Raw genomic sequence first — 55,778 nt, 5'->3', positions numbered from 1 at the left:
GCTTCTCGAAGCCACCGACCCAGTTCGCCTTGGGGTCGTTCGATCCGTCCTCGACATAGCCGGCCCAGGCGATCAGGTTGACCTGTCCCTCGCTCCTGCCCAGCTTCGACTGCGCCTTCAGGTCCGGCGGGTTGAGGCCCGCGGACGAGGAGGAGCCGCCCGAGCCGCAGGCGGTGGCCGTGAGCAGCAGCGCGGCAGCGGCGACGAGAGCGGCAGGGGCGCGTCGGTGGCGAAAGGCCATGGGGGTCCCCCCTGCTCGCGCGAAGCCGAGAGCTTGGGGGAGCGCGGAGGCTCGAAGTGCTGAGCACGATCGGTCTCCCGACACCGACTCAGGCGCCCGAGAGGCGAACGAATGAGACGGGGCGGCTTGGGAGGTTCGGGTGAGACGCACGACGTTCTCCCTACGTGACGGCGACCTGGCGTGGGGGATGGTCAGCGGGCGGCGGGGACCTGGATGGCGTGGCGGCGGTGCCACGTCAGGCGCACCCGGGTGCCGCGGTAGGCGGCGACGTCCTCGGAGGAGGTCTCCAGGTTCTGCTGGAGCGCGGTGAGGCGGCCGCCCGCGTCGAGGTCGACGAGGAAGCGGGTGGCGTCGCCGAGGTAGACCACTTCGGTGACGGTGCCGGTGGCGGTGAAGTGCTCGGGTTCGTCCGCGAGGGAGGGCTCCTTGAGCACCCGGATCTTCTCGGGCCGGATGCTGTACATGCCCGGGGCGCCGGTGACCCGCTCGGCGGCCTCGCCCTGAAGCAGGTTCGAGGTGCCGACGAAGGAGGCGGCGAAGGCGGTCGCGGGGCGCTCGTAGATCTCGGCGGGGGTACCGATCTGTTCGATGCGGCCCTGGTTGAAGACGGCGATGCGGTCGCTCATCGTCAGGGCCTCCTCCTGGTCGTGGGTGACGAACACGAAGGTGATCCCGACCTCGCGCTGGAGGGCCTTGAGCTCGACCTGCATCTGCTCGCGCAGCTTGAGGTCGAGGGCGCCGAGCGGTTCGTCGAGCAGCAGCACACGGGGGCGGCCGACGAGGGCGCGGGCGAGTGCGACCCGCTGGCGCTGGCCGCCCGAGAGCTGACTCGGCCGCCGTCCGCCGAAGCCTTCCAGGCGTACGTCGGCGAGCGCCTTGCGGGCCCGCTGGAGCCGTTCGGCCTTGGGTACCTTGCGGACCTTGAGGCCGTAGGCGACGTTCTGCTCGACGGTCATGTGCGGGAAGAGCGCGTAGTCCTGGAAGACGGTGTGGACGTCCCGCTCGAAGGGGGGGAGGCCGGTGACGTCCTGGCCGGCCAGCTCAACGGTGCCGGAGGTGGGGCTCTCGAAGCCCGCGATCATGCGCAGGACGGTCGTCTTGCCGGAGCCGGACGGGCCGAGCATCGAGAAGAACTGTCCGTCGGATACCTCCAGGTCGACTCCGGCCACGGCGGTGGTGCCGCCGAACTCCTTCCGCAGGCCCTGCAGCCGGACCGCGCTGGCCTCCATGGACGGGAACCTTTCTGGAGCGGTCTTCCGTTCTTATCCAGGGAGGAAAAGATATGGAATCATAGTTCAACGCTCAAGACCCCCTTACGGTAAAGGTTGGGTCAACGCGCAAGGTGGTGGCCGTGAAGCAGGAAAGGGACGGCGCCGCCCGGAGAGCCGTGTTCGCTCCGTTGGACACCCGGGCGCGCGTGGAGACGGTCGTCCGCCGGCTCGGCGACGCCATAGAGCTCGGGCTGCTCGCTGAGGGGGAGCAACTGCCCGGAGAGGCCGAGCTGGCGGGGCACCTCGGCGTGTCCACCGTGACCCTGCGGGAGGCGCTGATGGTGCTGCGGCAGCAGGGGCTGGTCACCACCCGGCGGGGGCGCGGCGGCGGCAGCTTCGTCTCGCTGCCCGCGGACCCGGGCGAGCGGCGGATCAGACAGCGGCTGGCCGGCTGGAGCACGGAGGAACTGCGGGACCTCGGCGACCACTGGGCGGCCGTCTCCGGCGCCGCCGCCCGGCTGGCGGCCGAGCGCACCGAACCGGACGGCCTCCAGCACCTGCGGCGCGCCCTCGAGGAGTTCGCGACGGCCGTGGACGCGGCGGCTCGCAGCCGCCTCTACGGCCGGTTCCACGTGGAGCTGGCCGCAGCCGCGCAGTCGGCCCGGCTCACCCGGGAGCAGATCGAGCTCCAGACGGAGGTCGGGTCACTGCTGTGTCTCGTCCTCGGGGACGACGCCTGGCGCGACGAGGTGGCCGATCGGCACCGCTCGCTCGTCGGCGCGGTGCAGGAGGGGGCGCGGGATGCGGCCAGGGTGCTGGCCGAGGACTGCGTCCAGGAATCGACGGCACGGCTCATCGCGCTGCGCCTGGCCCTGTAGGCCATGCCGCCTGAGGGGTGCCCGCCCCGCAGCGGTGCGTTGTCGAAGGGTGCAAGGACGACGAACCCCTTCCTCGCCACCGTCGGCCTGCGCGTGGAGCCGGCGCCGCCCCGGCGCGGGCGTGGCGTTCCGGCTGGAGGTGGAGCTGGGCGCGATGCCGTACGCGTTCTTCAAGGCCGTCGAGGACGCCGTCCGCGAGACGCTCGCCAGGGCCTGCACGGCTGGCGGGTGCCCGACTGCGCGGTGACCATGACGCACTGCGGCTACTCGCGCCGGCGGAGCCACGCCCACCAGGGCTTCGACAAGAGCATGTCGAGCACCGGTTACGGCTTCCGGGGCCTGACCCCGCTGGTCCTGACCGAGGCGCTGCGCCGGGCGGGCACGGTGGTGCACGAGCCGGTGCACCGCTTCCGCCTCGACGCCCCGGCCGGCACGCTGGGCGTGCTGCTGCCCGCGCTCGCCAGGCTCGGCGCCGTACCGGAGTCGACCGGCGCGCTCCGCGTCGCCGCCGTGCTGGAGGGCACGGTACCGGCGGTGCCCGGGTCCACGGGCTGGAGCAGCGGCTGCCGGGCCTCAGTCGGGGCGAGGGCGAGCTGGAGACGGCCTTCGGCCACTACGCGCCGATCACCCGGGGCACCGTTCCCGAGCGGTCGCGCACCCACCACAACCCGCTCAACCGCACGGAGTACCTGCTGAACGTGACGCGCAGGACGGGGGGAGGAGCCCGCCAGGGCGGCGGACGGGGCGGAGTGAGCTGACGTCACGTCACCTTACTTGTGGGTCAGGTGGTATTGACGGTGCCGGGACCCCGCGCGGATTGTGGTGTACATGTTCAACATTCGGGCGCGTCTGCTGGTTGTCCTGGTCGTCCTCAGCGGATTCCTGACGGTGGTGGGCGCCCCGCCCGCCACCGCCGCCACCTCGGATCCTCCCGCCGGCTCCCTCTGGTTCGACGGCTCCCCGCTCACGGTACAGGGGGGTCGCTTCACCGACGGACAGGGGCGCGAGATCGTCCTGCGCGGCTACAACGTCTCCGGCGAGACCAAACTGGAGGAGAACAGCGGTCTGCCCTTCGCCTCCGTCGCCGACGCCCGTACGTCCGCGACCGCGCTGCGCGCCCTCGGCGGCGGCAACGCGGTCCGCTTCCTGCTCTCCTGGGCCCATGCCGAACCCGTGCGCGGCCAGGTGGACACCGGCTATCTCGCCGCCGTCACCGAGCAGATGCGCGCCTTCCTGGACGCGGGCGTCCGCGTCTTCCCCGACTTCCACCAGGACCTGTACTCCCGCCACCTCTTCACCACCGGCAGCTGGTACACCGGCGACGGCGCCCCCAAGTGGGCGGTCGACGCAGGGAGTTACCCGGCCGAGTCCTGCGGCGTGTGCCTCTTCTGGGGTCAGAACATCACCCAGAACGCGGCGGTGCAGAAGGCGCAGTACGACTTCTGGCACAACGCCTACGGCCTCCAGGACGCCTTCCTCGCCACCGCCCAGACAACCATGGCCTACCTGCAACAGCACCTGACCGCCGAGGAGTTCGACGGTATCGCCGGCTTCGACCCGTACAACGAGCCCTACGCCGGCAGCTACGACTCCGGGCAGACCTCCCGGACCTGGGAGCGGGACGTGCTGTGGCCGTTCTACGTGAGGTTCCGCGCCCGCATGGACGCCGCCGGCTGGCAGGACAAGCCCGCCTTCGTGGAGCCCAACCTCTTCTGGAACTCCAACATCTCCACCCAGAAGCAGGAGGGCGGCCTGCTGGACGCGGGCACCCTCGGCCCCCGGTACGTCCTCAACACCCACTTCTACGACCAGAAGGCCATCTCCGGGATCCTGATGTGGGGCAAGGCGGCCGACGGCCAGTACGCCTCCGACTTCGCCGCCGTTCGCGACCGCGCCGCGTCCGCCGGGACCACGGTCGTGGTCAGCGAGTTCGGGCACCCGCTGTCCGGCACCGTGTCCGACAAGGCGCCGACCGTCCTGAAGGCCATGTACCAGGCCCTCGACTCCCGCCTGCCCGGCGCGGGTTGGTGGGCGGACCCGTCCACCTCGGGTCCCGTCCTGTCCGGCACCCAGTGGCAGTGGGACATCTACAGCGGACGGCACCACGAGCTGATGAACGGCAACCCCGGCAAGGTGCTCACCGCCGGCGACGCCTGGAACGACGAGGACCTCTCCGCCGTGGACCTGGGCGACTCGGGGAAGGCGGCCCTGCGCCAGGACGCCCGGCTGCTGGACCGCCTCTACCCGAGCGCCACGGCCGGTACGACGCTGGCCTTCACCTACGAGGACCGCTCCCGCGACGGATCCACCACCCTCACCTGGAACCCGGTGCCGGGCAGCCTGCCGAACACGGCCCGGCTGGTGGGCTCCGGACAGTACGGGCTGCTGGTCTGGCGCTCCGGTGCCGGCACCGCGCCCACCGAACTGCACCTGCCGGCGTCCTTCCCGACCGCGTCGACCACCGTCGTCTCCGACCTCGGCACGGTCACGGCCCCGCCCGCCTACGCCGGGACCGCCACCCCGGTCGCCGTGGCGCCCGAACCGGGCGGCACCGGCAGCCGCCGCCTGCTGCTCACCGACACGGACGCCGGTGTCCTGCACTACGCGCTGGTGACCAACGGGGCGACGGCACCCTCGGCGGACGTGCTGACCGCGGCCGGGTCCGAGCTGGCGGCGTGGGCGGCGGCGCACTTCTGAGACCCCTCGTCCGAGCCGTACGGCCTCCGGGGGAAGTGGGGTTCCCCCGGAGGCCGTACGGCCGCTCAACTCCCGCTCGGGCCCGTCCAGTCGGCCGGGACATGTCCCAGCCGCACCCGCTGCGGATGGTCTCCGACCGGCACGGACAGCACCTTGCGGCCGGTGGCGAAGTCGATGGCCGTGACCTGGTCCGCACCGGCCTCCGAGATGACGCAGTCCTTGCCGTCGCCGCTCACCGTGGCCCAGTAGGGGGTGGACGCGGTGATGAGCGGGCCGACGGCGAAGGAGGCCCGGTCGACCACCGCCGCGTAGCCGTCCATGGTCCCGGCGACGCACAGCTTGGTGCCCTCGGGATTCATCGAGATGCCGTGGTGGCGCGAGTCCAGCAGCCAGGTGGTGCGGTCCGGGTCCGTCGCCGGGTTCGTCGGCAGCGTGGCCACCCGCGTGATCTTGTCCGAGGCCACGTCGTACTCCAGGAAGCCGTTGAAGAACGACACCTGGAAGTACAGCTTGGACCAGTCGGGCGTGAAGGCGGCGGGACGGACCGCGCTGGAGAAGTCCTTCAGCCCGATCGCGTCCAGCCGCTGGCGCATGTCGATCGTCCTGACCTGCTTGAACGTGGTCGCGTCGACGATCGTGATGTGCCGGTCGCCCTTGGTCCAGTCCCAGGCGGGGTCGTCCAGGGAGGTGGTGACCTCGCCGATGGACATGTTCCAGATGTACGTGCCGCCGTTGGTGAAGAAGTTCTCGTGCGGCTTGTCGCCGGTGGCGAACTCGCCCAGTTCCTTGCCGGTGTCGATGTCGAGCACCTGCACCTTGTTCGCGGTCGACGCCGAGACCGCGACCCGGGTGCCGTCGGGGGAGACCGCCATGTGGTCGGCGCGGTAACCGGCGACCGGGAAGCGCCAGTTGATCCTGTCGGTGGCCAGGTCGATGGAGACGACGTCGGCGAAACTCGGGCGGGAGACGACCACGGACCCGCCGTCGGGGGTGGAGTACATGTCGTCCACGTACTGGTCGTGCCCCTGGCCGACCTCGTTGCGGATGCCCGTGTAGTAGAGCCACTTGATCGGGTCGGCCTTGATCTCCGCCAGCCGCTCCGCCTTGTCGGGGACGACATTGATCCGGCCGACCTTCGCGAAGTCGCCGGAGGACGTGATGACATCGGCGGTGCCGTCCCAGTTGTTGCCGACGAACAGCACCTCGCGCAGGGCCTCGGAGCCGGCCGTGGCGGCGGAGGCGGCGGTCGCCGGCCCGGCGAAGGCCAGGGCGAGGGCGGCGGCCATGGAGCACAGGTGCCTGGTTCTGGAGGCAGGCATGACTGCTCTCTTTCCTTGGATGGGGGTCCTTGGGCGGGGAAATTCTGAACACGGCCGCATTCACAGTGAACTTACTGAAAAGTAAGGAAGAGATCGGGTGCTCGACAAGATGCGTGCACGACAAGATTGGGGGGACGGGCCGGACGGAGGGGGAGACGTGACGGGCAGGCTCAAGCCGCCGACGGGCCGCTACGGCGGCAGATCCGCCGAGGAACGGCAGGCCGAGCGGCGCCGGCGTTTCCTGGACGCGGCCCTGGAACTGTTCGGCGGCACACCGGGCTACCGGGCCACCACGGTCGCCGCGCTCAGCCAGGCCGCCGGCCTGTCCACGCGCCAGTTCTACGAGGAGTTCCGCACCCTGGAGGACGTCCTCGCCGCGCTGCACCTGAAGGTCAACGGCTGGGCCGAGCAGGCGGTGCTGGACGCCCTCGCCGCGGCGGACGGGCTGGCCCTGGCCGAGCGGGCCACGGTGCTCTTCCGGGCCTACGCCCGCGACGTCACCTCCGACCCGCGCCGCATCCGCGTCGCCTTCGTGGAGATCGTCGGCGTCAGCCCCCGCCTGGAGGAGCAGCGCCTGGCCCGCCGGGCCCGCTGGGTCGACCTCATCCGTGCCGAGGCGGACGCCGCCGTCGTACGCGGGGAGGCGGCACCCCGGGACTACCGGCTCGCGGCGACCGCCTTCATCGGCAGCGTCAACGGCCTCCTGCACGACTGGAGCGCCGGCTGGGTGGACGCCACGCTGGACGAGGTGGTGGGGGAGCTGGTGCGGCTGCTGCTGGGGATGCTCCGGCCGGAGGACTGGCGTCCCCGGGCGGGATGACACGGGCCCCGCCCGGTGCGCGGGGTCCGGGTCGGCGCCGCTTCCCGCCGCTCGGCGCGCGGGATCGGCCCGGAGCTGGTCTGCTGGTGCGGGGGCGGTCGTACCCGTGCCCGGCGGCGGCCAAGGCACCGCGACACACAGGCGAGACACAGGTGAGACACGGGAGAGAGTGTGATGAATACCTATCGAGTCGCGCAGGTGATGAGCGCGGGCGGTCCGTTCGAACTGGCCGAGCGCGAGGTTCCCGAGCCCGGACCCGGCCGGGTGCGGATCGCCGTGGAGGCGTGCGGCGTCTGCCACAGCGACGCCATGTTCGTGCACGCCGCGGTGCCGCACATCACCTTCCCGGAGGTCCCCGGGCATGAGATCGCCGGCCGCGTCGAGGCGCTCGGCGAGGGCGCGCAGGACGCGGGCTGGCAGGTCGGCGACCGGGTGGCGGTCGGCTGGTTCGGCGGCGCCTGCGGCCACTGCACGCCCTGCCGGCGGGGCGACTTCATCGTGTGCGCCAACCTTCAGGTCCCCGGCTGGGCCTACGACGGGGGCTTCGCGGAGAAGGTGATCGCGCCCGTCGACGCCCTGGCCCGGATCCCGGAGGCGCTCGCGGCGAGCGACGCCGGCCCCATGGCCTGCGCGGGCGTGACCACGTACAACGGGCTGCGGCACAGCGCCGCCCGGCCGGGGGACCTGGTGGCGGTCCTCGGCCTCGGCGGCCTCGGCCACCTCGGGGTGCAGTACGGGGCGGCGATGGGCTTCGAGACCGTGGCGATCGCCCGCGGCCCGGAGAAGGCCGACTTCGCCAAGCGACTGGGCGCCCACCACTACGTCGACAGCACCTCCGGCACCCCGGTCGCCGAGGCGCTGCAGTCCCTGGGCGGGGCGAACGTCGTGCTGGCCACCGCCGGGAACTCCGAGGCCATCACGGCCACCGTGGACGGCCTCGCGCCGCGCGGCGAGCTGGTGGTCATCGGCGCGGATCCGGAGGCCATGGGCATCAGCCCGCTCCAGCTGATCACGGGCGCCCGTGTCGTGCGCGGCCACCCCTCCGGCACCGCGCAGGACGTGCAGGACACCATGGAGTTCAGCGCCCTGCACGGCATCCGCCCGATGACCGAGAACGTCCCGCTGGAGGACGTGGACGGCGCCTTCCGGAAGATGCTCTCCGGCAAGGCCCGCTTCCGCATGGTGCTCACCACCGGCTGACCCTCCGGCCACCGCGGCCAACTCGCGGTCTGCCAACCGGTCTCCCGCCGGCTGCTCGCCGACGTGCTCCGGGCTGGTCCTCGGTGTGCGGGCTGCGCGTGCTCAGGGGCGTGCGCTGCGGCGGGGCGTGCTCTGGGGTGGGTGTTCGCCTCCTGTGGGCGGCGTGTGGGCGGCAGGGGGTTGTGGTCGCCGGAGCCGTCCGAGGGTGGTCCTCGGTGTGCGGGCTGCGCGTGCTCAGGGGCGTGCGCTGCGGCGGGGCGTGCTCTTGGGCGGGGCGTGTGGGCGGCAGGGGGTTGTGGTCGCCGGAGCCGTCCGAGGGTGGTCCTCGGTGGGCTGCGCGTGCTCAGGGGCGTGCGCTGCGGCGGGGCGTGCTCTGGGGTGGGTGTTCGCCTCCTGTGGGCGGCGTGTGGGCGGCGCGGAGCCGCCCGAGGGGGGTCTTCGGCGAACGGGACGCCCGCCGGCGGGGTGGCGAGCGTGGGTCAGGGGTCGAGCCGGGCCACGGCCGCCAGCACCGGGGCGGCTCCGTCCTCGGCGCGGATGCGGGCGCCCAGGGAGCGGGCCCGGTCGCGGTACTCGGGCCGGCGCGTGGCCAGGGTCAGGGCCGAGGCCAGCGCGCCCACGGTCAGGCGGCGCAGCGGTACGGCGGCCGGGGCGACGCCGAGGGCGACCAGCCGGGCGGACCAGAACCCCGCGTCGAACTGGATCGGCACCGGCACGGCGGGCACCCCGGCACGCAGCCCCGCCGCCGTCGTACCCGCGCCCGCGTGGTGGACCACGGCGGCCATGCGCGGGAAGAGCAGCGCGTGCGGCACGTCGCCGATGGTCAGCATGTCGTCGCCGTCGGCCGCGAGCCCGCCCCAGCCACGCTGGATGACCCCGCGCAGCCCGGCCCGCCGCAGCGCCGCCACCACCTGGGCGCTGACCCGCCGGGCGTCCGGCATGGTGGCGCTGCCCAGCCCGACGAAGACCGGCGCCGGACCGGATCCGAGAAACGTCCGTACGGCTTCGGGGAGTTGGTCCTCGGTGTCGTACGGCCACCAGTAGCCGCTCACCGTCAGCCCCGGCCGCCAGTCCCGCGGCCGGGGCACGACCAGCGGACTGAAGCCGTGCTGTACCGGCCAGAGCCGCCGCTCCCGGGCCCGCAGCGCGGCACCGGAGCGCACCGGCGCCAGCCCCAGCCGCTCGCGCACCCCGGGCAGGGCACCCGAGAAGATGTGCTCCGTGGCGAGGCACACCCCGTGCCCGGCCACCCGGTTCGCCGTCGGTCCCCAGGAGCCGCCGCCGAGCACGGGCGGCGCGAACTCCCGTGTCCCGGCGAGGGGTTGCAGGTACACCCCCATGCTGGGCAGGCCCAGTCCCTCCGCGATGGTATGGCCGAGCGGAGCCAGCGAGGCGGACAGCAGCAGCGCCTCGCTGTCCCGGGCCGCCGTGAGCAGATCCTCGGTCATCCGCCCGACCACCCGGCGCGCCATGTCCCCCAGGCGCACCAGCTTCGTCACCTCGCCGGTGCTGCGGTGCAGGCCCCGGCCGCGCGGCGACTCCAGCTCGGCCCGCGGATCGACCGGCAGCGGATGGAAGCGAACGCCGGAGCCCTCGGACAGCGGCTCGAAGCGGGCATGGGTGACCAGGGTGACCTCGTGCCCGGCACGGGCCAGGCGGTGTCCCAGTCCGGTGTAGGGAGCGACGTCGCCCCGGGATCCGGCCGTCATGATCGCAATGCGCACGATGACCCAGTATGACGGCAACGCGCCCCGTGCGGGGTCCCAACGACGCGGCCGGCACGGCGGGTTCGCGTCCGCCGCAGCCGTTGACTTCCTCCTCGGCCGGCTCTACGGCCGGCGCACGAAGGGTTCGGATTATCGGCCTGTGTTCGACATGCAGACCACGCCTACGACCTCGGCACCGCCGACGGCACGCCCTGGTCCTGTGGACCTGCAACGGGCAGGACGACCGAAGTGGTCCTGGACCTGACCGCCGGTCCTCAACCTGCCGCCGCTGCGGCGGCCGCGACCGTCTGCTCCAGCAGGGCGGCGATCGTCATCGGACCGACGCCGCCCGGCACCGGCGTGATCAGCGAGGCCCGCTCCACGGCGGAGCCGAAGTCGACGTCCCCGGCGTTGCCCGGGCTGTACCCCGCGTCGGTCACGACCGCGCCGGGCTTGATGCCCTGGCCGCGGATCAGACGGGGCCGGCCGACGGCGGCCACGACGATGTCGGCCTCACGGACCGCCGCCGACAGGTCCCGGGTGCGCGAGTGGCAGTAGGTCACGGTCGCGTCCCGGGCCAGGAGCAGCATGCCCACAGGCTTGCCGAGGATCGCGCTGCGGCCCACCACCCCCGCCCGCTGCCCGGCCGGATCGACGTCGTACTCGTCCAGCAGCCGCATGATCCCGCCGGGCGTGCAGGAGACGAAGCCGGGCAGCCCGAAGCTCATCGTGGCGAAGGAGGCGAAGGTCACCCCGTCGACGTCCTTCTCCGGCGCTATTGCCTCGAAGGCCGCCCGCTCGTCGGCGTGGTCGCCGACCGGGCGCTGGAGCAGGATGCCGTGCGCGGCGCGCGCGTGGCTCCCCTGCCGGACGGCGGACGCGTGCGGCCCAGCGGTGCCGGGTCCTGCGGGCGCGCCGGAGCGGGCGGGGACGGGTGATCCCCAGGAGCGAGCGCAGCGACCGGAACCCGAACCCTCCGAAGCCGGCGCGGGCAGAGAAGGTCCAGGCCAGCCGGGAGCTGACCTGGACCCTCGCACTTCTCCTTCCGCCGCCCGTCATGCGCGGGTACGGCTACTCGTCCCAGGCCTGGATGATCAGCTGGTCGGCGATCTTGCCGTCGCGCAGCGTGATCATCGACTCGGCCAGGACCTTGGTGCCGTCGCCGTACTGGCACACCTCGCTGAAGGCGACATGATCACCCTGCACGACGCACTGAGCCAGCTTGTGCGTCATGTCGCGGCTGTAGATGTCGTGCAGCAACTGGGCGATCTGGCCCCGGCCGTGCAGGACGGTGGGATGGCTGGGCTGGTTGTTGTGGTCGACGATACGGACGTCCGCGTCGTCGGCGTAGAGCGCGAGCAGGGAGTTGCCGGTCGTCCCCTCGATGGCCCGGCGCAGTTTCTCGGTGTCGAAGGCGGAGCCTGTCGCGGTGCCCATGGTGACCTCCTTCAGGCGCCCGCGGCCCGGTGGGGAGCGGACCGCGCGGCCTCCACCCTTCGAGGCTCCCCCGGCCCGGCGGCCACGGCAAGCGCAGCCGGACGCCTCCGCCCCACGGGGGAGCGCGGTCCGCCACCCGTGTCCGGCCGGGGCCCTGCGCCCCTGGCGAACGCGGTCGGCGCGAGCACACCGGACAGGAGCTGATCAACCCGATGACCGTGCGCGACGCGCTCACCGTCAGCGGCATCCCCGCCGCGCACAAGGCCCAGGTGCCGCACGCCTCCCGGCAGATGGGCGCGCCGGACCGGATCGACCAGCTGAAGGAACCGCACCAGGTCACCGGCCCCGCGGCTCCGGTCACGGGCCTGCTGTCCGCCGCCGTGTTCCGGTCCCCGGCTCCGCCCGCAGCGCGGCCCAGTCCCGGGACAGGGCGATGGCCGTGGCCGGCCCGTCCGGCAGGCAGGCCGGGAGGAGGCGGACGAGCATGTCGCCGGGGCCCAGTTCCAGCCAGGTGCGGACCACCGCGCGGTGCGGCGCACCCGCCGTGTCCGCGAACCGCGGCGGCGCCCGCCGCATCCGGAACCCCGGCTCGGCGATCCCGGCGCCCACCGGGCGCGGGTGCAGGCTGGCGAGGATCCTGCCCGTGCCGCGGCGGCCCGGTGCCGGATCGGGCAGGCCGTCCCGAAGGCGGGCCGGCGTGCCCACGGCGTGGCAGGCCTGCGCCGGCGAGAAGACGCCCGCGGCATGGGCGGCGGCCATCCGTCCGGCGGCCTGCCCGAACACCACGTCCGGCCGGACGCCCCAGCTGCGCGGCAGCCGGTACTGCGCCACCTGCAGCGCGAGGAGCGCGGGCCCGGCGTACGACGCCCGGTCCAGCAGCGCCGCCGTACGGGTGCCGTCGGCCGCGAACATCACGCCGGCCGACGGGAGTTCGGGATACGGGCCGAGGCGCGCGCGGATGCCGCCCAGCGTCTCGGCGAACACCGGGATGATGCTCCTCCGGAAAGATCCACGATCACCGTCGTGGTCCGCCCCGCTACCCCTCGGTCACACGTAGGGTCGGCAGCGAAGGCAATCGAAGGAAGGGGCCAGAGCATGGCGCAGGAAGTCCGCGGCGTGATCGCACCGGGGAAGGGCGAGCCCGTACGGATCGAGACGATCGTGGTGCCGGACCCCGGGCCCGGCGAGGCCGTCGTACGCGTCCAGGCCTGCGGCGTCTGCCACACCGACCTGCACTACAAGCAGGGCGGGATCTCCGACGACTTCCCCTTCCTGCTCGGCCACGAGGCCGCCGGTGTCGTGGAGTCGGTCGGCGCGGGCGTCACGGACGTGGCACCCGGTGACTTCGTCATCCTCAACTGGCGGGCGGTCTGCGCACAATGCCGCGCCTGCCTGCGCGGCCGGCCCTGGTACTGCTTCAACACCCACAACGCCGAGCAGAAGATGACCCTCACCGACGGCACGGAACTCTCCCCGGCCCTCGGGATCGGCGCCTTCGCCGAGAAGACGCTCGTCGCCGCCGGCCAGTGCACCAAGGTCGACCCGGCCGTCTCCCCGGCGGTCGCCGGTCTGCTCGGCTGCGGGGTCATGGCCGGCATCGGCGCGGCGATCAACACCGGGGGCGTCGGCCGGGGCGACTCCGTCGCCGTCATCGGCTGCGGCGGCGTCGGCGACGCGGCCGTCGCCGGGGCGAACCTCGCCGGTGCCGCCAGGATCATCGCCGTGGACATCGACGACCGCAAGCTGGACAAGGCCCGCACGCTGGGCGCCACCCACACCGTCAACTCCAAGCAGACCGACCCCGTCGAGGCGATCCGCGAGCTCACCGGCGGCTTCGGCGCCGACGTCGTCATCGAGGCCGTCGGCCGCCCCGAGACCTACCAGCAGGCCTTCTACGCCCGCGACCTGGCCGGCACCGTGGTCCTCGTCGGCGTGCCCACTCCCGAGATGAAGCTCGAACTGCCCCTGCTGGACGTCTTCGGCCGCGGCGGCGCCCTGAAGTCGAGCTGGTACGGCGACTGCCTGCCCTCCCGCGACTTCCCCATGCTGATCGACCTGCACCTGCAGGGCCGTCTCCCGCTCGACGCGTTCGTCACCGAGACCATCCGACTGCAGGAGGTGGAGCAGGCGTTCGCGCGCATGCACCACGGTGACGTGCTGCGCTCGGTGGTGGTGCTGTGATGACCGCCCGCATCGAACGCCTCGTCACCGCGGGGAAGTTCACCCTCGACGGCGGCTCCTGGGACGTCGAGAACAACGTCTGGATCGTCGGTGACGACCACGAGGCGATCGTCATCGACGCCGCCCACGACGCCGAGGCGATCGCCGACGCCGTGGGCGACCGCCGGCTCACCGCGATCGTGTGCACCCACGCGCACAACGACCACATCGACGCCGCCCCCGCCCTCGCCGACCGCACCGGCGCCGTCATCTGGCTGCACCCCGACGACCTGCCGCTGTGGCGGCAGACCCACCCGCACCGCGAACCAGACCGGCACCTGCTCGACGGCCAGGTCATCGAGGCGGCCGGCGCCGACCTCACCGTCCTGCACACCCCGGGACACGCCCCCGGAGCCGTCTGCCTGTACGACCCCGGACTCGGCACCGTCTTCACCGGCGACACCCTCTTCAAGGGCGGCCCCGGCGCCACCGGACGCTCCTTCTCGCACTTCCCGACGATCATCGACTCCATCCGGGACAGGCTCCTCACCCTGCCCCCGCGGACCGAGGTCCGCACCGGGCACGGCGAGTCCACCACCATCGGAGCCGAGGCACCCCACCTGGAGGAGTGGATCGCCCGCGGGCACTGACCTCCGCTGCGCCCGGCCCCCGTCCGGGCGCCTCCGGGACGCAACCCCGTCCCATACCGACAGAGGATGTCCGGTTTTCCCAGGACAGTGGCGGACGACAGCAGCCGTACCGCACAGGAGGCCGGACATGTCAGGACCGCTGCAGGGCAAGGTGGCGCTGGTCGCCGGGGCGACCCGGGGCGCCGGACGCGGCATCGCCGTGGAACTCGGCGCGGCCGGCGCCACCGTCTACGTCACCGGACGCAGCACCCGCGCCCGCCGCTCGGAGTACGACCGCCCCGAGACGATCGAGGACACCGCCGACCTCGTCACCGCGGCGGGCGGACGGGGCATCGCCGTAGCCGTCGACCACCTCGACCACGCTGCCGTACGAGCCCTGGTGGACCGCGTCGCGGACGAACAGGACCGCCTCGACATCCTCGTGAACGACATCTGGGGCGGCGAGAAGCTCTTCGAGTGGGACACCCCGGTCTGGGAGCACGACCTGGACAACGGCCTCAGGCTCCTGCGGCTGGCGGTCGAGACACACGCCGTCACCAGCCACCACGCGCTGCCCCTGCTGCTGCGCCGGCCCGGCGGCCTGGTCGTGGAGGTCACCGACGGCACAGCCGACTACAACCGCGGCACCTATCGCGTGAACCTCTTCTACGACCTCGCCAAGTCCTCCGTCCTGCGCATGGCCTTCGCCCTCGGCCACGAGCTGGGCCCGCGCGGCGCCACCGCCGTCGCGCTCACCCCCGGCTGGCTGCGCTCGGAGCTGATGCTCGACCTGTTCGGCGTCCGCGAGGACAACTGGCGCGACGCCCTGGAGAAGGAGCCGCACTTCGCCATCTCCGAGACCCCGCGCTTCGCCGGCCGCGCCGTCGCCGCCCTCGCCGCCGATCCCGGCGTCGCCCGCTTCAACGGGCAGTCCCTGTCCAGCGGCGGCCTCGCCCGGGTGTACGGCTTCACCGACCTCGACGGCAGCCGGCCCGACGCCTGGCGCTATCTGGCCGAGATCCAGGACGCGGGCGAACCGGCCGACGTCACCGGGTACCGGTGATCCGTCGTACCCGGTGGGACGACGGACCGTGGGCCCCGGGCCGAAGGGGGCTCGCGGACCGGGCGAGCGGCGACGGCGAGCCCTTACCCGGCGACGGCGAGGACCCGGCGCTCATCCGCCGGTCATTCCCTTCCGCAGCCGCCGCAGCAGTTCCCGCGCCGCCGGCGCCATCGGTCCCTCCGCCCGCCAGGCCAGCGCCACCCGCCCCCGGGCCCGCGCGTCCCCGAGGGCGACGGCGTCCAGGCCGGGCCGGGCGCCCCGGCCGGGCAGTACGGCGACGCCGAGGCCCCGCAGCGCAAGGCGGGCGAGCGCGTCCGGGGTAGCCGCCTCGAAGGCGACGTGCGGCCGCAGGCCCGCCTCGGCCCACAGCCGCTCCAGGACCGTCCGCGTGCCGGTCCCGCGCGGCAGACAGATCAGCCGGTGCCCCTCCAGCGCCGTCAGCGGGACGCCGTCCGGGTCCGCCTGCGCGGTGAGAAGGCGATGCCCGGGGACGGCCGCCGCGACCAGCGGCTCGTCGATCACCACCAGCGTGGCGAGGCCCGGCGGCGGCTCCCGGTCGGCGACCCCGGTCACCGCCAGATCCAGCTCGCCCCGGCGCAGCGCGGCCAGCATCCGCACCGAGGTGTCCTCGGTGAGGGTGACCTCGATGTGCGGATGCGCCGCATGGAAGTCCGCCAGCAGCCCGGCCACGTCGAAGGCGTGCGCGAGCGTGCCGGGCACGAGACCGACGGCGACCCGGCCGCGCAGCAGACCGGAGTACTCCGCCACCGTCTGCCGCACCCCGTCGACGGCCGCGAGCGCCGCACGCGCGTACGGCAGTACCGCCTCGCCCACCTCCGTCGGCCGCACCCGGCGGTCCGAGCGGTCCAGCAGCGGCTGCCCCAACTCCCGTTCCAGCTGCCGTATCTGGGCGCTGAGCCCCGGCTGGGACAGGTGCAGGCACCCGGCGGCCCGGGTGAATCCGCCCTCCTCCACCACCGTCACGAAGTACCGCAGCTGCCGCAACTCCATAACCACTGATGCTAGTTGCCAGACGGATCATGTCTTGGACTTCCGCCGGGGTGATCACGACCCTGGAGTCATGGGGAGAGCAGCAGACACCACCGTCACCGCCGCCATCGCCGCCGAGCGCCGCGAACTGGCCGTCGTCTTCGAGTCGTTGACGCCCGTGCAGTGGGAGGCGCCCAGTCTGTGCGCGGGCTGGCGGGTGCGGGAGGCGGTGGCGCACATGTCGATGGGGTTCCGCCACTCGACCGCGAAGGTGCTGGCGGGACTGGTCAGAGCGGGCGGCAGCCTGCACCGGACCACCGACCGCTTCGCCCGGCGTGACGCGGCGGCCCACACCGACGCCGAGCTGGCCGCGTTCCTGCGCATCCACGCCCGCCACCCGTGGAAGCCCCCGGTCGGCGGGCTCACCGCGGCCCTCGGGCACGACGTCGTGCACGGCCTGGACATCACCGTCGCCCTGGGCCTGGACCGGCGGGTCCCCGAGGACCGGCTGCGGCTGCTCCTCGACGCCGTCGACCCGCGTGCCTTCCGGTTCTTCGGCACCGATCTCACCGGCGTCCGGCTGTGCGCCGACGACCTCGACTGGACCCTCGGCACCGGCGCGCCCCTGTACGGCCGCGGCCAGGACCTGCTGCTGGTGGCCTACGGCCGCAGGCTCCCAGCCGGCCGGCTGCGCGGGGACGAAGTTCACCGTTTCGTCACGGACTGACCGGAACCACAACCCCCGGGCCCCCGCGCAGGTCTAGCAGCCCGACATCGTGGGAAGCGAGTGGGAAGCGCCCGGGGCGGGTCCCGGGCGGCCCGGGGAGAGAGCCAAGGGGAGAAGGGGACAGGGACATGGGGGACAAACGCAGACGGGGTGTCGTCGCGCTGGGAGTCACGGGACTGGTGGCGCCGCTCACGCTCGCCCTCACCAGCGCGCCGGCCCAGGCGGCCGTGAGCTGCACCACACAGGCGGGGCCGTACCAGAAGCAGGTGGAGAAGTTCCTCGGCCGGCCCGTCGACGGCAAGCAGTCCGCCGCCGACTGCCGGGCGATCAAGGCCTTCCAGGACAGGTACGGCATCACGCCGGACATCGGCTACGCCGGGTCCGTCACCTGGGGGGTGATGGACCTCATGAACAAGCAGAAGGCCGTCGGGAACAACCCGAACAGCAACGGCGCGTGCCCGGTGAACAAGGGCCGGATCGCCTGTGTCGATCTCACGCTCCAGCTCAGCTGGATCCAGGACGGCAAGAAGGTCGTCTACGGACCGGTGCCCGTGCGCACCGGCCGCAAGGGGTACGTCACCCGCACCGGCCTGAAGAAGGTCTACTGGCGTGACCTCCATCACGTCTCCACCCTCTACAACGTGTCGATGCCCTACAGCCAGTTCTTCGACGGCGGCCAGGCCTTCCACTCGGTGGGTCTGAGCATGTGGAACCCTCCGGGTTCGCACGGCTGCGTCAACATGACGACCAAGGACGCCCAGAAGTACTGGTCGCTGCTGAGGAAGGGCGACGACGTCTTCGTCTACGGCCGCAAGCCGGGCACCTGAGAGTGAGGGGAGGGTGTGAACTCCGGTGCCGGGATTGACAGATCGCGTGGATCGATCGACGTGATGAGCAACACGGTCCGAAATGTCCGCATCGAGTGTACTTGCTCACAGCGCCTTCACGTCGATCGGCATATGCTTCACAGCATGTCCACCACTGTTGAAGCCGTCACCGAGCGCCCCGCGCGATCGGCCGCGGAGGTCAACGAGGAGATCAGGGCCCTGTGGCGCCGGTCGGGCGGGACACTGACCACCGAGCAGCGCGCGGAGTACCAGCGCCTCGTGATGGAATGGGCCGCCGCGACCCCGCGGTCGAAGCGGGCGGCCTGACCGACCTCGGGCCGGCCGCGCCGTCACCTCACCCCACCGTATCCTCCAGGGCACCCGTGAACGCACGGGTGCCCTTGCCGTGTCCCGGTCAGCCCCAGGTCGCCGAGTAGTACTGCTGGTAGGCCTTGCGGTCCTGCTCGGCCCGGATGTACCGGGTCGCGACGAGCGCGATCAGACTGCCCCCGATGACCAGCAGCCCCGGACCGAGGGTGCGCGTGTTCGTCAGCCGCGCCAGCAGTGTCTCGTTCCCGCCGCCCGCCACCGGTGCCGTCGAGCCCGGCGTCACCGCGCCCGGCGCGATCGCGGCCTGGGTCGCCGCAGCGGACGGCGCGGGGGAGGGGGCCGCGCTCCGGGCGGCACTGCCCGCGCTCCCGGCCGACACGATCAGCTTGACGTTCAGCGCCGTCAGCGCCTTCGTCACCGGCTGGAAGAACGTCGTCCCCCCCGTCGTGCAGTCCCCGCTGCCGCCCGAGGTGACGCCGAGGGCGATGCCGTCGGAGAACAGTGGCCCGCCACTGTCCCCGGGTTCGGCGCACACGGTGGTCTGGATGAGCCCGGTGACCGTGCCCTCCGGGTAGTTCACGGTCGCGTTCAGCGCGGTGACCGTGCCGTCGTGCAGCCCGCTGGTGCTTCCGCTGCGGAACACCCGCTGCCCCACTGTCGCGTCGGCGGCCCCCGTGATCCGCACCCCGTTGCCGCCGCCGATCGCGACGACGTCGGCGCCGTCACCCGCGCGGCCCGAGGCGTACTTCACGAGCGAGAAGTCGTTTCCGGGAAAGGTGCTGCTCACCGTCTGCCCCAACTGCCGGTCCCCCTGGGCGCCGGCGAACCAGAGGGAGCCCGCCGGACCGCAGTGCCCGGCGGTGAGGATGAAGTCGCTCGCCCCGTCGGTCACGTTGAACCCGGCCGAGCAGCGGCCACCGGTCGACAGGATCGGCTGGGCGCCGTTCAGCCGCGTGGTGAACGTGGCCGCCGTCCGCTCCATCCGCACGAAGCCCCCGATCTTCGCGGCCAGTCGGCTCATGCGGGACCAGTCGCCCTTCGACACCGTGCGGTCCGCGCTCACCACGACCCGGTTGGTCCGGTAGTCCACCGCCCACGCGGTGCCCGCGACCCGGGGCGCCGAACGCAGCGCGGCCGTCGCCGAGTTGAGCTGGTCCATGCTGTGCGCCACGACCTTCGCCGCGGCCCCGGCGCCGCGCACCGCCCGCGCCGCCGCGTCATCGGTGACCGCCACCACCGGCCGCCCGTCGGCGCCGATCCAACTGCCCGCCGTACGGCCCGTGCCGAGCCGCGCCACCAGCGCGGCGCCGGTGTCCCCGGTGACGGCGGGCGAGGACAGCGGTCTCGTGGCGGCCGCGGGGGGCTCGCTCGCCATGGCCGCCTGGGTGACCATCGCGCCCCCCAGGAGGAGTCCGCCGACCGCCGCCAGGCGTGTCACTCGCCGGACGATGCGTCGTCGTGCGTGCCGCATGCGTGGCTCCCGAAGCCGAACCCGAACGCGCGCCGCCCGGGCGGCGGCGCCAGGCCCCCGGCTCGTCGAGGGCCCGTACCTCCATACGCGGCGCGGAGCCCGGGTGTTCAGCCCGGCTCGGTTCTTGCGCGCCACCCCGCCGAACACGGCGGCCTCCTCCGGCTCCGCCCCGTGCCCGTGCTCCGGGCGCCGGCGCGAGCAGGAAAGCCGGTCCGCGCACTTTCCGAGGCCCGGGTGCAGCCGCGTGTGCGGCTGACCCGTGTTGATGCGGCTGCGCAGCGACATGGCCGCCTCGTGGGCGGCCGCCGGGTCGTCGGTCACGTCTGTCGGCTCGTGGAGCCTTGAGGAGGGCCGGACGGGCGGCGCGTTCATTCGGTCATGGCGCACTCCGGACGCCCGAGTCGATCACCGTCCGGCACTCCGGCCTTCCGGGCCGTTTCCGCCGCCGCCCCGGCCGCCTATCGTGAGCCCATGACCGGCACAGCGCACGGCACCCACGGCGAACCGGACCCCTTGCGCGCCCTCGGCCTGGCGCGGCTGCGCCGCCGTACCAGCATGAAATGGCGCACCTACCCCGAGGACGTGCTGCCGCTGTGGGTGGCCGAGATGGACGTCCCGCTCGCCGAGCCGGTGGTCCGCGCCGTCACCGACGCGCTCGCCCTCGGCGACACCGGATACCCCGCCGGTACGGCGTACGCCGAGGCGCTGGCCGCGTTCGCAGCCGACCGCTGGGGCTGGGACGGTATCGCGGTCGAGCGCACCGCGATCGTCCCGGACGTGATGCTCGGTGTGGTCGAGATGATCAGACTGGTCACCGGGCCCGGCGACCCGGTGATCGTGAACCCGCCGGTGTACCCGCCGTTCTTCCAGTTCATCGGCCACATGGACCGCAAAGTGGCCGAAGCACCGCTCGGGCCAGACCTGCGCCTGGACCCGGCCGCCCTGGAGGCCGCGTTCCGGGAGGCCACCGCCGGCACCGGCCGGGCCGCCTTCCTGCTGTGCAGCCCCCACAACCCCACCGGCACCGTCCACACCGCGGGTGAACTGGCGGCCGTCGCCGCTCTCGCCGAACGCTACGGCGTCCGGGTCGTCGCGGACGAGATCCACGCCCCGCTCGTCGCCCCGGGCGCCGCCTTCGTGCCGTATCTGAGCGTGCCCGGGGCCGACCGCGGGCTGTCCCTGATGTCCGCCTCCAAGGGCTGGAACCTGGCCGGCCTCAAGGCCGCCCTCGCCCTCGCCGGTCCCGGGGCCGCGGCCGACCTCGCCCGGCTGCCCGAGGAGGTCAGCCACGGCCCCAGCCACCTCGGCGTCATCGCCCACACCGCCGCCCTGCGGGACGGCACCGGCTGGCTGGACGCCCTGCTGAGCGGTCTCGCGGGCAACCGGCGGCTGCTCGCCGGCCTGCTCGCCGAGCACCTGCCCGCCGTCCGCCCGCACCCGGCCGAGGCGACGTTTCTGGCCTGGCTCGACTGCCGTGCCCTCGGTCTCGGCGACGACCCCGCGCGTGTCTTCCTGGACCGCGGCCGGGTCGCCCTCAACTCCGGGCTGCCGTTCGGCACCGGCGGCGCGGGGCACGTACGGCTGAACCTGGCGACCTCGCCCGAGATCCTCACCGAGGCGGTACGGCGCATGGCGGCGGCACTGCCCGCGGCGGGGACGGACTCCTAGACTGCCGGGCATGGACGACACTCGGCTGGACCGGCTCGGCTCCGGAAAATACCTGCTGGTCACCAGCTACCGCATGAACGGCACCCCGGTCGCCACCCCGGTGTGGGTGGTCCGGGACGGGGACGCGCTCGGGGTGTGGACGGCCGCCGACAGCTTCAAGGTCAAGCGGATCCGGCGCCGCGCGGACGTCCTCGTCGGGCCCTGCGACGTGCGCGGCAACCCCACCGGCGACCAGCAGCCGGCCACCGCCGTGCTGGCCGACCCGGCCACCACGGCCCGCTACCGGGACCTGATCGCCCGCAAGTACGGCATCCTCGGCCGCCTCACCCTGCTCGGCAGCAGGCTGCGGCGCGGTCTGGACGGCACCGTCGGGATCCGGGTGACCCTCACGCGGTGACAGCGGCGAGCGCATCCTGCGGCCAACTGGCTTGCGGCTGACCGTGTTTGCTCGCGCGCGACTGCCGGGCAGGGACCACCAGTAAAGCGAAGGTAATCAATCACATGATGCGGTCAAGACAAGCGCGGGTGGCACGCGCGCAGTTGAGCCTCCGGCCGCCCGGTGGCGATCTCGGCCGCGACCAGCCGGCCGATCACGGGTGCGAGGGTCACGGCGGAGTGGGCGACGGCGAGGTACACCGACCCGCCGGTGGTCAGTGAACTGCCGGCGGACGGCCAACTCCCGGTGTGCGCGCTGTCGAGGGGTGGCGAATCGCCGGTGGGCCGGGGGAGGCCGGTGGGCGGCGAGCAGCCGGCCGGCAGCGGTCCGATGAGCGGGCCGCCGGCGGGCATCGGCCGGTCGGCGACGTGGGAGCCGACGACCTGACAGGCGTCGGCGCCGGTGAAGGCGGCCCGCAGGAGGGCCCGTGGGTCCACCGCCGGGCCCCGCCGGCCCTCGACGGACGCGGTGAGCGATGCCGGGAGCGTCATCAGCAGCCGGCCCGGCGCGACTTCGCGGACCTCGAAGTCCGGGCCGGCGACGATGCCGCCCACCAGGCCGGGCGGCGCGGACAGCCGCACGAGCCGGGCCGGTGACGCGGTCACCGGAAGGGAGACACCGAGGGGGGAGACGAGCGCGTTGACGCCGGTACCGGCGGCCAGGACGACCGTGTGCGCCGGATGGAAGCCGTCCGCGGTGTCCACGCCGGTCACCCGCCCGCCGACGACGCGCAGGGCCACCCCGGACGCGCCGAGCACCACCCGGCTGCCGCGCGCCTGTACCGCCCGTACCAGGGCCTCGGTGACCGCGACCGGGTCGACACCGCCGTCGGAGGGCGTGTACACGGCGACCGGCGGGGGAGTGCGCAGCCGGGGTTCGAGGTCCCCGATCCGCTCAGGGCCCACGGGTACGCTCTCCGTCCCCTCTGCCTGCCCCGGCCCGTCGACCGCTTCCGGCCACCTTTCCCCGGACGCCCACCGCAGCGATCCCGTCCATCGCACCCGGACCTCCGGCAGTTCGGTCTCCAGCCGCCGCCAGTCCGCCAGCACCGAACCGCGCAGCCCCGCCGCGCCCCCGGGCCAGTCACCGCCCGCTCCGCCGATCCAGGCGAAGGAGTCACCCGTGACTCCGGCGGCGACCCGCGTCGCCCGGTCCACCAGGGTGACCGGCACACCCCGGGCCACCAGGTGGTAGGCCACCGACGCCCCGACCAGCCCGGCACCCACGACGACGACCGCCATCAACTCCCCCTGTACCGGACTGCCTTGGGGTTGAGGCTACCCGTGCACGCGCACACGGTGGCATACGGCCGCCCCGGCCCGCCCTCTCGTCTCGGGCATCCGCGCTGCGCCGGGCGCGTCAGGTCCAGGCCCGGTACGGCTCGTCCATCAGCTGGAACACCGGCTCCCCGCGCACCGGGTCCTTGGCGGTGGACAACCGGACCCGGTCGCCGCTGTGGATGCCGACCGGCGGGCCCATGACCCGCCCGCGGACCACGAACCCCTCGGCCATCTCGACCAGCGACACATTGCGCGCGGCGGGCGTGTTGCGGTGCAGCACCGTGGAGTGCCGGACCGTCCCCACACCCTCGCTGCGCTCGGTGCGCAGTTCACTGCCCTGGCACACCGGACACAGCAGCCGGTGGTACATCGCGGTGCCGCACCAGGTGCAGCGCTGGAAGAGGAGGGCGTCCTTGGAGTCCGCGGAGACGGAGACGGAGACGGGGTCGAGCACGCCCGCCGCGGCGCCGCCCGCCGGATGCGAGGCCTCTGTCGAGTGGTGGTACACGCTGGTCAACTCCCTGCGCTCGGCCGGAATCCCGCGTGTCCGGCGCGCACCGGGCACACGTGTGCGCCGGAGCCGTGCTACCGCGCACATCGACAGACTATGGCACTGAGTGTCACTCGTAAAGGCACTGCGTACCCTTCTTGAGAGGGAAACCCGCCCCGTCAGACCCGGCCGAAGGCCTCTTCCAACTCCTGCACCACCCGCCACAGCGGAGCGTCCCGGCGGCAGGCCAGCACCACCACGTCGGCGGAATCGTCCGCCGGTCCGCCGCTCGGTACGGGGCCGACGCGCGCGCCGGCGGGAGCCGCCGGCGCGACGGGAGGCGCGGCCCCGGCGGACCGCCCGAACGCCTTCTGCACATAGCCCAGCGCGTGGTCCACCGCCGCGCCCGCGTCGCCCTCGCCGTCCGAGCGCAGCCAGGAGCGCAGGCCGTTGTTGTGCGCCGCCACGACGGCGGCCGCGATCACATCGGCCCGCAGTGTGCCGTCGGGCAGGCCCGCGAACCGTCCCCGCAGGTACTCGGCGAGTGCGCGCTCGTAACGCCACACCACCGACAGCTCGTAGGCGCGCAGGCCCGGCACCTGCTTGGTGAGGCGGTAGCGCTGCACGGAGAACGCGGGGTTCTCCGCGTACATCCGCAGCACCAGCCGGGCCGCGTCGCACACCCGCCGCACCGGCTCGTGCTCGGCACCGCTCGCCGCGAGGAAGGCGGTCATGTCGGCCAGGCAGCGCTCGTGATCGGGGAAGACGACGTCCTCCTTGGAGGGGAAGTAGCGGAAGAACGAGCGCCGGCCGACCCCGGCCAGGGCCACGATGTCGTCGACGGTCGTCTGCTCGTACCCGCGTTCCACGAAGAGCCGGAAGGCCGCCGCGACCAGGGCCTCCCGCATCGGCGGCTTCGCGGCCGGCGCCGCGCTGCTGGAGCTCATGAACGGAACGTAGCACCCGGGCGGCGGGTGTGACACTCGGTGCAGCCGGAAGGCCCTTCGAGGGGAACTGAGTGCTGTGAAGCTGCCATCAGAACACGTCGACCAACGCCATGAGCGGGTAGCGGGTGCTCGAACGCGGCCCTGGTGCACAGCGACGAGGGCGCCATCGTGCTCGCCCCCCGCCTCCGGGCGCTCCACGACGCGCTCATCGCCTACGAGGACGAGGTCGCCGCCCTCGCCGACGTGCCCCTGAGCGTCGGCGCCCCGTCCACCCGCGCGGCCGGCGAACTCGCCGCGAAGCTCCAGCCGCGCCGCCTCGCGGAACAGGACGGCCGACGGCATACCGGGCCCCGGCAACACCTCGATCCGCTCCCCGAGTTGCGCATCCGGTCCTCGTGCGGCGGCCGGGCGCCCACCGCCGGCTCCTGACCTGTGGCAGGGGTTCCGGGCCGAGGGGGCGCTGAGCGATCGATCACCCTGTGATCGTCGTGATCGCGTCGCGTCACCGCACCGGAAGGGCCGGCCGCCCGGAACGGCCCCGCTCGAAACCGCCTCCCCGCTGCGCCGTAACCTTTCTGCACCGTGCCGGGAGCGGCCCGCGCCCACAGGCTCGCGTCTGCGGCGGCGGGACGCGGACACCGGCCGTCCCCGCACCGGCCCGTCCCGAGGAGATCCCGTATGCCCGCCGTCCGCCCCCGCCTGCTCTACGTCACGGACCTGGCGTACCGGGCCCGCGGCCGCCGCTACTGCGACGAGGACATCTTCCTCACCTCCCGGCTGCGCGCCCGCTTCGACCTCGCCCTGTGCCACCCGCTGGACGCGGCCGCGCTGATGGACGGCTACGACGCCGTCGTCGTCCGCAACAGCGGGCCCGTGCTCGGCTACCAGAGCGCCTATGACGCCTTCCGCGAGCGAGCGCTCGAAACGGGCGCCCGGGTGTACAACCCGCTCACCGGCAAGGCGGACATGGCCGGCAAGCAGTATCTGCTCGACCTGAGCGACGCGGGCCTGCCGGTGATACCGACGGCCGGTCGCGCCGAGGAACTGCACCGGCTGCCGCACGCCGAGCGGTACGTGGTCAAGCCGAGGCTCGGCGCGGACTCCGTCGGCCTGCGGATCGTGCCCGCAGGCCAGGTCGCCGCGGCCGCCGCCGCGACCGGCGGCGAGGTGCTGATCCAGCCCTGCGTCGACTTCGTCCACGAGGCGTCCTTCTACTTCGTCGACGACGACTTCCAGTACGCCCTGTACGCCCCCGACCCCGAGCGCCGATGGGAGCTGCGGCCCTACGCCGCGACCGCCGCCGACCTGGAGTTCGCCCGGCGCTTCATCGACTGGAACGACCTCGGCCACGGCATCCAGCGCGTGGACGCCTGCCGCACCCGCGACGGCGAACTGCTGCTGGTCGAGTTGGAGGACCTGAACCCCTACCTGTCCCTGGACGCGCTGCCGGAGGAGGCCCGGGACGCTTTCGTCGCAGCCTTCACGGCATCCCTGGGCCGGTTCGCGCAGGGCGCCCTCACCTCGGTGTGACGGTCACCCGGCGGGCGGATGAGGTGGCGTGCCTGAGCGCCTGGCGACGGTCTGAACGGGGCCGCCGCGCGGGCCGTATCCGAGCCCGGGGACCTCACATGTCCGCGACCCGTACGGGACGGGCGGGGACGGAAGGAGAGTCAGTGCCGACACCGACCGATCCTGAAAGCCCGTACCCCGGACCGGGGTTGGAACCGGTCCGGGTGCTGCGGCTCCGCCGGTTCGACGCCCTCGCGGAGCTGATGCGGGAGATCCGCCCGGAGCCGGTGACGTACGAGCCGGTCACCTCGGCGCCCGCCGTCGAGGACGACACGCAGGAACTGCCGCCCGTCCCACCGGGCGCGGGCCGGCGCTCCGGCCCGCGCCGGGCGGTCCTCGTCGGCGCGGTGGCCGTGGCCGCGCTGGCGGGCTTCGGCTGCGCGCTGTTGCTGCCCGCCCACGAGGAGGCCGCCGCGAGCGCGGCGCCGTCCCGGCCCGCGACGACCGCGCCGCCCGCCACCACGCCGGCCCCCGCCGCCCCCACGACCGGCTCCGACCCCGACGGCCCCGGCACCCTCCGACAGGGCGATACCGGACGCGAGGTCACCGAACTCCAAGAACGCCTGCTGCGCGTCCCGGACGTCTACCGCGGCGGCTCCACCGACGGCACCTACGGTCCCACCCTCACGGCGGCCGTGGCCCGGTTCCAGCTCTGGTACGGCGTCAGGGGTGACGAGTCGGGCGTCTACGGCGATGACACCCGCCGGGCCCTTGAGTCACGTACGACCCTCGGCGACGACTCCTGATACCGGCCGACGCCCACCCGAGCGATGCATCCGGCGGCCCCGCACGGTACGGCCGGCGGGAAGGCCGTCCGGCGGGGATCGGGGCACCGCGGCGGGCGCGGGGTGCCCTGGCGCGGCACGCCGACGATACGGGTCCGGCGTGCGGCCGGCCGCCGGGCGGGTGGGGGTGTGCTCGTGGGGTGAGTGTCGGGCGGTGGTCTCCCGGCGGTTCCTGAGACCGGCCCAGGGACGCACCGGCGCGGCATGGCCCCGCAGGGTGTGGGCGCCGGTGTCCGTGGGCGGGGGGCCGTCCGGCGGGGATCGGGTTGCCCTCGTGCGGCACGCCGATGACTCGGTGTCCGGTGTGAGGTCGGCTGCCGGGCGGGTGGGGTGAGTGCCTGGCGGCGGTCTCCCGAGGGGTCCGGGCGCGGGAGCGGCGGTGCCCCGGGTGGAGCCGGCCGTCGGCTCCCGGTCGGCGCGGGGGTGGGTGCCGGGAGCGGCCGGTGGTCAGCGGCCGGCGGTCCGGCCCGCCAGGGCGTCGCTGACCGCGCGCACGCTGCGGGCGATGTGCTGGAGTTGCATGACCTCCGCGGCGTACAGCTTGATGGTGTGTTCGATGACCGACTCCGGCAGCCCGAGCATCGGCAGCTCGGCGCGCGCGGTCTGCAGGGCGGTCCGGGCCACCCGGACCTCCTGCTGGACCTGGATCTGGGCGTGCCGGGCGAGCAGCACGGGGTGGCGGATGAGCGCGGGATAGCTGGCGTAGCGCGCCGGGATCAGCTCCCGCAGCCACTTGGCCGCCGAGCGCTCCCAGTCGTACGAGCCCGGGGTCTTGACCTGACAGGGCCAGTCGGGACTGATGCGCGTGCTGGTCAGGGGCATGATCATCGCTTCCGGTGTGCGGCGTCGTGAGGGTGGTCGACGAGTGCGGGGCGGCCCCGGCCTAGGGGATGGCCGGGGCCGCCACGGGCGCGTCACGCGGACGGCGCGCCCCGGAACGCCCCGTGCCCCGCCGTGGGTAGGAACGGCGGGCGCGGGCGTCCGTGCGGGAGCCCCGGGCAGCGGGAACCGGCGCTGCGGTGGATCTTGCGTGCGCATGGCTGTCCGTCGGCTTTCTCGGGGCGGTGGTGCGAGCAGTATTTATATATGCCGACTGGTTTGCAAGCCGTATGAAAACATTCATGCGTGCTTTGTGGAGGATGATCCATGGATGCTCCCCGTCACAGGGTGGCCGGATCAGTCCTTCATGAAGAACTGGTGCTGCTCGGAGAGCTGTTCGTACTTCTCCAGCCGGGCCTGGGTGCGCTCGGGGTCGGCGTCGGTCATGGCCTGGAGCAGGGCCGCGGCGAGCACACCGGGCGCCGCGTAGGAGTCGAACACCATCCGCGAGCCGGTGCCGGTGGCGAAGGTGATGTCGGCCTCGTCGGCCAGCGGCCCGAGTGCCAGGTCGGTGATGAGCGCGACCTTCAGTCCGGCACCGCGGGCGACCCGGATCGCCTGGAGGGTCTCCTGGGAGTGCCGGGGCATGGCGAAGGCGAGCACCCAGGTGCCGCCGGCCTCGTGGGCCTGGAGCAGCGCGTCGTAGGCCACGCTGCCGCCGCGCGTGACCAGCCGTACGTCGGGGTGGATCCGGCGGGCCGCGTAGCCGAAGTACTCGGCGAGGGACACGGAGATGCGCAGGCCCAGCACGGTCAGCGGGGCCGAGCGGGACAGCAGGCGGCCGACCTGGATGATCCGGTCGGGGTCGGCGAAGTCGCGCCGCAGGTTCTCCAGGTTCTGGATCTCGGCGTCGACGGCCGCCTGCAGCTCGTTGGCCCGGTTCTCCTCGCCGGGGCCGCCCGCCAGCGCGCTCAGCGCGATCGACTGCAGCGTCTCGCGCAGCGCGGGATAGCCACTGAAGCCGACGGCCGCCGCGAAGCGGGTGACGGAGGGCTGGCTGACCCCGACCCGGTCGGCCAGCTCGGTGATCGACAGGAACGCGGCCTCGGTGATGTGCTCGATCAGGTACTGCGCGATGCGCCGCTGACCAGGTGACAGGCGGGGGCCGTCGAACAGTTCCCGGAGCCGGGAGGTGGGAGCGGGCTCGGCCTCGGGCACGGTCTTGCCCGAGGTGATCGCTGATGCCTGTGCGCGTGCCTGCTGCGGCGAGGGCACCTGGCCGCCTCCTTTGTCTGCCACGACCACTCAACATAGCTCACCGACTGTTGTGACCAGCGGGTTGAGCGTACGTGCTCATCGCCGGTAGAGGCTGATCGAATGACCCACGTCGCCGACCGGACGACTGGAGGCGATCAGTTCGGCCAGGGTGCCGCGTGCCTTGGCGACCGCCGTGTCCGACACCACCAGCAGCCCGTGCACCCGGTCCGGCGGCACCTGGCGCGGATCGGCGGCGCGGATGCCGTAGTACGACGGCACACCGCTGCCCTTGTACACCAGCCACACCCCCCGGCCCGGGTAATCCCGCCGGAGCCGGTCCGCGAGCCGGCCCAGGTCCTGTCCCCAGTCCACGTTGGAGTCGTGCAGCAGCCGATGGGTGCGGGCCGGACCGCCGAAGGCCTCGTTGGCGTACGGCAGGTAAAAGGGGAAGGTCCGCAGCGAACTCACCGCCGTCCACAGCACCAGCGCCGCCGTCGCGGCGGCCGTCCACCGCCGGCCCGACCGCGGCAGCCGGGCCCGCACGCAGTCCGGCACGCAGGCCGCCGCCACAGCGAGGAACACCGGCACGAACAGCGCGTACCGCGTCCCGAAGTCCCGCGCCCCCGTCATCGCCGCCGCGAGCAGCACCCCGGGCGGCAGCAGCAGATACGGCGCCGCGGGCCGCAGCCGCCGCAGCGCTAGGACCGCCACGGCACCGGCCGCGCCGAGCGCCAGCAGGCCGAGCGGCGTCTTCACCAGCAGGGCGACGGGCAGGTAGTACCAGCGCGAGCCCGTGTACAGGTGCCCGAACAGATAGCCCTGCCACGGGTAGTCCTCGAACGCGAACTGCACGCGCATCCCGGCCCGGTAGGCGGGCGGCAGCGGCAGCAGGTCGACCAGCCGCCCGCGCAGTCCGTGCGGCGCGGGGACCGGTTCGGCCGGGGAGAACCGCAGCCGCGGATCGACCACCAGGTACGAGACCCACACGACGGCGACCGCCACCACCGCCACGACGCCCGCACCGGCGAGCGCGGCCGTCGCCCTGCGCCGCCGGCCGGTCCCGGCGCGGGCGGCGGCCACGGACAGCGCCGCGAGCGCCATCAGCACCGGGACCGCGGGCAGCGCGCTCATCTTGGTCGCCGCCGCCGCCCCCAGCGCCGCCCCGGCCAGGGGCACGTACGGCGCGGGCCGCCGGCGTGCCCGCCACAGCAGCCGGACCGACAGCAGCAGGAAGCCGGTCATCGGCAGGTCCAGCGTGGCCAGGGAGCCGTGGGCGATCAGGTCGGGGGTGAAGGAGTACAGGGCGAGCGTGACCAGGGCGCCGGCCGGGCCCGTCAGGTCGCGGGCGAACGCGAAGGCGACCAGCCCGGTGAGCAGCGTCAGCGCGATCACCGGAAGGCGCGCCCACAGCATCAGCCGCCCGGGGTCGTTGCCCGACTCGTACAGCAGATGCCGGCCCACGTCTCCTTGCGTGCCGCGATACGCCGGGTCGTAGCGCGGGCCGGCCACCGCGACCCCGGCCGCGATCAGCAGCTTGCCGAGCGGCGGATGCTCGGGGTTGTAGCGCACGCGGTGCTCGTGCAGATAGTCGGTGGCCGTCGCGACGTACACCGGCTCGTCGATCGTCGGGGTCTGCTGGACGGCCGTCGTCACCATCGCCACGGCCATCTGCGCGAGCAGCAGCGCCACCGTGAGCGGCACCAGCCACCGCCGGTGCCGGCGCAGCCCGGTGTCAGGACGGGCCGGCGTCCCGGCGGGGACCGTCCGGCTGAGGACCAGGTGCTGTGCGCGCGCCATCATCCGCCCCGCGGTGGCACCGGCCGTACGGCGGCGGGAGGGTGCGTGGGCCCGATCATGGCCCTACTGTCGCACCGCTCCCGCCGCCGGGGCGTCACCGCTGCACGAGTCGTACCGACAGACCTTCTGCCGTGTACACGGGTACGGCCCGCAGCCGGTCGGAGTTCACCTCGATCCGGGCGAACCGGCCGCGCAGCCGGGGCACGTCGAGGACCGGCAGGGTGCCCGCGGCGGGCGGCCGTTCGGTGTCGAGGCGCAGCGACAGCACCGCGGTGCCGCCCAGGGCCGCGCGGTGACGGACCGTCACCGGGGCCTTGCGGCCCGCCCGCAGGGTGACCTCCAGCGTGCCCGCGTCCTGCGCGTAGGCCCCGCGCACCCGAAGCCGCCCGGCGACGCCCAGCGTGCCGTCCGTGATCCGCACGTCCCCGTGGCCGAGGGCGTCCTGCGACCCGGCGACCAGCGTGCCCTGGGCCAGCACGGTGCCGCCCGCGTAGCGGTTGCGGCCGGTCAGCATGAGCGTGCCGGTGCCGCGCTTGGCCAGCCCGCCGCGCCCGCCGATGTCGTTGCGCCAGGCGCCGGCCGCCGAGAAGCCGCCCGCTCCCGCGTCCAGCGTGACCGCTATGTCCGTGTCGAAGGCGCCGTAACCGTCCGCGGCCGCGAACAGGTTGAGCCGGCCCCACTGCTCGAAGCCGTCGAGGAGCACGTAACCGGAGGGCAGTGCGGTGGTGCGCAGCACCTCGCGGCGCTGGTCCGCGCTCAGGTACGGCAGCCGGGTCTCCAGCAGCACCTCCGCGCCCTTCGGCACGGTCATCGGCACCTCGCGGCCCTGCCGGGTGAGCACGTAGGTCAGCCGGGGCCGCACCGCACGCCAGTTGGCGTCCCGGTCGGCGTACGGGTCGGCGCCGGTGTGCGCGTAGGTGTACAGCGTGTCGGCCGTGGTGCCGGTCCGTTCGGTGAAGTAGGCGAGGGCCTGCGCGCGGGCCGCAGCCTTCAGCCGGGCGTTCGCCGGGTCGGCGAGGGCGGCGGCGGCGAGGGCGGTGGCCATGATCCGGCCGCCCATGACGTCGACGGGGTGGTGCATACCGGCCACGATCCGGGTGTGGCTCAGCTCGAAGGCGCGCGTCACCAGCTCCTGGAAGCGCTCCGGCACCGCGTAGGCGTAGGCGAGGGCCGCCAGGTGGAAGGCGTTGGTGTGGCCGCTCGGGAAGCCGCCGTCGTCGGCCGGGGAGGTGCCGCGCTGGCGCAGCAGCTGCGGGGCGACGGCCACGGGGGAGTCGTAGACCGGGAAGCCCAGCGCGTCGGTCCGGCCGGTGTCGACGACCTCGCTGTTCTCGTTCAGCCGCCACGGACGCGGGTACTGGAAGGCGTACTTGGCGGGGTTGCCGGAGGCGTACGGGCCGCGCAGGGTGTCGACGAGTTCGGCGACCTTGCCGAGCGCGGAGTCGTGGGCGCCCGCACCGAGCGCCGAGCCGGCCGGGGCGTCGGCGGGCACGGCGTCGCTGACGGTGGTCGCCGGGGTGCCGTCGGGGGCGCTGGTGATCGAGGTGACCGCCCGGGCGCCGGTGCGGTAGAGGCCGGCCAGCGGGCCGAGGCCCGCGATCATCGCGTAACTCTGGTGCTGGCGGTCGTAGACGAACGCCTCCTTCGCCTGCGCGTCGGTGCGCTCGGCCGTGGTCCGGGCGCAGTAGCGCAGGTCGGCACGGAGGATCCCAGGACGCAGCGGGGCGCCGGTGTTCCAGGCGGAGCCGGTCTTCCACACCGGGGCGAAGCCGCCGAGGGCCCGGACCACCGCGTTGGTCTCGGGCGTCAGGTTGCCGGTGACGTTGCTCCTGTAGTCGTCCACGAACGCGGCCGGCGCGCTCGCGGCCTTGGCGTCGGCCGCTGGCAGCCACACGGCGACGGCCGGGGCCGCGAGCACGCCCGCCGACGCGGCCAGCGAGGTCGTGAGGAACCCGCGCCGGTTGAGCACGGAGGAAGGGTGCCCGGCAGGTGACGGCATGCCTGTGCCTCTCAGGGACGGGCCACGGGAAGCCCCGGCGCTGGGTGCCGGGGTGTGCGATCCCGTGGAGAAGAAGAGGAAGAGGGGGACAAGTTGAACGAGTGAATATCTAGGGCGGGGGTGTGTACCGGCGGGGCGCGCCGGGTGATCTCCGCCTGTGCGGCAGGTGAACGCGGGAGTTCGGCGCACGGAGTCCTCCTGCCGGCTCGGCGGTGGATCGGTGGTGGACGCGGGGAGTCGGGCGGGGATGCCGCTGTCGGCCGGCGGGTGGTCCGGTGTGTCGTGCGGTGGGGTTTCGGTGTGGGGGTGGCACCGGTCCGTGGGCCAGTGCTGTGGCGCCTTGCGCGGGTGGTCCTTGTAGGGGGCGGGCGGGTCGGTGGCGGGTTCTCGGTGAGTGTGGTGGTGGACGTGGGGAGTCGGGGGCGGTGTGCCGCTGTCGGCCGGCCGGTGGGCCGGTGCGTCGGGCGGTGGGGTCCGGGCGTCGCGGTCACAGCAGCCCGCGCGCCAGCGTCACCGCGCCTTCCACCGGCGCCGCCCGCAGCGGCACCGGCCGGGCCGACGGCAGCTCCGCGGCGAGCGCGGCGGTGAAGGCGTCGTACAGCGGCGGCTGGGCGAGGACCGTGCTGCCCGCGACCACCACGTCGTCGGCCGCCACGCCCCGCCGGGCCAGCCGTACGACCAGCGCGGCCAGGGAGCGGCCCCCGGCGGCGATCACGTCACCGGCGAGCGCCGAGCCCGCCTCGGCGGCGGCGAAGACGGCCGGCGCGTGCCGGCCCCAGGCGGCGGACGGGGCGGTGGCACTCTCCAACGCCCCACCCAGAGCGGGCACTTCGGGCACGCCGAACGCGTCGAGGAGGGCCGCCGCCAGCGCGTCGGGCGCCGCGCCCCGATCGTGGGCGGCCCAGCAGGCGCGCACCGCCTCGCGGACCAGTCCGGCCGCGCCGCCCTCGTCGCCGAGGACCGCGCCCCAGCCGCCGACCTGCACGGCGGTGCCGTCGGCGCGCCGGCCCACGGCCACCGAACCGGTGCCCGCGACCAGGCCGACGCCCTTGTCCAGCCCGGCGGCCGGGACGAGGAGTTCGGCGTCGCCCACCACGAGCGCGGGCGCGTCGAAGTGGAGATGCAGGGCCGTGCGGATCTGCTCGCACTGGCGCGGGGTCTCGCAGGCGTGGCCGCCCACCGCCAGCGCCGACGGGCGCAGGCCGGTCGGCAGGGCCTCGGCGGTCAGCCGGGCCAGCCAGCCGGCGGCGGCGACCGGATCGTGCGGCCGCCAGCCGCTGCTCGTACGGACGTGGTCGGCGACCCGGTTGTGGCCGGCCAGGGCACGCAGATGTGTCTTGGTGCCGCCCACGTCGATGCCGACCAGGACGGGCGTGGTGTCCCGCACGGGACCTCTTTCGTCGTGTGCGCTGTCGTTCTTCGATGCGCGCGGTGCTGCGACGGCGGGCGAACCGTGCCGGAGGACAAGGGGGTTGGAGCGGTCGGGAAGCCCCGGGACGGGCCTCTGGCGGAGTACGGCAGGCGAGTACCGTGAAGTTCGTTAGGAAATTAACTAACGAAGTACAGTGCGTCAAGAGTTCACGCGACCTGTGGGAGAACCGTGGAACACGACGTGGTGGCGGCGCCCCGGCTGACCGAGAGCGCGAGCGCGGTCTTCGCCGTGCTCGCCCAGGCGGGCAGCGCGACCCGGCCACAACTGGCGAGCCTGGCCCGCCTGTCCAAACCGACGGTGTCCTCCGCCGTCGCGGAGCTGGAGAGCGCCGGGCTCGCCGCCCCCTCCGGCACCGCCTCCAGCGGCACCGGCCGCACCGCCGCCGTCTACCGGCTCGGGCCGCAGGCCGGCGCGGTCCTGGCCGTCGATCTCGGCCCGGACCTCACCCGGGTGCGGGGCTGCGCCCTGGACGGCACGCTGCTCGCCGAGGCCACCGGCTCCCGGGCCGGGGCCGCGGACGCGGTGACCGAGGCCCTCGACGCGCTGCCCGCCGCGGCCCCGCTGCGGGCCATCGTCGTCGCGATCGGCGACGTCAGCACACCCGCCACGGAGAGCGAGGGGGAGCGTCCGGCGACCGCCAAGGCGGGCCCGGTCTTCGACGCCGTGGCCGTCGCGCTGCCCCCGGGTGTCCCGGTCCACCTGGAGAACAACGTCAACTGCGCCGCCCTCGCCGAGCTGCACGAGGGTGCCGCGCGGGGCCGGGGGACCTTCGGCTATCTGCGGGTCGGCGTGGGCGTCGGCCTCGGCATCGTCGTCGGCGGCAAGGTGCTGCGCGGGGCGAACGGCGCCGCCGGTGAGCTGGCCCGGCTGCCCTACCCCTGGGACGACGGCCGTGAGCCGCGCCACGAGGCCCTGGAGGAGTACATCGGTGCCCGCTCGCTCCTGCGGCGGGCGGCCGAGGCCTGGCCGGCCGAGGACGGGCCCTGCCCGCGCAGCGCCGAGCAGCTCTTCGCCCTGGCCGGGGAGGGCCGGGCGGCGGCCCGCGCCGTGATCGGCCGCCATGCCGCCGACGTAGGGCGTCTCGCCGCCGCCGTGACCGCCGTACTGGACCCCGGACTGATCGTGCTGGGCGGCAGCACCGGCGCGGACCCGCAGCTGCTGCCCGGTGTGCGGGCGGAACTCGCCCGGCTGAGCTGGCCCACCGAGGTCGTCAGCAGCACGGTCGGGGATCTCGGCACGGTCGTGGGCGCCGCCCGGCTCGCGGTCTCCCGAGGAGTCCAAACCGTGACCGAGGCCGCGGGGGCGAAGGATTGACGGCCTCCGACTCGATCTGCCAATGTCCGGACAAGCGCTTTCTAAGTCGGCCGGGACGCCGACTCCGGGTGAGCCTCCCGCCCGTACGCGAAGTACGGCAGCCGCACGAGGGCGTGCTTGTGCGACGACGGCCCTCATGGCCGGGGACCCCACCGGTCAAGGCGACGCGGCCGGGCGAGGCCGTGCCCCCGGAAAGCGAAATCTCCTGCAAACGCACCCGTGCCGCCTCGGTCGGCGCCGTGCTCCGTCCCCTACGACGAAAAGGGATCGAAGATGACCAGTGTGGGTGTGCGGCGCTCCCGCCGACTCGGCCGCGGCGGCATACGCCGCGTGGTTCCCCTCGCTGCCGCTGCCGCGGCAGGCGCCCTTCTGCTCTCCGCCTGCGGGTCGGGGTCCGGATCGGGCGGGAACTCCAAGTCGCTGACGTTCTGGATCTCCACGGTCCCCGGGCAGGACGCGGGCTGGAAGAAGCTGGTGGCGCGGTACCAGAAGGAAACCGGCGTCACCGTCAAGCTCGTCAACATCCCCTACGACGGCTACCCGACGAAGCTGCACAACGCCGCGCAGGCGAACGCTCTGCCCGACGTGGCGGACGTGCCCGCGCTGGATCCGATCTGGTCGAACAAGCTGATCGACCTCAGCTCCATCGCCAACGACAAGAGCAACAACATCAACGGCAACTTCCCCGCCAAGGACTCGTCCGGGAAGGTGCTGTCCATCCCCTCGGACGTCACCGCGTCCGGTCTGTTCATCAACGAGACGCTGTTCAAGCAGGCCGGCGTCTCCGTCCCGACCTCGCCCCAGAGGACCTGGACCTGGACCGACTTCATCAAGGCGGCGAACACGGTCCGGGAGAAGACCGGCGCCAGGTACTCCCTGACGTTCGACCAGTCGCCGTCCCGGCTCCGCGCCATGGTGTACGAACTCGGCGGGAAGTACGTCCACGCGGATTCCTCCGGCACGTTCTCGGTGGACGCAGCGACCAGGAAGGCCGTGAACTTCTTCGTCGGACTGAACGACGACAAGACCATGCCGAAGTCGGTGTGGACCAGCGGCGCCGACCCGTCGGCCATGTTCCAGAGCGGTGACGTGGTCGCCTACTGGTCCGGCGTGTGGCAGGTTCCCGCCTTCGCGGAGAGCATCAAGAAGTTCCAGTGGGCCAGCGTCCCCACCCCCGCGGAGCCGGTCCAGGCGAGCGACGTCAACAGCGGCGGCATGATGGTCGGGTTCAACAACAACGGCGCCGCGGCCACCGCCGCGCAGAAGTTCCTGGCCTGGGTGTACGCGCCGAAGCAGTACACCGAGCTGGTCGAGTCCTCCGGGTTCCTCCCGGTCGAGAGCGGTCTGAACCCGAAGTACCCCTTCACCTCCGAGGCGGCGCAGACGGCCTTCAAGTTGTACAACCAGGAGATCCCGCTCTACGCCCCGATCTCCGGATACTTCAACACCGCGCAGACGAACTGGGTGCTGAAGGGCAAGAGCCTCACCACCGACCCGACCAAGACGGAGCTGGGCAAGGCGGTCAACGGCCAGCAGTCGGCCGACAAGGCCCTGGAGAACATCGTGGCCGGCTACAACCAGCAGGTCGGCGGCGGATCGTAGGCCACCGGGCCGGGCGGCGGGGCCGAGACACCGCCGCCCGGCCCCCCTCGCCCACGTGATGCCGGGCTCATGGCGTGAGCCCACAGGAACCCATTCCACCAGCACGGAGTCAGGAAGATGACAAAACGCGCCTCGGACGTGTCCGCGAGCCCGCCCAGGAGACGCAGCAGGTACACCCTCGCGCCGCTCGTCCTCGTCGCGGCCAATGTCGTGCTCTTCGCGCTGTTCTTCGTCTGGCCGGCGGTGATCGGGCTCGTCTACTCCTTCACGAACTACACCGGCGTGGGGGCGTTCCAGTTCGTCGGACTGGACAACTACAGCAACCTGTTCGGGGACTCCTCCTTCTACGACGCGCTGACCCGGACGCTGCTGTACACCGTCCTCTTCGTTCCGCTGAACTTCGCGCTCTCGCTGCTCATCGCCAACGTGCTGGTGAGCAAGCATGCCAAGGGCACGTCGGTCGCCCGCGTCATCTTCTTCATCCCGTGGCTGCTGTCGCCCATCGTCGTGGGTGTCCTGTGGCGGTGGCTGTTCGGCGAGAACTTCGGACTGGTCAACTACGTCATCGAGAAGCTCGGCGGGCACGCGATCGCGTGGCAGTCGAACGCGGACCTGTCGCTGCTGGTGGTGGTGATGGCGGCGTCCTGGGCCTGGACGGGCTTCTCGATGCTGCTGTTCATCGCGGCGATCAAGAACGTACCGGTGTCGTACTACGAGGCGGCCTCGCTGGACGGCGCCGGTCCGTGGCGCCAGTTCATCAGCATCACGCTGCCGAGCATCGCGCCCACGTCGTTCATCGTCATCCTGCTCAACACGATCAACGCGATGAAGGAATACCCGCTGTTCGTCTCCCTCAACAACGGTGGACCCGGAACGTCGAACAACCTGCTTGTCCAGTACATCTATCAGACCGGCTTCCAACGGGGCCAGATCGGCTACGCGAGCGCCGCGTCATTCGTGCTCATGCTCATCCTGATGGCCGTCGCGATCATCCAGCTGATCGCCAACCGGCGGATGGAGAACCGATGACAACCACAGACATGCCCCGCCGGGTCGACGCCGACCCCGGACGGGCCGTTTCCACAAAGCGGTCCCCGGGAGCGGGCAGCGGTGGGCTCCGGCGGGCGGTGTCCGCGACGACACTGCTGTGGATCCTGGCGTGCCTCTACGGGCTGCCGGTGCTGTGGTTCGTCCTCAGCTCCCTCAAACCGGCCGGGGACCTGTTCTCCTATCCGCTGACGCTGGTTCCGCACCACCCCACCCTGTCGGGTTACCTGACGGCGTGGCGCAGTGCCAACTTCTCCCAGTACTTCATCAACACGACCATCGTGTGCGTGATCACGACGGTCCTCACGGTGGCAGCCAGCTGCTGCACCGGGTACGCGCTGGCCAAATACGACAACAAGTGGCTCAAGGCGTTCTTCCTCTGCATCCTGGCCACCACGATGCTGCCGTCCGAGGTCATGCTCGCCCCGGAGTTCCTGGTGGTCCGCAACCTCGGCCTCTACAACTCGTTCACCGGCATCATCCTCCCGGCCGTGCTCACCGCGACCGGCTGCTTCATGTTCCGTCAGTTCTTCCTGACGGTGCCCGACGAACTCGTGGAAGCCGCACGCATCGACGGCGCCCGCGAACTGTCGATCTTCCTGCGGGTCATGGTGCCGCTCTCCCGGCCCATCATGCTGACCCTCGCCATCATGTCCTTCCAGTGGCGGTGGAACGACTACATCTGGCCGCTGCTGATGCTCAACGACCCCTCCAAGTTCACCGTGCAGATCGGCATCCAGAGCATCGTCGGCGCGCAGAACATCAACTGGTCGGTACTGCTCGGCGCATCCGTCATCTCCATGATCCCGCTGATCGTCATCTTCCTGGTTTTCCAGCGCTACGTCATGAACGCCGACATCAACGCCGGCCTGAAGGACTGACCGTGCCCACCCCGCTCGACCACGAGTTCGTCCGCGCGGTGGCCCGCGCCGCCGACCGGCTGGCCGCCCCGCTGGCGGCCGGCCCCGACGAGGAACCCGCCGGTGTGCCGCACCGCGGCCTGGCACGCCGGGTGAAGACCCTGGTCGCGGCGTACCGCTCCGCGGACTCGGCCCTGCACGGCAGCAGGCAGGTCATCGCCGCCGCGATGACCCACCTCGCCGCCCTGCGGGCCGCGCAGACACCCACCGGACTCTTCGCCGGCGGGGACAACGTGCAGTCACCGCCGGACTCCGCGTTCACCGTCAACGACGTGTGCGACGCGCACGTCCTCGCCGCCGACGCGGGGCCCGGACTGCGCGACGTCACGGCCGCGCTCGCCGAGATCGCCGACGCCGCCTCCGGCAGTCTCCTGACCGGTGGGGTGCACACACCGAACCACCGCTGGGAGCTGTGCGCGGCGCTGGCCAGGCTGCACCGGTCGTTCCCGGACGACCGGCTGCTCGACCGCGTGGAGGAATGGCTCGCCGAGGGCGTCGACATCGACGCCGAGGGCCTGTACTCGGAACGGAGCGCCAACTACGCGGCCCACGTGTCCAACCCTTCGCTCCTGCTGCTGGCCGGCGTGCTCGGCCGCGCCGACCTGCTGGACGCCCTCGAACGCAATCTCGCCACGACCCTGGACCTCATCAGGCCGGACGGCACGGTGGAGACCGTCCACTCGCGACGGCAGGACCAGAACCACCCGTTCCCGCTGGCGCCCTACCTGCCGCACTACCGGCTGCTCGCGATCCGCACCGGCCGGGGCGACTTCAGCCGGGCGGCGCGGCTGGCGGCCGCCGACGGCATCGACGACCCCGACCTGCTCGCCCAGACCCTCCTCACCCCGGACCTGTGCCGCGCACTGCCCGCACCGGCCGTGGAGACACTGCCCCGCGACAGGTACATCACCACCGCACGCCTTGCCACGCGCGCCTCGGCCGGCGCGCACACGGTGGTGTACGGCGGCTCCGACGTACCCGAGCACCGGCGCATCCGCTCGGGCCTCGCCTGCAATCCCACCTTCCTGCGCCTGTTCGCCGGCGCCGCCGTCCTGGACGCGGTCCGCCTCTCACGGGGGTTCTTCGACATGGGCCCGTTCCGGGCCGCCGGCCTGCGACGGCTCGCCCACGGCCGCTACCAGCTCACCGAGACCCTGTCGGCCGCCTACTACCAGCCGCTCCCGCCGGACCGGCGGGAGAACGACGGCGCCTACCGGATGGCGGACGAGGGACGCTTCTCGGCCGCGATGGCCTTCCCGGACCGGCCACGGGACGAGGTCTCACAGACGACGCGCGTCGAGGCGGACCTCCGGGAGGACGGCGCCGACCTGCGGATCGACATCAGCGGACCACGTGTGCCCTGGGCCCTCGAACTGACCTTTCGGCCGGGCGGCGTGCCGGGCGGCGCGGTACCGATCGGCGACGGACGCTGGTGCCTGACGACCGGGCCGATGACCTACCGGGTCGGCGACGACGAGATCCGGGTCGAGGCCCGCGTCGAGGCAGGCGAACCGCTTGCCGGGCCGGACCGGAGCGACGTACTGCGGTACGACCCGGGTCAGGACTACACCGTGGCGGGCGGCACCGACGCGACGACCGGGAACCGCGTCTACGTCGGTGGGCACGGCCCGCACACCCTGACCGTCGCACTGCGCGCCCGCCGGCCCGCAACCGTCGTGTGACCCCGACGACCCACGCCATGGCCACCTCAGGCATGAAGGGCTGATCCCCGTGCACCTGCCCCACCAGCGCGGCCCGCTGCACGACCTGCCGGACACCCCGCAGGCGTACGACGCGGTCCTTTCCGACGTGACCGAACAGGCCCTCGCCCGGCTCACCCCCGAGGGCAGCCTCGAACACCCCGGCGCCCACGACGACGTCGGCGACACCTCGCTCGGCATCACCTCCCTGCTCGCCCTCGCCTGGCAGCGCGGCAAGGACCCCCGCCTGCCCGACGCCGTGCGCCGCAGCCTCGCCTTCCACCTGCGCGAGCGCGTGTACACCGCGGACAACCCCGGCTACCCCAACCTCCGCCTGACCGACTCCCGCCTGCCGTACGCCCGGTACGTCCTCGAACCGGGCGCCCACCCGATCGGCGACTGGCCCAGCACCGTCTGGGCGCTGCTCCAGGCGGTCAACGTCCTCGACGCGGCCGAGGGCCTGGTCGGGGACGAACAGCGGGCGGAACTTCTCCGGCTGGCGCACGGCTACTGGCGCTGGCTGACCGAGGCCACCTTCTTCAACCCGCAGCAGGCCGGCAACCAGGCCATCGGCTGCGTGGTCGGCGGCCTGATGCTCGCCCGCCATCTCCCGTCCGGCCGGGGCGAACCGGTGCGGGCGCGGGCGCTGAGCCTGTACGCCGAGGAGATCCGCGCCCACCGCGTCCGCGACCGGGGCGCCCTGCTGCCCCCCGAGCACGGCGGCGCCTACGACAACAACTACGGCCCGATCTCCCTGTCCTTCCTCGCCCAGGCCCACCGGATCAGCGGCGCGGACATGTTCGCCGAGGACGGCGACACCCTCGCCCGCTATATCGACGCCCGCCTGACCAGCGGCGGTTACGACTGCGGCGGTCCCCGCTACAGCGAACAGCACTCCGGCTTCGAGTCCGTCCTGGGGCTGCGGTACTTCGGCGCCCGCATCGGCGCCGACCTGGGCCGCTACCGGGGCGACACCCGCTGGGGCCGGCACGCCGTGCAGGGCGACGGCCGGATCGACGGGCACTTCGCGTTCATGCTCGTCTGGCAGATCCAGGACCCCACCCGCTGGCACCGCGTCCCCTCTCCGCACCCCGCCCGCCATCAACTGCGCTCCGGCACCGTGTCGGTGGCCTTCGACAGCCGGATGACCCCCGCCCTGATCGAGGCCGGCGGCACCTACTACCTGCCCGCCGCCGTGCGCCGCCGGCACGGCGTCGGCCCGGTCACCGACGGCTTCCTGCTGTGCCGCCCCATGGGCGAGGTACGGGTCCGCGACGTCCGCGCCGACGGGCTCGCCGCCAAACTCGTCACCAAACCGGTCGTCGGCCGCGACCACGTCCTGCGCCATGTCCGCTCCCTGTACGTCACCGACGGCACACGCCTGTGGGTCACGGTCGCCGTGGAGCGGCTCGACGGGACGCCGTACCTGCTGTCCGGGATGCCGTACGCCGCCGACGACGGCGACCGGGTACGCCGCACCGCCGAGGGCGAGGTCGCGTCGGCAGGCGCCCTGCGCCTCACACATCCCGCGCAGAGCGGACCGGACCACTTCGACGCCCGCGCCGAACTCACCCAGGAACAGGCCGCGTTCGCGCTCGCCGCCGACCCGCGCGGCTACGGCGACCCCGACGAGGGCTGGCGCCACCTGGTCTCCTCCACCGCCCTGGAGGCCGGCCCGGCGCCCGGCGCACCCGCGGGGCTGCACGTGTTCGCCGTACGGTACGGGCCCGGCGGGGACTTCGCGCCCGCCTTCGAGGAGACCGGGGAGGGGCTCGCCGTGCGCACGGAACGCTTCACGGCGGTCCTCGGCCCCCTCGCCGGGGACCGCCGGGGCGAGCCCACGCTCACCCTGCGCGGCTGAGCGTCAGCGGTCGGGGAGCGCGGCGGACGGGAGCGCGGCGGGCGGCACCACCAGGTCCGCCCGCCCCCGCGTCGCCGCCACCAGGCCGGCGTTGCGCTGGTCCGTGCCCAGCACCCACGCCACGGCGCTGTCGTGATCCTTGCCGAACTCCTCGTGCCGGGCGACCAGCCGGCGGATCCGCTCGTCCTCGGCGATCGCGCAGAACCACACCTCGTCCAGCAACGGCCGCACCCGCGCCCACGGACCCTCGGTCAGCAGCAGGTAGTTGCCCTCCGTCACCACCAGCCGGGCGGCCGGCGGCACCGGGATCGCGCCCGCCAGCGGCTGCTCCAGGACCCGCTCGAACCCGGGCGCGTACACCACCTCCCCGGTGTCCTCGCGCAGCCGGCGCAGCAGCACCGCGTACCCGGCCGCGTCGAAGGTGTCCGGGGCGCCCTTGCGGTCCCGGCGGCCCAGGCGGTCCAGCTCGGCGTCGGCCAGGTGGAAGCCGTCCATCGGGACGTGCGCGACCCAGGGCGGGCCGTCCGCGTTCAGCGCGCGCACGAGGTGCTCGGCCAGGGTCGTCTTGCCCGCGCCGGGACTGCCCGCGATGCCGAGCACGGCACGCCGCCCGTGCCCGGCGAGGGCACGGGCGCGGGTCAGGAGGTCGTCGAAGGTCAGCGGCACACCGGACAGTGTGGCACCGGAACTCTTGCCGAAAGCGCCCGCTGATGTGGCGTGCGCCACCCCCTGAAGTGCGGTTCATGGGGAAGAGTGCCCTTATGACTCAGCTCGGTCTGCCAGAAGCGATCCAAGCCTGTCTGTTCGATCTGGACGGGGTCGTGACCAAGACGGCCGTCGTGCACGCGGCCGCGTGGAAGGAGACGTTCGACCAGTTCCTGCGCGACTACGACGGTGCGCAGGGGCGGCCCTTCGACCCGGTCGGCGACTACGACGAGTACGTCGACGGCCGCCCCCGCGCGGACGGGGTGCGCGCCTTCCTCGACTCGCGCGGCATCCACCTGCCCGAAGGCACCCCGGACGACCCACCGCAGGCCCGTACCGTCCACGGCCTCGGCAACCGCAAGAACGACCTGCTCCTGGAGAAGATCCGCAGCGGCGGGGTGGAGGCCTACGAGGGCACCCTGTGCTATCTGGAGGCGGTGCGTGCCGAAGGGCTGCGCACGGCGATCGTCTCCTCCAGTGCCAACTGCCGGGACGTGCTGCGCGCGGTCGGCGCGGAGCACTTCTTCGACGTGCGCATCGACGGCGTCGTCGCCGCCGAGCGGCACCTGCCCGGCAAGCCGCACCCCGACACCTTCCTCGCCGCCGCCCACGACCTCGGCGTCGAACCCGCCCGCGCGGCCGTCTTCGAGGACGCGCTCGCCGGGATGGACGCCGGACGCGCGGGCGGTTTCGGGTACGTCGTCGGCGTCGACCGCGTCGGCCAGGCCGACGCGCTGTACGCGCACGGCGCGACCACGGTCGTCGAGGACCTCGCCGAGCTGGGAGGCAAGGAGTGATCACCGACCGGTCGTACGCCGTCGAGCCCTGGGCCGTGCGCGAGACCGCCCTCGACCTCGACGTCCTCGCCCAGAGCGAGTCGGTCTTCGCGCTGTCCAACGGCCATGTCGGCTGGCGCGGCAACCTCGACGAGGGAGAACCGCACGGCCTGCCCGGCAGCTACCTCAACGGCGTGCACGAGGTGCACCCGCTGCCGTACGCCGAGGCCGGATACGGCTACCCGGAGTCGGGGCAGACCGTCATCAACGTCACCAACGGCAAGATCCTGCGGCTGCTGGTGGACGACGAGCCGTTCGACCTGCGCTACGGCCGGCTCGTCGCGCACGAACGGGTCCTGGACCTGCGCCGCGGGGTGCTGGAGCGGACCTGCGAGTGGACCTCGCCGGCCGGCTCCACGGTCCGGGTGCGCTCCACCCGGCTGGTGTCGCTGACCCAGCGCGCGGTGGCCGCGGTCGCCTACGAGGTCCAGGCCGTCGGTCGCCGCAGCCGCGTGGTGATCCAGTCGGAGCTGGTCGCCAACGAGACGCTGCCGGACTCCGACGGCGACCCGCGCGCGGCGATCGCCCTGCAGTCGCCGCTGGAGCAGGAGGACCACTTCGCCTCCGGCAACCGGCTGCGGCTGGTGCACCGCACCCGGCGCAGCGGCCTCAGGGTCGCCGTGGCCGCCGACCACGTCGTCAGCGGCCCCGAGCGCACCACCACCCGCAGCGAGAGCGGCACCGACACGGCCCGGCTGACCGTCACCTCCGTACTGGAGCCCGGCCAGACCCTGCGCGTGGAGAAGCTGGTCGCGCACGGCTGGTCCGGCGCCCGCTCGCTGCCCGCCATGGCCGACCAGGTCGACGCCGCGCTCGCCGCCGCCGCGCACGACGGCTGGCAGGGCCTGCTCGCGGACCAGCGGGCCTGCCTGGACGACTTCTGGGCGCGGGCGGACGTCGAGGTGGAGGGCGACGAGGAGATCCAGCAGGCCGTCCGCTTCGCCCTGTTCCACGTCCTGCAGGCCGGCTCCCGCGCCGAGCAACGCGCGATCCCGGCCAAGGGCCTGACCGGCTCGGGATACGACGGACACGCCTTCTGGGACACCGAGATGTTCGTCCTGCCCGTGCTCACCCACACCGAGCCCACGGCGGTCGCCGAGGCTCTGCGGTGGCGCTGGAACACCCTGGACGAGGCCCGCGAACGCGCGGCCCAACTGGGGCTCGCCGGCGCCGCCTTCCCCTGGCGGACCATCGCCGGACCGGAGGGCTCGGCGTACTGGCCGGCCGGCACCGCGGCCTTCCACGTCAACGCCGGGATAGCCGACGCCGTCGTCCGGTACGTCGAGGCCACGGGCGACGGCGCGTTCGAGCGCGAGGTGGGCACGGAGCTGCTGGTGGAGACGGCCCGGCTGTGGCGCTCGCTGGGCCACCACGACGCGCACGGCGTCTTCCACGTGGACGGCGTCACCGGCCCCGACGAGTACAGCGCGGTCGCCGACGACAACACGTACACCAACCTGATGGCCCGGCAGAACCTGCTCGCGGCGGCCGACGCCGCCGAACGCCACCCGGAGCAGGCGGCGCGGCTCGGCGTGGACGCGGAGGAGAGCGCGGCCTGGCGGGACGCCGCCGAGGCGATGCACATCCCCTACAACGCCGAACTCGGCGTCCACGAACAGCACGCCGGGTTCACCCGCTACCAGCGCTGGGACTTCGCCGGCACCCGCCCCGACCAGTACCCGCTGCTGCTGCACTTCCCCTACTTCGACCTCTACCGCAAGCAGGTCGTCAAACAGGCCGACCTGGTGCTGGCCATGTACACCTGCGCGGACTACTTCGAGCGGACGGGCGACGGCACGGCGGCCGAGGAGCAGATCGCCCGGAACTTCGCCTACTACGAGCCGCTGACCGTCCGGGACTCCTCGCTGTCCGCCTGCGTCCAGGCCGTCATGGCCGCACGGACCGGCCATCTGGACCTCGCCTTCGCCTACACGGCCGAGGCGGCCCTGATGGACCTTCAGGACCTGGAGCACAACACCCGCGACGGGCTGCACATCGCCTCGCTGGCGGGCACCTGGGTGGCGCTGGTGGCGGGCTTCGGCGGACTGCGCCGCGACGGCGAGAGCCTGCGCTTCACACCCCGGCTGCCCGAGCGGCTGAGCCGGCTCGCCTTCAACGTCCGGTTCCGCGGCCGCACGCTGCGCGTGGACATCGGCCCGGACAAGGCGTCGTACGCGCTCCTGGACGGCCCGGCCCTGACCCTGCGCCACCACGGTGAGCCCCTGACGGTGACCACCGACGACCCGGCCGTCCGCGCCGTCCCGCCGACAGTGCGCCGCCCGGCTCCCGAGCAGCCGCCGCACCGGGCGCCGAACGGGGGGTGACACCCGCGGCCGCCGGTAACCCGACGGCACGCTCAGCGTCGCCGGCCCGGCGGGCCGGCTCAGCTCAGCACGCCGGACAGCAGTCCCATCGGGTCGCCCGTCGCGTCGGCGGTCGGGGTGCCGAGGGGAGGGCGGTTGCGGCGGTGGGCGGGTCTGGAGGGCCGCGATGCGCCGGGTGAGGGGTCAGGTGAGGACGCCGGACAGCAGTCCCATCAGGTCGCCGGTCGCGTCGGCGGCCAGCAGGGCGGGCAGCGCCCCCAGGGCGAGGACGGCCGCGGCGGCGGGCCACAGGTGCGGTAGCGGGCCGGTCTGGAGGGCCGCGATGCGCCGGGTGACGGCCCGGTCGGTGAAGCCGAGGACACAGGCGGTCCGGGCGCGGCCCGCCGAGAGCGCGGCGCGGGCCAGCGCCCGGGCGGTGACACGTCGGTCGCCGACCGCGGCCGCGGCCTGCTCGTCCGCCCAGCGCTCCACGAGGAACGCGACGGCCGTACGCACCGGGGCCAGCAGCGGATTGGCGGCCGCGGCGAGCGTCACCGCCGTCACCAGAGCCCCGTGCCGGTACGCAAGATGGGCCCGCTCGTGCGCGAGCAGCACCCGCCGCTCGGCCGGCGCCAGCGCCCTCAGCATCGCCGAGGTCACGAGGATCCGGCCCGGCCGGCCCGGGATCGCGAACGCCTGCGGCACCGGGGAGGCGGCGACGATCAGCTCGGTGCCGGCCGGCTGCCCGGCACACAGTCGGCGCAGCGCCCGCCGCGTGGACCGGTCGGCCCGCACGGCCCGGTGCACCCGTACGGCGACGACCAGCAGGGCGAGACACGCGCCGAGACCGATCGCCTCCGGCACCGGATCCATGACCGGACGCCCCGCCTCGCGGGCCTCGCGGATCACCGGCGGCGCGTCCCCGAGCAGCGCGGCGGCCAGCAGCGCCAGCGACCAGGTGGTGGCCGCGGCCGTCGCCACGGCGGCCGCCGCCAGCACGGGGACGGCGAGCGCCGGGGCCACCCGGCGGGCGATCACCGGTCCGACCGCCGCCAGCAACAGCGACAGCACCAGCGGACCGTAGACGTCGAACCTCATGCGCTCTCTCCGGCGAGCAGTTCCCGCAGCGCCCGCTCTTCCTCGGGGCTCAGCCCGGTGACGAACTGCTGCAGCGCGGCGATCGGGTCCGGTCCCCGGTCCAGCGCCTCGTGCATCGCCTCGGCGGTCAGTTCGGCCGCGTTCTTCGCGGGCCGGTACGCGCCGCGCCGGCCGTCCGCGTCCCGCAGCACCAGCCCCTTGTCGTACAGGCGCTTGAGGATCGTGTGCACCGTGTTGTAGGCGAGCGCCCCGTCGATCTCGGCCTGGATCTCCGCCGGGGTCAGCGGCCGCTCGGTCGCCCACAGAGCGGCCAGCACCTCGCTCTCCAGCTCCCCGGCGCTGCGCCGTTCCGCCCTGCCGCGGGCCTCCGTGCCAGCCATGCCCCAACCTTACAGCGCGTAGTGCGTCGGCCGGACGGCCCCGTCCACCCGGCAAAAGGCCGCGATACGAGGTAGTTTGGCGGTGTTTCCCCGGGCCTCGACGGTGTGCGCACCGCCGCCGCCGGCGGTGGCGTCGTGAGTCCCGCCCTCAGTACTACAGGCTGTAGGGTGACGATGGTTCCGTACGCAGCGGGGCAAGAGGGGTGATCATGGCCGCCAGCGCGCACGGCGCACATACCGGACCACGGGGCGAACGCCCCTGCCCCGGGCCGGAGTCCGGCCCGCCGCCCCGGACCACCGCTCCGCCCGCCCCCCTCGGCCCGGCCGCCCGGCAGCGGCCCCGATCCCGCGTGCCCGGGACGGGTCGATGACGTCCCCCGGCACGAAGACGGCGCCCGCCACGCAAACGACCCCGCGCACCGACCCCCCCGCCTGCTCCCCGCGTCGCCACGCCTACTGGCACGCCGCCGTCCTGCTCGCCGTGCTGCTCGGCGGGCTGTACCTGGCCCGCCGGCACTGGACCGTGCTGCAGAGCGGGGCCGGCCGGCTGGCCGGGGCCGACCAGGGGTGGCTGCTGGTCGGCGCGAGCGCGGCACTCGGCACCTGGGCGGCCTCGGCGCTGGCGCAGCAGGGCGCGGTCCTGTGCCGGCTGCCCGGCCCCCGCTTGGTCGCGGCCCAGTTCGCCGCCTCCGCCGCCAACCACCTGCTGCCCGCCGGGCTCGGCGCGGGCGCGGTCAACGTGCGGTTCCTGATGCGCTGCGGGCTGCCGGCCGCCCGCAGCGCCGGCGCCCTCGCCGTCAAGACCGCCGCCGGTGGCGTCGTCCGCCTCACGCTGATAGCGCTGCTCGTCCCGGCCTGTCCGGGCCTGCTGCGCCTGCCGCACCTCTCCGCCGCAGCCCTCGCCTGCGTGCCGGCCGTCGCCGCCCTCCTGGCGCTGCTGTTCGCGACCCCCTGGTGGCCGCGCTGCCACCGGGCCCTCGCGGCCGTACTCGCCGACATCCGCGCGCTGCACGCCAGCCCCGCCCGCGCCGCGGCCCTGTGGGGCGGCTCCCTCGCCTTCGCCGCACTGCACTGCCTGGTCCTCGTCTCCGTGGGCGAGGCCGTCGGACTGCCTCTGCCCCCGCTCCAGGTAGCGCTGCTCTACCTCGCCGCGAGCAGCGCCGCCGCCCTGCTGCCCACACCCGGCGGCCTCGGCTCCCTGGACGCGGCGCTCGCCCTCGCCCTCACCGTCTCCGGCGCCCCCGGAGCGGCCGCCGCCTCCGCCGTGCTCGGCTACCGGCTGCTGACCGTGTGGCTGCCCCTGCTGCCGGGCCTGCTGGTGCTCGGGGTACTGGTGCGGCGCAAGGTCCTGTGAGACACGGGGAGTTTCCCGCGCGGCCGCATCAGGTAGGAGTCCGGTGTCACATGCCGTACAGGAGGGGGCGAGACATGGCCGGGAACGAGACCGCGGGGCTGCCGAGCGAGGTGTTCTTCACGCCGGGGACGTCGTCCTTCACCGATTTCCTGGCCGCACACCGACCCGGACTCCTGCCCACCGCCCAGCGGCTCCCCGACGGGGTGCGCGCCGCCCCCGACAGCTTCCCCCACGGCACCACCGTGCTCGCCCTGACCTACGGCGACGGCGTGCTGATCGCCGGCGACCGGCGGGCCACCATGGGCAACCTCATCGCCCAGCGCGACCTGGAGAAGGTGCACCCCGCCGACGACTACACGGCCGTCGCATTCGCCGGCACCGTCGGACTCGCGGTCGACATGGTGCGCCTCTACCAGGTCGAGCTGACGCACTTCGAGAAGATCGAGGGCATCCCGATGACCCTGGCGGGCAAGGCGACCCGGCTCGCGGCCATGATCCGGCAGAACATGCCCCAGGCCATGCAGGGCCTCGCCGTTGTCCCGCTGCTCGCCGGGTACGATCCGACCGCTCCCGACGGCGGACGCGGCCGCATCTTCGGCTTCGACCCGGCCGGCGGCCTGTACGAGAAGCGCGACTTCTACGCCGAGGGCTCCGGTTCCCCGTACGCCCGTGGCGCCCTGAAGAAGCTCTACCGTCCCGGCCTGACCCGCCGCGAGGCCGTCCTCGCCGCCCTCCACGCGCTGTACGACGCGGCCGAGGACGACTCGGCCACCGGCGGCCCCGATCTGAACCGGCGCATCTTCCCGGTCGTCGCGGTGATCACCGAGGACGGCTTCGAGCGGCTGCCGGAGACGGAGACCGAGGAACTGAGCCGGGAGATGGTCCTGCGCCGCGAGGACCGCCCGGACGGACCGCACGCCGCTCCCTGACCGGCTCCACGCCCCTCTGCGCGGCCGTGAACCGCCGCTCCCGGCGCACGGTCACGGTGTGCCGGGCCGGGACTCGTAGTGCAGGCTGTGGAAACGTCCGGCTTCCTCGCGGCCCGCGGGGTCGCCGCCCAGCGCCCGTACGGCCGCGACGGCGTACCGCCGTTCCCGCTCGTCGGTGAACAGGCGCTGCGGATAGGTGCGCGCGACATCGACGGTGGTGCCCAGGCCGTGCGCGGCCAGTGTCCGGACAATCGGGTGGTACGACACCGTGCGCAGCACGAACGCGCTGACCCACACCGGTCGGCGGGCACCGTCCAGCAGGGCCGTGAACGTCCGGGCGGTGATGTAACTGCCGCCGCCCGTCAGCGTGATGAGCCCGACCTGCGCGAGCGCACGGCCCAGTGCGGGGCCGGGCGCGCCCTGCTCCAGGTCGTCCGTGAAGGCGGCGTCCAGCAGCCCCACCTCGCGGGCGTAGCGCACGGCCGGGGCCGCGACGTCCAGCCCGAACACCGGCACCGCGTCGGGGCGGCGCCGCGCGGCGTAGAACTCCTTGTCCCGCGCCGCGAGTTCCGCCGTGGACAGCTTCCGGTGCGCGGGGGAGGTGTACCGCGCGTACAGCTGCGCCAGTGTCACGTCGTGGTTGAGCAGCGCGGCGTTGATCCCGTACGAGCAGCACAGGTCCAGCACCGCCGGTCTGCCGGGCCGGCCGTCGTCGAGCGCGGCCCGCTCGGCGGCGGCCCGCCGGAAGACCGGCTGGGCGTGGTGCGGGATCTCGTACTCCAGCGGGGCCAGCCGCGTGAAGTAGGCGCGGGGGTCGGGTCTGTCGTAGATCTCGTCGAACCGCGACTTGCCGCCCGCCGGGCTCTCGGTACCGCCACCGCTCGACGCGGCCATGCCCTACTCCTTTCCCTGCCCTGGTGAACAGCTTCCCTCCTCGGTCCGTCCCGCGCCCGCGCAGGCGCGATCGGTGCCGCGGACCTACGGTGGTCGAAGGGGCGCCGTCGAGCCGGACCGGCACAGCGCAGGAGGCCGCGATGGAAGAGCACTTCGTCTGGGTGACGACCCGCCGCATCCGGCCGGGGACCCTGGAGGACTTCGAGAGGGCGTGGCGGCCGGACACGCACCCGCCGGGGATGCGCCGTGCCTTCGCGTACTGGTCCCAGGACGGGCAGGAGATCACCGGGGTCTCGTTCTGGGACTCGAAGGAGGCGTGCGACTCCTGGCGGGCCTCCGCCTCCGAGGCCGAGCGGCGTGTCGTGATGGCCCCGTACGTCATGGAGGAAGGGGAGGGCTTCTACCAGGGCGGCGAGCTGTCCATCCCCGGTGACGGCCCGCGGTGAGTCGGGCGAGGCCACCGCGCGGCGGAGTGCGCGCGAAGGCGGGCCGGCCCGCATGAGCGGGCCGGCACGGGGCACCCATGAGCTATGGAAGGCGCGCCGGTGATTGTGCAGCCGCCGGGGCCCGACGGTGGCCGTCGGGTCACGATCCGCGGTGAGCCGGCAGGCACGGCGTACCACCTGCTGGACGTGATCGAGTTTCTGCGCCGGCAAGGCCTACCCGAGTCCAGTACGACCCTCGACGACCCGGACCTGATCGAGTGGCGCGGCGGTGGGCCGCAGGCCTGGACCGAGGGCGGGTGACCTGTCGGTCCCGGGCGCGGATCAGGCCGGTCCCGCTCTGCCGAACAGTTCCGCGTAGCCGGCCGGCAACTGGGACAGCAGGTGGTCGACCTCGCCGCCGGACACCGCGTCGGCGAGCGTGGCCAGGACCGCGCCGGCGTCCCACTCGGCGGTCCGCGGCCGGGCTCCGGTCTGCTCGGCGACGCGCCGCAGGAACTCCTCCCGGCCTGCGCAGGCCGGCCCGCCCCGCTCCCCGTGCAGCACGTCGTCCAGCGGGGCGGGCAGCTGCGCCGCCAGGTGGTCGGCCTCCTCGGGGGGAATGCGGTCGGCGAGCACCCGCAGCACGGCCGTACTGATGTGCTCGGCCTCCTCCTGGCTGTGGTACTCCCCGCGGTCACGGACCTGTGTCAGAAACTCCGCCAGCTTCACGGTGCCCTCCTGCCGTCCGCCCCCGCTCTCCGTCCCCCTCGCGCCGGCCTCCGGGTGCCCGCCGCACGGGAAGCGGAAACCGCTCGTACGGCCGCGCGCCCGCCGGATGCCTCTGTCTGGCGGCCCGGCTGAACGCAACCTCGCCGAGGCAGCCCGGTCATGCCCCCAGCCCCTCGCGGCCCACCGCAGACGCGGCGGCGCCGGTGTCATGACCTCCTGGCGGCGGTGTGCACGGCAGCCGAACCCGGGTGCCGCCGGCTCGTTTCCAGCCGTGCGGCACCTTCGCCGAGTACGCCGTCGGCAGTCCAGGCCGCAGGTGAGCGGCCTGTCGTGCTCCCGGTGTCCGCGGTGTCGGCGGGCGCCGGACGGGTACCTGGTGGGGGTCACCGGAGGGAGGCGGCGCACGTGGTGGGCGATACGGCGGCGGTGCCGCGGTTCCGTGACCGGGTGCACGCCGGACACGAGCTGGCCGGGCGGTTGCGCCTCCGTCAGGAGGCGGGGGCGCTGACACATCCGGTCGTGCTGGCCCTGCCGCGCGGCGGGGTGACCGTGGCCCGCGAGGTGGCGCGGGCCCTGGAGGCGCCGCTCGACGTACTGGTCGCACGCAAGGTGGGCGCACCGTTCCAGGAGGAGCTGGGCGTCGGCGCGCTCGCCGGCGACGATCCTCCGCTGTTCGACGAGCGGACCCTGGACCAGCTCGGGCTGAGCGAGGCGGACCTGGACGAGGCGGTGGAGCGGGAGCGGGGCGAGCTGCGCCGTCGGGAGCAGCGCTACCGGCAGGGCCGCCCGCCGCCCGAGCTGCGGGACCGCACCGTGATCGTCGTGGACGACGGGATCGCCACCGGGGCGACCGCGCGCGCGGCACTGCACTGGCTGCGCCGGCAGTCGCCGGAGCGGGTGGTGCTGGCCGTGCCGGTGTGCTCGCCGCAGGCGGCCGACCTGCTGCGCGGCGAGGCCGACGAGGTGGTCTGCCTGCAGCGGCCGTCCGCCTTCCTGTCCGTGGGGGAGTGGTACGAACACTTCGACCAGCTGACGGACGACGACGTGCTCGCCGCGTTGCACGAGCGGTGACCCCCGATCACACCGAGCCGGAGCGGAGGTCGCGATGAAATTGGTCGAGGAACGTTCCTTCCGCTACCGCATCGAGCCGCGCGCCGGCATGCGGGTCCCCGGCATCGTGTTCGCCTCCCGGGATCTGCTGGCGGACGCCGAGCACTCCCTGGAGCAGGTCGCGCACGTCGCCGAGCTGCCCGGGATCGTCACCGCCTCGTACGCCATGCCGGACATCCACTGGGGGTATGGCTTCCCCATCGGCGGTGTCGCCGCCACCGACGTCGATGCCGGCGGAGTGGTGTCGCCGGGCGGGGTGGGCTTCGACATCTCCTGCGGGGTGCGGCTTCTGGCCGCCGACCGCGACGGCGACGCGTTCCGGCCGCTCCTGACCGAGGTGATGGACGGCCTGGACCGCGCGATCCCGCGGGGGGCCGGTCCCGGTGGGGTCTGGCGCCCGGACGGCCGCGGCGAGCTGGAGCGGCTGCTGGCCGAGGGCTCGCGCTACGCGGTCGAGCGGGGCCACGGGGAGGAGCGGGACCTGCTGCGCTGCGAGGACGGCGGCGCGGTCGCCGACGCGGATGTCACGCAGGTCGGGCCGCGGGCCCGGGAGCGGGGCCTCGGCCAGGTCGGCAGTCTGGGGTCGGCCAACCACTTCCTGGAGGTGCAGCGGGTCACCGAGGTGTACGACGGCCCGGCCGCGGCCGCCTTCGGGATCGCGCCGGGCCAGGTGTGCGTGATGATCCACTGCGGCTCGCGCGGGCTCGGGCACCAGATCTGCACCGACCATGTGCGGCTTATGGACCGTGCGATGGCCCGGTACGGCATCACCGTGCCCGACCGGCAGCTCGCGTGCACCCCGGTGGACTCGCCCGAGGGGCAGGCCTACCTCGGGGCGATGGCGGCGGCCGCCAACTACGGCCGGGCGAACCGACAGTTGCTGTCCGACGCGGCGCGGGAGGTGTTCCGGCGCGTCGCGCGTGCCGGGCTGTCGCTGGTGTACGACGTCTCGCACAACCTCGCCAAGATCGAGACCCACCCGGTGGCCGACGGGCGCCGGCGCCTGTGCGTGCACCGCAAGGGTGCCACCCGTGCCTTCCCGCCCGGTCACCCCGAACTCCCCGAAGACATAAGGGAGTTCGGGCAACCCGTACTGATTCCCGGCACCCTTGGCACGGCGTCGTACGTGCTGGCCGGCGTCCCCGCGGGCGACGCCTTCCACTCCACCTGCCACGGCGCGGGCCGCACCATGAGCCGTCACCAGGCCGCCCGCTCCGTCACGAGCGGACAGCTGCGGGACCGGCTGCGACAGGCCGGTGTCGCCGCGCGCCCGAAGTCCTGGCGCGGCCTGACGGAGGAGACTCCGGAGGCGTACAAGGACGTCGACGCCGTCGTCCTCGCGAGCGAGGGCGCGGGGCTGTGCCGCAGGGTCGCCCGGCTGGTGCCGCTGGGGGTGGTGAAAGGCTGAGGGGGGGGCGGTGAATGGCCGAGTCGACGGTCCGCGTGTGCGGGGTGGGACCGTGCGACCGGACCGGCCGGACGGTCCCGGGCACGCGGTCACACGTCGACGATCACCGCGCAGGACCATCCGTACGGGTCCGGGCCGATCCGCACCTCCTGCCAGGAGACACCCTTGGGCGCGGCACCGACGACGGTGACGTCCGTGAGGGCGGCGAGCGACAGCCGCACGTCCACTGCGCCGTCGACGGCGGGCCGCACCTCCACGTCGACCGGGACGCGGCCCGCCACCTCCAGCCGGTAGACCACCTCGTCCAGCAGCGCGACCAGCAGGTCCGCGTCCTCGCCGGGAGCGAGACGGAACCGTTCCATCGCGGTGGGGCTCGCCCCCTCCACCTCGGCGAAGGCGTCCACCATGGCGCGTACGGCCTCGCCGAGGCACTGCTCACGGGTGGTGCCCCAGGCCTGCAGGCGGGTGTCGGCGGTGTGCGGCATCGAGCGGTGCCCGCTCACGCCCTGGCGCCGTGCGCGTAGTTCGTCGCCGATGTCCGCGACCATGACCCGTGATCCCTTCGTCGCCTCCCCGCCTGCCTCTATCGCCGGCCGGTGGACCAGGCGGCGCCCGCGTCGGCGAGTGCGGAGTCGGCAGCGCGCCCGGCGGCGGGGTCCCGGATGCGGGGCTGGTCGCTGTCGGCTCCCGGGTGTCGCTCCCTGATCCGGTGACGGCTCCTCGGCTTGCCGGGTTCCCGTGCCGGCCGGTGGCGAAACCGCGGGGCGTCGCCGCGGGGGCCGGGCGGCGAGCGGCCGGCGCGCGCCCGCGGGGCAGCGCCGGTTTGCCCGCGCCGTGACGGGCTACGCGACCGGGGAGGCCGTGCGCTCGGCTTACCCGATCCCGGAGGTGCCCGATGACCCGGCGGATACGTGACGTGATGTCACCAGGCGCGGTGGCGGTGGAGCCGATGACCTCGGTGGCACGGGCGGCGCTGCT

The 55,778-nt window shown here is 73.7% G+C and carries 52 protein-coding genes and 2 pseudogenes (2 of these 54 cut by a window edge); 31 read left to right on the top strand and 23 right to left on the bottom strand.

The genetic code is table 11. The annotated features are described in order from the left end of the window. Positions 1-241 carry the 5' end (the start) of an ABC transporter substrate-binding protein gene (locus tag ACZ60X_RS17120; protein WP_469598948.1) on the bottom strand. The gene continues 959 nt to the left of window position 1, outside the view, so 241 of the gene's 1,200 nt are visible here — the first part of the coding sequence; it begins with the start codon at positions 239-241; the stop codon falls past the left edge of the window. Positions 242-432: 191 nt separating this feature from the next. Continuing rightward, a complete protein-coding gene (locus ACZ60X_RS17115) occupies positions 433-1,470 on the bottom strand; it encodes an ABC transporter ATP-binding protein (RefSeq protein ID WP_469598946.1) in 1,038 nt (345 codons plus the stop codon). 122 nt (positions 1,471-1,592) lie between these two features. On the opposite strand from ACZ60X_RS17115, the gene ACZ60X_RS17110 reads away from it, so the two are divergent. The 3 genes and pseudogenes from ACZ60X_RS17110 to ACZ60X_RS17100 all read left to right on the top strand — a co-directional run bounded on the left by ACZ60X_RS17110 (position 1,593) and on the right by ACZ60X_RS17100 (position 5,027). Beyond that, positions 1,593-2,330: a FadR/GntR family transcriptional regulator gene (locus ACZ60X_RS17110; RefSeq protein WP_469598944.1), complete on the top strand. Its 738-nt coding sequence runs from the start codon at positions 1,593-1,595 to the stop codon at positions 2,328-2,330. A gap of 60 nt (positions 2,331-2,390) precedes the next feature. Next, positions 2,391-3,088 (top strand): annotated as a pseudogene (locus tag ACZ60X_RS17105) (GTP-binding protein); the annotation flags it as partial. A 70-nt stretch (positions 3,089-3,158) separates the two neighbouring features. Continuing rightward, positions 3,159-5,027: a cellulase family glycosylhydrolase gene (locus tag ACZ60X_RS17100; RefSeq protein ID WP_469598942.1), complete on the top strand. Its 1,869-nt coding sequence runs from the start codon at positions 3,159-3,161 to the stop codon at positions 5,025-5,027. 65 nt (positions 5,028-5,092) lie between these two features. Here ACZ60X_RS17100 and ACZ60X_RS17095 read toward each other — a convergent pair whose 3' ends face one another. Next, positions 5,093-6,346 (bottom strand): YncE family protein, encoded by a 1,254-nt coding sequence (locus tag ACZ60X_RS17095; protein WP_469598939.1) that lies wholly within the window; start codon positions 6,344-6,346, stop codon positions 5,093-5,095. Positions 6,347-6,503: 157 nt separating this feature from the next. Here ACZ60X_RS17095 and ACZ60X_RS17090 point away from each other — a divergent pair, with 157 nt between their 5' ends. After that, positions 6,504-7,166 carry a TetR/AcrR family transcriptional regulator gene (locus tag ACZ60X_RS17090; RefSeq protein WP_469598937.1) on the top strand — a complete coding sequence of 221 codons (663 nt, stop codon included), beginning with the start codon at positions 6,504-6,506 and terminating at the stop codon, positions 7,164-7,166. 174 nt (positions 7,167-7,340) lie between these two features. Beyond that, positions 7,341-8,366 (top strand): alcohol dehydrogenase catalytic domain-containing protein, encoded by a 1,026-nt coding sequence (locus ACZ60X_RS17085; protein ID WP_469598935.1) that lies wholly within the window; start codon positions 7,341-7,343, stop codon positions 8,364-8,366. A gap of 479 nt (positions 8,367-8,845) precedes the next feature. Here ACZ60X_RS17085 and ACZ60X_RS17080 read toward each other — a convergent pair whose 3' ends face one another. The 4 genes and pseudogenes from ACZ60X_RS17080 to ACZ60X_RS17065 all read right to left on the bottom strand — a co-directional run bounded on the left by ACZ60X_RS17080 (position 8,846) and on the right by ACZ60X_RS17065 (position 12,493). Continuing rightward, the gene (locus ACZ60X_RS17080) at positions 8,846-10,075 is read right to left on the bottom strand and encodes a glycosyltransferase (RefSeq protein WP_469599237.1); all 1,230 of its coding nucleotides are present in this window, start codon (positions 10,073-10,075) and stop codon (positions 8,846-8,848) included. A gap of 272 nt (positions 10,076-10,347) precedes the next feature. Continuing rightward, positions 10,348-10,917: pseudogene (locus ACZ60X_RS17075) on the bottom strand (bifunctional 5,10-methylenetetrahydrofolate dehydrogenase/5,10-methenyltetrahydrofolate cyclohydrolase); the annotation flags it as partial. A gap of 226 nt (positions 10,918-11,143) precedes the next feature. Further along, complete coding sequence (locus ACZ60X_RS17070) at positions 11,144-11,509, bottom strand: nuclear transport factor 2 family protein (protein ID WP_469598933.1); 366 nt, start codon at positions 11,507-11,509, stop codon at positions 11,144-11,146. A gap of 357 nt (positions 11,510-11,866) precedes the next feature. Then, complete coding sequence (locus ACZ60X_RS17065) at positions 11,867-12,493, bottom strand: acyltransferase domain-containing protein (RefSeq protein ID WP_469598931.1); 627 nt, start codon at positions 12,491-12,493, stop codon at positions 11,867-11,869. A 111-nt stretch (positions 12,494-12,604) separates the two neighbouring features. Here ACZ60X_RS17065 and ACZ60X_RS17060 point away from each other — a divergent pair, with 111 nt between their 5' ends. The 3 genes from ACZ60X_RS17060 (at position 12,605) to ACZ60X_RS17050 (ending at position 15,361) form a co-directional block, all read left to right on the top strand. Then, positions 12,605-13,690, top strand: a complete 1,086-nt coding sequence (locus ACZ60X_RS17060; protein WP_469598929.1) for an S-(hydroxymethyl)mycothiol dehydrogenase — start codon at positions 12,605-12,607, stop codon at positions 13,688-13,690. After that, on the top strand, positions 13,690-14,319 hold the full coding sequence (locus ACZ60X_RS17055) for an MBL fold metallo-hydrolase (protein WP_469598927.1): 630 nt from the start codon (positions 13,690-13,692) through the stop codon (positions 14,317-14,319). Before ACZ60X_RS17060 ends, ACZ60X_RS17055 begins: the two co-directional genes overlap by 1 nt. A gap of 127 nt (positions 14,320-14,446) precedes the next feature. Next, positions 14,447-15,361, top strand: coding sequence for an SDR family oxidoreductase (locus ACZ60X_RS17050; RefSeq protein ID WP_469598925.1), 915 nt, complete (start codon positions 14,447-14,449; stop codon positions 15,359-15,361). Positions 15,362-15,472: 111 nt separating this feature from the next. On the opposite strand, the gene ACZ60X_RS17045 is transcribed toward ACZ60X_RS17050, so the two are convergent. Further along, positions 15,473-16,372 (bottom strand): LysR family transcriptional regulator, encoded by a 900-nt coding sequence (locus ACZ60X_RS17045; protein WP_469598923.1) that lies wholly within the window; start codon positions 16,370-16,372, stop codon positions 15,473-15,475. A 70-nt stretch (positions 16,373-16,442) separates the two neighbouring features. On the opposite strand from ACZ60X_RS17045, the gene ACZ60X_RS17040 reads away from it, so the two are divergent. The 3 genes from ACZ60X_RS17040 to ACZ60X_RS17030 all read left to right on the top strand — a co-directional run bounded on the left by ACZ60X_RS17040 (position 16,443) and on the right by ACZ60X_RS17030 (position 18,232). Next, on the top strand, positions 16,443-17,078 hold the full coding sequence (locus ACZ60X_RS17040) for a maleylpyruvate isomerase family mycothiol-dependent enzyme (protein WP_469598921.1): 636 nt from the start codon (positions 16,443-16,445) through the stop codon (positions 17,076-17,078). A 128-nt stretch (positions 17,079-17,206) separates the two neighbouring features. Next, entirely contained in the window at positions 17,207-17,905 is a 699-nt protein-coding gene (locus tag ACZ60X_RS17035) for a L,D-transpeptidase family protein (protein ID WP_469598919.1), read from the top strand. A gap of 132 nt (positions 17,906-18,037) precedes the next feature. Continuing rightward, on the top strand, positions 18,038-18,232 hold the full coding sequence (locus ACZ60X_RS17030; protein ID WP_469598917.1) for a hypothetical protein: 195 nt from the start codon (positions 18,038-18,040) through the stop codon (positions 18,230-18,232). Between the two features lie 88 nt (positions 18,233-18,320). Here ACZ60X_RS17030 and ACZ60X_RS17025 read toward each other — a convergent pair whose 3' ends face one another. Beyond that, positions 18,321-19,706 (bottom strand): S1 family peptidase, encoded by a 1,386-nt coding sequence (locus tag ACZ60X_RS17025; RefSeq protein WP_469598915.1) that lies wholly within the window; start codon positions 19,704-19,706, stop codon positions 18,321-18,323. Between the two features lie 471 nt (positions 19,707-20,177). Between ACZ60X_RS17025 and ACZ60X_RS17020 the strand changes: the two genes are divergently transcribed. Then, a complete protein-coding gene (locus tag ACZ60X_RS17020) occupies positions 20,178-21,374 on the top strand; it encodes a MalY/PatB family protein (RefSeq protein ID WP_469598913.1) in 1,197 nt (398 codons plus the stop codon). Positions 21,375-21,384: 10 nt separating this feature from the next. Next, complete coding sequence (locus ACZ60X_RS17015) at positions 21,385-21,771, top strand: PPOX class F420-dependent oxidoreductase (protein ID WP_469598911.1); 387 nt, start codon at positions 21,385-21,387, stop codon at positions 21,769-21,771. A gap of 113 nt (positions 21,772-21,884) precedes the next feature. Here ACZ60X_RS17015 and ACZ60X_RS17010 read toward each other — a convergent pair whose 3' ends face one another. The 3 genes from ACZ60X_RS17010 to ACZ60X_RS17000 form a co-directional block, all read right to left on the bottom strand. Then, entirely contained in the window at positions 21,885-23,051 is a 1,167-nt protein-coding gene (locus tag ACZ60X_RS17010; protein WP_469598909.1) for an NAD(P)/FAD-dependent oxidoreductase, read from the bottom strand. Positions 23,052-23,169: 118 nt separating this feature from the next. After that, entirely contained in the window at positions 23,170-23,598 is a 429-nt protein-coding gene (locus tag ACZ60X_RS17005) for a Zn-ribbon domain-containing OB-fold protein (protein WP_469598906.1), read from the bottom strand. Positions 23,599-23,759: 161 nt separating this feature from the next. Continuing rightward, positions 23,760-24,527 (bottom strand): TetR family transcriptional regulator, encoded by a 768-nt coding sequence (locus ACZ60X_RS17000; RefSeq protein ID WP_469598904.1) that lies wholly within the window; start codon positions 24,525-24,527, stop codon positions 23,760-23,762. Between the two features lie 144 nt (positions 24,528-24,671). Between ACZ60X_RS17000 and ACZ60X_RS16995 the strand changes: the two genes are divergently transcribed. The 3 genes from ACZ60X_RS16995 (at position 24,672) to ACZ60X_RS16985 (ending at position 26,842) form a co-directional block, all read left to right on the top strand. After that, positions 24,672-24,956, top strand: coding sequence for a hypothetical protein (locus ACZ60X_RS16995; RefSeq protein ID WP_469598902.1), 285 nt, complete (start codon positions 24,672-24,674; stop codon positions 24,954-24,956). 249 nt (positions 24,957-25,205) lie between these two features. Next, the gene (locus ACZ60X_RS16990; RefSeq protein WP_469598900.1) at positions 25,206-26,057 is read left to right on the top strand and encodes an ATP-grasp domain-containing protein; all 852 of its coding nucleotides are present in this window, start codon (positions 25,206-25,208) and stop codon (positions 26,055-26,057) included. 143 nt (positions 26,058-26,200) lie between these two features. After that, positions 26,201-26,842: a peptidoglycan-binding domain-containing protein gene (locus ACZ60X_RS16985; protein WP_469598898.1), complete on the top strand. Its 642-nt coding sequence runs from the start codon at positions 26,201-26,203 to the stop codon at positions 26,840-26,842. Between the two features lie 486 nt (positions 26,843-27,328). On the opposite strand, the gene ACZ60X_RS16980 is transcribed toward ACZ60X_RS16985, so the two are convergent. The 5 genes from ACZ60X_RS16980 to ACZ60X_RS16960 all read right to left on the bottom strand — a co-directional run bounded on the left by ACZ60X_RS16980 (position 27,329) and on the right by ACZ60X_RS16960 (position 34,140). Continuing rightward, positions 27,329-27,709, bottom strand: coding sequence for a hypothetical protein (locus ACZ60X_RS16980; RefSeq protein ID WP_469598896.1), 381 nt, complete (start codon positions 27,707-27,709; stop codon positions 27,329-27,331). Between the two features lie 348 nt (positions 27,710-28,057). Next, a complete protein-coding gene (locus ACZ60X_RS16975; RefSeq protein ID WP_469599236.1) occupies positions 28,058-28,975 on the bottom strand; it encodes a MurR/RpiR family transcriptional regulator in 918 nt (305 codons plus the stop codon). Positions 28,976-29,053: 78 nt separating this feature from the next. Next, complete coding sequence (locus ACZ60X_RS16970) at positions 29,054-30,757, bottom strand: phospholipid carrier-dependent glycosyltransferase (RefSeq protein WP_469598894.1); 1,704 nt, start codon at positions 30,755-30,757, stop codon at positions 29,054-29,056. 91 nt (positions 30,758-30,848) lie between these two features. After that, entirely contained in the window at positions 30,849-32,753 is a 1,905-nt protein-coding gene (locus ACZ60X_RS16965; protein WP_469598892.1) for a phosphatase PAP2 family protein, read from the bottom strand. A gap of 487 nt (positions 32,754-33,240) precedes the next feature. After that, positions 33,241-34,140: an N-acetylglucosamine kinase gene (locus ACZ60X_RS16960; protein ID WP_469598890.1), complete on the bottom strand. Its 900-nt coding sequence runs from the start codon at positions 34,138-34,140 to the stop codon at positions 33,241-33,243. A gap of 213 nt (positions 34,141-34,353) precedes the next feature. Here ACZ60X_RS16960 and ACZ60X_RS16955 point away from each other — a divergent pair, with 213 nt between their 5' ends. From ACZ60X_RS16955 to ACZ60X_RS16930, 6 genes are all read left to right on the top strand, one after another. Then, positions 34,354-35,499, top strand: a complete 1,146-nt coding sequence (locus ACZ60X_RS16955; protein ID WP_469598888.1) for an ROK family transcriptional regulator — start codon at positions 34,354-34,356, stop codon at positions 35,497-35,499. Between the two features lie 273 nt (positions 35,500-35,772). Continuing rightward, a complete protein-coding gene (locus tag ACZ60X_RS16950) occupies positions 35,773-37,101 on the top strand; it encodes an extracellular solute-binding protein (RefSeq protein ID WP_469598886.1) in 1,329 nt (442 codons plus the stop codon). Positions 37,102-37,218: 117 nt separating this feature from the next. Beyond that, entirely contained in the window at positions 37,219-38,130 is a 912-nt protein-coding gene (locus tag ACZ60X_RS16945; protein ID WP_469598884.1) for a carbohydrate ABC transporter permease, read from the top strand. Continuing rightward, positions 38,127-39,029 carry a carbohydrate ABC transporter permease gene (locus ACZ60X_RS16940; RefSeq protein WP_469598882.1) on the top strand — a complete coding sequence of 301 codons (903 nt, stop codon included), beginning with the start codon at positions 38,127-38,129 and terminating at the stop codon, positions 39,027-39,029. Before ACZ60X_RS16945 ends, ACZ60X_RS16940 begins: the two co-directional genes overlap by 4 nt. A 2-nt stretch (positions 39,030-39,031) precedes the next feature. Continuing rightward, a complete protein-coding gene (locus ACZ60X_RS16935) occupies positions 39,032-40,750 on the top strand; it encodes a hypothetical protein (RefSeq protein ID WP_469598880.1) in 1,719 nt (572 codons plus the stop codon). A gap of 49 nt (positions 40,751-40,799) precedes the next feature. After that, positions 40,800-42,629, top strand: a complete 1,830-nt coding sequence (locus ACZ60X_RS16930; protein WP_469598878.1) for a hypothetical protein — start codon at positions 40,800-40,802, stop codon at positions 42,627-42,629. A 3-nt stretch (positions 42,630-42,632) separates the two neighbouring features. On the opposite strand, the gene ACZ60X_RS16925 is transcribed toward ACZ60X_RS16930, so the two are convergent. Further along, positions 42,633-43,295: a nucleoside/nucleotide kinase family protein gene (locus ACZ60X_RS16925; RefSeq protein WP_469598876.1), complete on the bottom strand. Its 663-nt coding sequence runs from the start codon at positions 43,293-43,295 to the stop codon at positions 42,633-42,635. A gap of 95 nt (positions 43,296-43,390) precedes the next feature. On the opposite strand from ACZ60X_RS16925, the gene ACZ60X_RS16920 reads away from it, so the two are divergent. Next, positions 43,391-44,131, top strand: a complete 741-nt coding sequence (locus tag ACZ60X_RS16920) for an HAD family hydrolase (protein ID WP_469598874.1) — start codon at positions 43,391-43,393, stop codon at positions 44,129-44,131. Then, on the top strand, positions 44,128-46,494 hold the full coding sequence (locus tag ACZ60X_RS16915; RefSeq protein ID WP_469598871.1) for a glycoside hydrolase family 65 protein: 2,367 nt from the start codon (positions 44,128-44,130) through the stop codon (positions 46,492-46,494). The genes ACZ60X_RS16920 and ACZ60X_RS16915 overlap by 4 nt, the downstream gene beginning before the upstream one ends. Before the next feature lie 183 nt (positions 46,495-46,677). On the opposite strand, the gene ACZ60X_RS16910 is transcribed toward ACZ60X_RS16915, so the two are convergent. Both ACZ60X_RS16910 and ACZ60X_RS16905 read right to left on the bottom strand, forming a co-directional pair. After that, positions 46,678-47,571 (bottom strand): M48 family metalloprotease, encoded by an 894-nt coding sequence (locus tag ACZ60X_RS16910; RefSeq protein WP_469598869.1) that lies wholly within the window; start codon positions 47,569-47,571, stop codon positions 46,678-46,680. Beyond that, the gene (locus ACZ60X_RS16905) at positions 47,568-47,951 is read right to left on the bottom strand and encodes a BlaI/MecI/CopY family transcriptional regulator (protein ID WP_469598867.1); all 384 of its coding nucleotides are present in this window, start codon (positions 47,949-47,951) and stop codon (positions 47,568-47,570) included. The genes ACZ60X_RS16910 and ACZ60X_RS16905 overlap by 4 nt, the downstream gene beginning before the upstream one ends. Before the next feature lie 367 nt (positions 47,952-48,318). On the opposite strand from ACZ60X_RS16905, the gene ACZ60X_RS16900 reads away from it, so the two are divergent. Both ACZ60X_RS16900 and prcB read left to right on the top strand, forming a co-directional pair. After that, complete coding sequence (locus ACZ60X_RS16900) at positions 48,319-49,305, top strand: lysylphosphatidylglycerol synthase domain-containing protein (RefSeq protein ID WP_469598864.1); 987 nt, start codon at positions 48,319-48,321, stop codon at positions 49,303-49,305. A 74-nt stretch (positions 49,306-49,379) separates the two neighbouring features. After that, positions 49,380-50,234 carry a proteasome subunit beta gene (prcB, locus tag ACZ60X_RS16895; protein ID WP_469598862.1) on the top strand — a complete coding sequence of 285 codons (855 nt, stop codon included), beginning with the start codon at positions 49,380-49,382 and terminating at the stop codon, positions 50,232-50,234. Positions 50,235-50,285: 51 nt separating this feature from the next. On the opposite strand, the gene ACZ60X_RS16890 is transcribed toward prcB, so the two are convergent. Beyond that, the gene (locus tag ACZ60X_RS16890) at positions 50,286-51,128 is read right to left on the bottom strand and encodes a hypothetical protein (RefSeq protein WP_469598860.1); all 843 of its coding nucleotides are present in this window, start codon (positions 51,126-51,128) and stop codon (positions 50,286-50,288) included. A 140-nt stretch (positions 51,129-51,268) separates the two neighbouring features. Between ACZ60X_RS16890 and ACZ60X_RS16885 the strand changes: the two genes are divergently transcribed. Together ACZ60X_RS16885 and ACZ60X_RS16880 are read left to right on the top strand one after the other, a co-directional pair. Then, entirely contained in the window at positions 51,269-51,574 is a 306-nt protein-coding gene (locus tag ACZ60X_RS16885; RefSeq protein WP_469598858.1) for a hypothetical protein, read from the top strand. 84 nt (positions 51,575-51,658) lie between these two features. Further along, a complete protein-coding gene (locus ACZ60X_RS16880; RefSeq protein ID WP_469598855.1) occupies positions 51,659-51,874 on the top strand; it encodes a hypothetical protein in 216 nt (71 codons plus the stop codon). A gap of 21 nt (positions 51,875-51,895) precedes the next feature. On the opposite strand, the gene ACZ60X_RS16875 is transcribed toward ACZ60X_RS16880, so the two are convergent. Next, positions 51,896-52,282, bottom strand: a complete 387-nt coding sequence (locus ACZ60X_RS16875; protein WP_469598853.1) for a DUF2267 domain-containing protein — start codon at positions 52,280-52,282, stop codon at positions 51,896-51,898. Between the two features lie 405 nt (positions 52,283-52,687). Here ACZ60X_RS16875 and ACZ60X_RS16870 point away from each other — a divergent pair, with 405 nt between their 5' ends. Both ACZ60X_RS16870 and ACZ60X_RS16865 read left to right on the top strand, forming a co-directional pair. Further along, positions 52,688-53,353 (top strand): phosphoribosyltransferase, encoded by a 666-nt coding sequence (locus ACZ60X_RS16870; RefSeq protein WP_469598851.1) that lies wholly within the window; start codon positions 52,688-52,690, stop codon positions 53,351-53,353. A gap of 34 nt (positions 53,354-53,387) precedes the next feature. Then, a complete protein-coding gene (locus tag ACZ60X_RS16865; RefSeq protein WP_469598849.1) occupies positions 53,388-54,800 on the top strand; it encodes an RtcB family protein in 1,413 nt (470 codons plus the stop codon). A gap of 89 nt (positions 54,801-54,889) precedes the next feature. Here ACZ60X_RS16865 and ACZ60X_RS16860 read toward each other — a convergent pair whose 3' ends face one another. Beyond that, positions 54,890-55,348, bottom strand: a complete 459-nt coding sequence (locus ACZ60X_RS16860; RefSeq protein ID WP_469598847.1) for an archease — start codon at positions 55,346-55,348, stop codon at positions 54,890-54,892. A 347-nt stretch (positions 55,349-55,695) separates the two neighbouring features. Between ACZ60X_RS16860 and ACZ60X_RS16855 the strand changes: the two genes are divergently transcribed. After that, positions 55,696-55,778 carry the start of a CBS domain-containing protein gene (locus ACZ60X_RS16855; RefSeq protein ID WP_469598845.1) on the top strand. It continues 343 nt past the right edge of the window, so the window shows 83 of its 426 coding nt (coding positions 1-83); the start codon lies at positions 55,696-55,698; the stop codon falls past the right edge of the window.

The organism is Streptomyces sp. NPDC104106 (assembly GCF_055584345.1).
This window is presented reverse-complemented; position numbering and strand designations above follow the sequence as displayed.

Coding starts and splice junctions, on each gene's coding strand:
- ACZ60X_RS17115 (WP_469598946.1), bottom strand. CDS start 1,470: ATGGAGGCCAGCGCGGTCCGGCTGCAGGGCCTGCGGAAGGAGTTCGGC.
- ACZ60X_RS17100 (WP_469598942.1), top strand. CDS start 3,159: ATGTTCAACATTCGGGCGCGTCTGCTGGTTGTCCTGGTCGTCCTCAGC.
- ACZ60X_RS17095 (WP_469598939.1), bottom strand. CDS start 6,346: ATGCCTGCCTCCAGAACCAGGCACCTGTGCTCCATGGCCGCCGCCCTC.
- ACZ60X_RS17085 (WP_469598935.1), top strand. CDS start 7,341: ATGAATACCTATCGAGTCGCGCAGGTGATGAGCGCGGGCGGTCCGTTC.
- ACZ60X_RS17080 (WP_469599237.1), bottom strand. CDS start 10,075: ATGACGGCCGGATCCCGGGGCGACGTCGCTCCCTACACCGGACTGGGA.
- ACZ60X_RS17070 (WP_469598933.1), bottom strand. CDS start 11,509: ATGGGCACCGCGACAGGCTCCGCCTTCGACACCGAGAAACTGCGCCGG.
- ACZ60X_RS17060 (WP_469598929.1), top strand. CDS start 12,605: ATGGCGCAGGAAGTCCGCGGCGTGATCGCACCGGGGAAGGGCGAGCCC.
- ACZ60X_RS17055 (WP_469598927.1), top strand. CDS start 13,690: ATGACCGCCCGCATCGAACGCCTCGTCACCGCGGGGAAGTTCACCCTC.
- ACZ60X_RS17050 (WP_469598925.1), top strand. CDS start 14,447: ATGTCAGGACCGCTGCAGGGCAAGGTGGCGCTGGTCGCCGGGGCGACC.
- ACZ60X_RS17045 (WP_469598923.1), bottom strand. CDS start 16,372: ATGGAGTTGCGGCAGCTGCGGTACTTCGTGACGGTGGTGGAGGAGGGC.
- ACZ60X_RS17040 (WP_469598921.1), top strand. CDS start 16,443: ATGGGGAGAGCAGCAGACACCACCGTCACCGCCGCCATCGCCGCCGAG.
- ACZ60X_RS17035 (WP_469598919.1), top strand. CDS start 17,207: ATGGGGGACAAACGCAGACGGGGTGTCGTCGCGCTGGGAGTCACGGGA.
- ACZ60X_RS17030 (WP_469598917.1), top strand. CDS start 18,038: ATGCTTCACAGCATGTCCACCACTGTTGAAGCCGTCACCGAGCGCCCC.
- ACZ60X_RS17025 (WP_469598915.1), bottom strand. CDS start 19,706: ATGCGGCACGCACGACGACGCATCGTCCGGCGAGTGACACGCCTGGCG.
- ACZ60X_RS17020 (WP_469598913.1), top strand. CDS start 20,178: ATGACCGGCACAGCGCACGGCACCCACGGCGAACCGGACCCCTTGCGC.
- ACZ60X_RS17015 (WP_469598911.1), top strand. CDS start 21,385: ATGGACGACACTCGGCTGGACCGGCTCGGCTCCGGAAAATACCTGCTG.
- ACZ60X_RS17010 (WP_469598909.1), bottom strand. CDS start 23,051: ATGGCGGTCGTCGTCGTGGGTGCCGGGCTGGTCGGGGCGTCGGTGGCC.
- ACZ60X_RS17000 (WP_469598904.1), bottom strand. CDS start 24,527: ATGAGCTCCAGCAGCGCGGCGCCGGCCGCGAAGCCGCCGATGCGGGAG.
- ACZ60X_RS16990 (WP_469598900.1), top strand. CDS start 25,206: ATGCCCGCCGTCCGCCCCCGCCTGCTCTACGTCACGGACCTGGCGTAC.
- ACZ60X_RS16980 (WP_469598896.1), bottom strand. CDS start 27,709: ATGATCATGCCCCTGACCAGCACGCGCATCAGTCCCGACTGGCCCTGT.
- ACZ60X_RS16970 (WP_469598894.1), bottom strand. CDS start 30,757: ATGATGGCGCGCGCACAGCACCTGGTCCTCAGCCGGACGGTCCCCGCC.
- ACZ60X_RS16965 (WP_469598892.1), bottom strand. CDS start 32,753: ATGCCGTCACCTGCCGGGCACCCTTCCTCCGTGCTCAACCGGCGCGGG.
- ACZ60X_RS16950 (WP_469598886.1), top strand. CDS start 35,773: ATGACCAGTGTGGGTGTGCGGCGCTCCCGCCGACTCGGCCGCGGCGGC.
- ACZ60X_RS16945 (WP_469598884.1), top strand. CDS start 37,219: ATGACAAAACGCGCCTCGGACGTGTCCGCGAGCCCGCCCAGGAGACGC.
- ACZ60X_RS16940 (WP_469598882.1), top strand. CDS start 38,127: ATGACAACCACAGACATGCCCCGCCGGGTCGACGCCGACCCCGGACGG.
- ACZ60X_RS16920 (WP_469598874.1), top strand. CDS start 43,391: ATGACTCAGCTCGGTCTGCCAGAAGCGATCCAAGCCTGTCTGTTCGAT.
- ACZ60X_RS16910 (WP_469598869.1), bottom strand. CDS start 47,571: ATGAGGTTCGACGTCTACGGTCCGCTGGTGCTGTCGCTGTTGCTGGCG.
- ACZ60X_RS16905 (WP_469598867.1), bottom strand. CDS start 47,951: ATGGCTGGCACGGAGGCCCGCGGCAGGGCGGAACGGCGCAGCGCCGGG.
- ACZ60X_RS16900 (WP_469598864.1), top strand. CDS start 48,319: ATGACGTCCCCCGGCACGAAGACGGCGCCCGCCACGCAAACGACCCCG.
- prcB (WP_469598862.1), top strand. CDS start 49,380: ATGGCCGGGAACGAGACCGCGGGGCTGCCGAGCGAGGTGTTCTTCACG.
- ACZ60X_RS16890 (WP_469598860.1), bottom strand. CDS start 51,128: ATGGCCGCGTCGAGCGGTGGCGGTACCGAGAGCCCGGCGGGCGGCAAG.
- ACZ60X_RS16885 (WP_469598858.1), top strand. CDS start 51,269: ATGGAAGAGCACTTCGTCTGGGTGACGACCCGCCGCATCCGGCCGGGG.
- ACZ60X_RS16880 (WP_469598855.1), top strand. CDS start 51,659: ATGGAAGGCGCGCCGGTGATTGTGCAGCCGCCGGGGCCCGACGGTGGC.
- ACZ60X_RS16865 (WP_469598849.1), top strand. CDS start 53,388: ATGAAATTGGTCGAGGAACGTTCCTTCCGCTACCGCATCGAGCCGCGC.
- ACZ60X_RS16860 (WP_469598847.1), bottom strand. CDS start 55,348: ATGGTCGCGGACATCGGCGACGAACTACGCGCACGGCGCCAGGGCGTG.